Annotated in this window: 41 protein-coding genes and 2 pseudogenes; 19 read left to right on the top strand and 24 right to left on the bottom strand. The window is 67.7% G+C overall.

What is annotated here, in order from left to right:
• From F3J14_RS15775 to F3J14_RS15755, 5 genes and pseudogenes are all read left to right on the top strand, one after another.
• Nucleotides 1–714, top strand: a 714-nt coding sequence (locus tag F3J14_RS15775) for an acetate--CoA ligase family protein (RefSeq protein ID WP_211080360.1), incomplete at its 5' end; no start/stop codon positions are given.
• 138 nt (nt 715–852) lie between these two features.
• Nucleotides 853–1867 (top strand): annotated as a pseudogene (locus F3J14_RS15770) (DUF72 domain-containing protein).
• Complete coding sequence (locus F3J14_RS15765; RefSeq protein WP_166723786.1) at nt 1864–2034, top strand: hypothetical protein; 171 nt, start codon at nt 1864–1866, stop codon at nt 2032–2034. The pseudogene F3J14_RS15770 and the gene F3J14_RS15765 overlap by 4 nt, the downstream one beginning before the upstream one ends.
• A gap of 172 nt (nt 2035–2206) precedes the next feature.
• Nucleotides 2207–2365: pseudogene (locus F3J14_RS15760) on the top strand (NmrA/HSCARG family protein); the annotation flags it as partial.
• 131 nt (nt 2366–2496) lie between these two features.
• Nucleotides 2497–2895, top strand: a complete 399-nt coding sequence (locus F3J14_RS15755; RefSeq protein WP_166723785.1) for a cupin domain-containing protein — start codon at nt 2497–2499, stop codon at nt 2893–2895.
• Nucleotides 2896–2952: 57 nt separating this feature from the next.
• On the opposite strand, the gene F3J14_RS15750 is transcribed toward F3J14_RS15755, so the two are convergent.
• Nucleotides 2953–3828, bottom strand: a complete 876-nt coding sequence (locus tag F3J14_RS15750; protein WP_166723784.1) for an aldo/keto reductase family oxidoreductase — start codon at nt 3826–3828, stop codon at nt 2953–2955.
• A gap of 99 nt (nt 3829–3927) precedes the next feature.
• On the opposite strand from F3J14_RS15750, the gene F3J14_RS15745 reads away from it, so the two are divergent.
• Nucleotides 3928–4830: a LysR family transcriptional regulator gene (locus tag F3J14_RS15745; protein WP_166723783.1), complete on the top strand. Its 903-nt coding sequence runs from the start codon at nt 3928–3930 to the stop codon at nt 4828–4830.
• Nucleotides 4831–4848: 18 nt separating this feature from the next.
• Here the strand turns inward: F3J14_RS15745 and F3J14_RS15740 are convergent, their stop codons facing one another.
• The 5 genes from F3J14_RS15740 to xylA all read right to left on the bottom strand — a co-directional run bounded on the left by F3J14_RS15740 (nt 4849) and on the right by xylA (nt 11611).
• A complete protein-coding gene (locus F3J14_RS15740; protein WP_166723782.1) occupies nt 4849–6048 on the bottom strand; it encodes a sugar ABC transporter permease in 1200 nt (399 codons plus the stop codon).
• A complete protein-coding gene (xylG, locus tag F3J14_RS15735) occupies nt 6045–7604 on the bottom strand; it encodes a D-xylose ABC transporter ATP-binding protein (protein WP_166723781.1) in 1560 nt (519 codons plus the stop codon). The genes F3J14_RS15740 and xylG overlap by 4 nt, the downstream gene beginning before the upstream one ends.
• 71 nt (nt 7605–7675) lie before the next feature.
• Nucleotides 7676–8704: a D-xylose ABC transporter substrate-binding protein gene (gene xylF, locus F3J14_RS15730; RefSeq protein WP_166723780.1), complete on the bottom strand. Its 1029-nt coding sequence runs from the start codon at nt 8702–8704 to the stop codon at nt 7676–7678.
• 101 nt (nt 8705–8805) lie between these two features.
• The gene (gene xylB / locus F3J14_RS15725) at nt 8806–10284 is read right to left on the bottom strand and encodes a xylulokinase (protein ID WP_166723779.1); all 1479 of its coding nucleotides are present in this window, start codon (nt 10282–10284) and stop codon (nt 8806–8808) included.
• A gap of 4 nt (nt 10285–10288) precedes the next feature.
• Nucleotides 10289–11611 (bottom strand): xylose isomerase, encoded by a 1323-nt coding sequence (xylA, locus tag F3J14_RS15720; RefSeq protein ID WP_166723778.1) that lies wholly within the window; start codon nt 11609–11611, stop codon nt 10289–10291.
• A 265-nt stretch (nt 11612–11876) separates the two neighbouring features.
• On the opposite strand from xylA, the gene F3J14_RS15715 reads away from it, so the two are divergent.
• From F3J14_RS15715 to F3J14_RS15705, 3 genes are all read left to right on the top strand, one after another.
• Complete coding sequence (locus tag F3J14_RS15715) at nt 11877–13070, top strand: DNA-binding transcriptional regulator (protein ID WP_105832117.1); 1194 nt, start codon at nt 11877–11879, stop codon at nt 13068–13070.
• A gap of 27 nt (nt 13071–13097) precedes the next feature.
• On the top strand, nt 13098–14186 hold the full coding sequence (locus F3J14_RS15710) for an aldose epimerase family protein (RefSeq protein WP_166723777.1): 1089 nt from the start codon (nt 13098–13100) through the stop codon (nt 14184–14186).
• Nucleotides 14187–14343: 157 nt separating this feature from the next.
• Nucleotides 14344–15504 carry an arabinogalactan endo-1,4-beta-galactosidase gene (locus tag F3J14_RS15705; protein WP_166723776.1) on the top strand — a complete coding sequence of 387 codons (1161 nt, stop codon included), beginning with the start codon at nt 14344–14346 and terminating at the stop codon, nt 15502–15504.
• A gap of 35 nt (nt 15505–15539) precedes the next feature.
• Here F3J14_RS15705 and F3J14_RS15700 read toward each other — a convergent pair whose 3' ends face one another.
• From F3J14_RS15700 to ugpC, 6 genes are all read right to left on the bottom strand, one after another.
• The gene (locus tag F3J14_RS15700) at nt 15540–16835 is read right to left on the bottom strand and encodes a sugar efflux transporter (protein ID WP_166723775.1); all 1296 of its coding nucleotides are present in this window, start codon (nt 16833–16835) and stop codon (nt 15540–15542) included.
• A 4-nt stretch (nt 16836–16839) separates the two neighbouring features.
• Complete coding sequence (locus tag F3J14_RS15695; RefSeq protein WP_166723788.1) at nt 16840–18810, bottom strand: beta-galactosidase; 1971 nt, start codon at nt 18808–18810, stop codon at nt 16840–16842.
• 38 nt (nt 18811–18848) lie between these two features.
• Nucleotides 18849–19700 (bottom strand): carbohydrate ABC transporter permease, encoded by an 852-nt coding sequence (locus F3J14_RS15690; RefSeq protein ID WP_166723774.1) that lies wholly within the window; start codon nt 19698–19700, stop codon nt 18849–18851.
• A gap of 11 nt (nt 19701–19711) precedes the next feature.
• Nucleotides 19712–20629 carry a sugar ABC transporter permease gene (locus F3J14_RS15685; protein WP_105832123.1) on the bottom strand — a complete coding sequence of 306 codons (918 nt, stop codon included), beginning with the start codon at nt 20627–20629 and terminating at the stop codon, nt 19712–19714.
• 90 nt (nt 20630–20719) lie between these two features.
• Nucleotides 20720–21958 (bottom strand): extracellular solute-binding protein, encoded by a 1239-nt coding sequence (locus tag F3J14_RS15680; protein WP_166723773.1) that lies wholly within the window; start codon nt 21956–21958, stop codon nt 20720–20722.
• Between the two features lie 63 nt (nt 21959–22021).
• Nucleotides 22022–23176, bottom strand: a complete 1155-nt coding sequence (ugpC, locus tag F3J14_RS15675; RefSeq protein WP_166723772.1) for a sn-glycerol-3-phosphate ABC transporter ATP-binding protein UgpC — start codon at nt 23174–23176, stop codon at nt 22022–22024.
• A gap of 235 nt (nt 23177–23411) precedes the next feature.
• On the opposite strand from ugpC, the gene F3J14_RS15670 reads away from it, so the two are divergent.
• Entirely contained in the window at nt 23412–24425 is a 1014-nt protein-coding gene (locus tag F3J14_RS15670) for a LacI family DNA-binding transcriptional regulator (protein WP_166723771.1), read from the top strand.
• Between the two features lie 369 nt (nt 24426–24794).
• On the opposite strand, the gene F3J14_RS15665 is transcribed toward F3J14_RS15670, so the two are convergent.
• The 3 genes from F3J14_RS15665 to F3J14_RS15655 are packed head-to-tail and all read right to left on the bottom strand — an operon-like array spanning nt 24795 to nt 28052.
• Nucleotides 24795–25979 (bottom strand): porin, encoded by a 1185-nt coding sequence (locus tag F3J14_RS15665; RefSeq protein WP_166723770.1) that lies wholly within the window; start codon nt 25977–25979, stop codon nt 24795–24797.
• 55 nt (nt 25980–26034) lie between these two features.
• The gene (locus F3J14_RS15660; protein ID WP_166723769.1) at nt 26035–26829 is read right to left on the bottom strand and encodes an ABC transporter substrate-binding protein; all 795 of its coding nucleotides are present in this window, start codon (nt 26827–26829) and stop codon (nt 26035–26037) included.
• Nucleotides 26830–26882: 53 nt separating this feature from the next.
• Nucleotides 26883–28052: a M20 aminoacylase family protein gene (locus F3J14_RS15655; RefSeq protein ID WP_166723768.1), complete on the bottom strand. Its 1170-nt coding sequence runs from the start codon at nt 28050–28052 to the stop codon at nt 26883–26885.
• A 155-nt stretch (nt 28053–28207) separates the two neighbouring features.
• Between F3J14_RS15655 and F3J14_RS15650 the strand changes: the two genes are divergently transcribed.
• From F3J14_RS15650 to F3J14_RS15640, 3 genes are all read left to right on the top strand, one after another.
• Nucleotides 28208–29170, top strand: a complete 963-nt coding sequence (locus F3J14_RS15650) for a LysR substrate-binding domain-containing protein (protein ID WP_166723767.1) — start codon at nt 28208–28210, stop codon at nt 29168–29170.
• 97 nt (nt 29171–29267) lie between these two features.
• Complete coding sequence (frmR, locus tag F3J14_RS15645; protein WP_006753040.1) at nt 29268–29543, top strand: formaldehyde-responsive transcriptional repressor FrmR; 276 nt, start codon at nt 29268–29270, stop codon at nt 29541–29543.
• Between the two features lie 56 nt (nt 29544–29599).
• Complete coding sequence (locus F3J14_RS15640) at nt 29600–30709, top strand: S-(hydroxymethyl)glutathione dehydrogenase/class III alcohol dehydrogenase (protein ID WP_006753041.1); 1110 nt, start codon at nt 29600–29602, stop codon at nt 30707–30709.
• Nucleotides 30710–30929: 220 nt separating this feature from the next.
• Here F3J14_RS15640 and F3J14_RS15635 read toward each other — a convergent pair whose 3' ends face one another.
• Complete coding sequence (locus tag F3J14_RS15635) at nt 30930–31955, bottom strand: AraC family transcriptional regulator (protein ID WP_166723766.1); 1026 nt, start codon at nt 31953–31955, stop codon at nt 30930–30932.
• Nucleotides 31956–32307: 352 nt separating this feature from the next.
• Between F3J14_RS15635 and F3J14_RS15630 the strand changes: the two genes are divergently transcribed.
• The 6 genes from F3J14_RS15630 to F3J14_RS15605 all read left to right on the top strand — a co-directional run bounded on the left by F3J14_RS15630 (nt 32308) and on the right by F3J14_RS15605 (nt 38642).
• Nucleotides 32308–33537, top strand: a complete 1230-nt coding sequence (locus F3J14_RS15630; protein WP_166723765.1) for a dienelactone hydrolase family protein — start codon at nt 32308–32310, stop codon at nt 33535–33537.
• 81 nt (nt 33538–33618) lie between these two features.
• Nucleotides 33619–34407, top strand: coding sequence for an SDR family oxidoreductase (locus F3J14_RS15625; protein ID WP_166723764.1), 789 nt, complete (start codon nt 33619–33621; stop codon nt 34405–34407).
• Between the two features lie 63 nt (nt 34408–34470).
• Entirely contained in the window at nt 34471–35709 is a 1239-nt protein-coding gene (locus F3J14_RS15620; RefSeq protein WP_166723763.1) for a styrene monooxygenase/indole monooxygenase family protein, read from the top strand.
• Between the two features lie 5 nt (nt 35710–35714).
• Nucleotides 35715–36242 (top strand): flavin reductase family protein, encoded by a 528-nt coding sequence (locus F3J14_RS15615; protein WP_166723762.1) that lies wholly within the window; start codon nt 35715–35717, stop codon nt 36240–36242.
• Nucleotides 36243–36275: 33 nt separating this feature from the next.
• Complete coding sequence (locus tag F3J14_RS15610) at nt 36276–37235, top strand: transporter (protein ID WP_166723761.1); 960 nt, start codon at nt 36276–36278, stop codon at nt 37233–37235.
• Nucleotides 37236–37379: 144 nt separating this feature from the next.
• Nucleotides 37380–38642 carry a serine hydrolase domain-containing protein gene (locus F3J14_RS15605; protein WP_166723760.1) on the top strand — a complete coding sequence of 421 codons (1263 nt, stop codon included), beginning with the start codon at nt 37380–37382 and terminating at the stop codon, nt 38640–38642.
• A 721-nt stretch (nt 38643–39363) separates the two neighbouring features.
• On the opposite strand, the gene F3J14_RS15595 is transcribed toward F3J14_RS15605, so the two are convergent.
• The 8 genes from F3J14_RS15595 to F3J14_RS15560 are packed head-to-tail and all read right to left on the bottom strand — an operon-like array spanning nt 39364 to nt 46579.
• Nucleotides 39364–40335 (bottom strand): type II secretion system F family protein, encoded by a 972-nt coding sequence (locus tag F3J14_RS15595; protein ID WP_166723759.1) that lies wholly within the window; start codon nt 40333–40335, stop codon nt 39364–39366.
• Between the two features lie 38 nt (nt 40336–40373).
• Nucleotides 40374–41351 (bottom strand): type II secretion system F family protein, encoded by a 978-nt coding sequence (locus F3J14_RS15590; protein ID WP_166723758.1) that lies wholly within the window; start codon nt 41349–41351, stop codon nt 40374–40376.
• 33 nt (nt 41352–41384) lie between these two features.
• A complete protein-coding gene (locus F3J14_RS15585; RefSeq protein WP_166723757.1) occupies nt 41385–42752 on the bottom strand; it encodes a CpaF family protein in 1368 nt (455 codons plus the stop codon).
• A 19-nt stretch (nt 42753–42771) separates the two neighbouring features.
• On the bottom strand, nt 42772–43980 hold the full coding sequence (locus F3J14_RS15580) for an AAA family ATPase (RefSeq protein ID WP_166723756.1): 1209 nt from the start codon (nt 43978–43980) through the stop codon (nt 42772–42774).
• A gap of 21 nt (nt 43981–44001) precedes the next feature.
• Nucleotides 44002–44445: a TadE/TadG family type IV pilus assembly protein gene (locus tag F3J14_RS15575; RefSeq protein ID WP_166723755.1), complete on the bottom strand. Its 444-nt coding sequence runs from the start codon at nt 44443–44445 to the stop codon at nt 44002–44004.
• Nucleotides 44442–44975: a TadE/TadG family type IV pilus assembly protein gene (locus tag F3J14_RS15570; protein WP_166723754.1), complete on the bottom strand. Its 534-nt coding sequence runs from the start codon at nt 44973–44975 to the stop codon at nt 44442–44444. The genes F3J14_RS15575 and F3J14_RS15570 overlap by 4 nt, the downstream gene beginning before the upstream one ends.
• A 13-nt stretch (nt 44976–44988) precedes the next feature.
• Nucleotides 44989–46257 carry a TadE/TadG family type IV pilus assembly protein gene (locus F3J14_RS15565; RefSeq protein WP_166723753.1) on the bottom strand — a complete coding sequence of 423 codons (1269 nt, stop codon included), beginning with the start codon at nt 46255–46257 and terminating at the stop codon, nt 44989–44991.
• 25 nt (nt 46258–46282) lie between these two features.
• Nucleotides 46283–46579, bottom strand: coding sequence for a hypothetical protein (locus F3J14_RS15560; RefSeq protein WP_166723752.1), 297 nt, complete (start codon nt 46577–46579; stop codon nt 46283–46285).
• Nucleotides 46580–46753 lie beyond the last annotated feature (174 nt).

Here is a 46753-nt window from a genome sequence, read left to right as displayed (position 1 = left end):
ATCGCCGATGCCGATGCCGCGGCAACCGGCGTCGACGTGCGGGACCTGCCGTGCGGGCCGCTCGACGAAGCGCAGGCGAAGGCGCTGTTCGCACGCTTCGGCGTGACGCCGGTGCGCGAGCGCGTCGTGCGCGATGCAGCGGACGCCGAGCAGGCGGCACGGCACTTCGGCGATCGCGTGGTGCTGAAACTGCTGTCGAACCGCGTCACGCACAAGAGCGACATCGGCGGCGTCGCGGTCGGGGTGGACGCCGATACGATCGGTGCACGGCTCGAACGCATGCGCGACGACGTCGAGACCGGCGCCGGGTTTGCGCCGGATGCGTTCCTCGTGCAGGAAATGGTCGCAGGCGGCGTTGAAATGATCGTCGGCCTGCACCGCGACCCGCTCGGCACCGCGATCCTGCTCGGGATGGGCGGCGTGACCGCGGAGATTTTCAACGACACGGTGTTGCGGATGCTGCCGGAGGACGCGCCGCTGTCGCGCGACGACGCACTCGACATGATCCGCGCGCTTCGCACGTGGCCGCTGCTCGACGGCTATCGCGGCCGCCCTAAGGCGGACGTCGATGCGCTCGCCGACGCGCTCGTCGCGTTTGCACGGATGGCGCGCCAGCTCGGTCCGCGGCTCGTCGAAGCGGAAATCAATCCGCTGTTCGTGCTCGAGGCCGGCCGCGGCGTGCGGGCCGCGGACGGCGTCGCGATGCTGTCCTGATGTCGAACGCCCGTCGGTGACGCAGGCCGGCCCGCTATCGGCGCTGCGGCGAGCCGGCCGAAAGCAGGCGGTGGCGCTCGCCGCGGTGCACAACCCGATAGCCCTCCGTAACGCGCATGCCCAGGCGTGGCACGCGCGTTGCTACTTGCTACGGATATCCACGGACTTCCGGGCATCGACGTGAAAGGCACAACCGGCGAGATTCACATCGGCATTTCAGGCTGGCGCTATGACGGATGGCGCGGCACCTTTTATCCGAAAGGCCTGAAGCAGGCCGCCGAGCTGCAATACGCATCCAGCCGGATGCAGACGATCGAGATCAATGGCACGCACTACAGCCTGCAATCGCTCGGCAGCTGGCGGCGCTGGTACGACGAAACGCCGCCGGATTTTACGTTCAGCGTGAAAGGCTCGCGCTATTTGACCCACATGCTGCGCTTTCGCGATGAAACGGCGGCGACCGCATGCGCGAACTTCTTCGCGCAGGGGCTCCTCGCGCTGAATGACAAGCTCGGGCCGATTCTATGGCAATTTCCGCCGTCGCTGCGTTTCGACCCCGAGCATATGGAACATTTCCTGAGCCTCCTGCCGCCCGACACCGAAGCCGCGCTCGCCCTCGCGCAACAGCACGATCGCAGGGTCAGGACGCCGTATCTGCAGATCGACCGCAAGCGCAAATTGCGTCACGCTGTCGAAGTGCGTCACGCGAGCTTCGTCGATCCGGCGTTCGTAAAGCTGCTGCGCCGCCACAAGGCCGCGCTCGTCGTGTCGGACTCCACCGAGGCGTGGCCGCAGTTCGAGGATCTGACCGCGCGCTTCGTCTACATGCGGCTGCACGGCACGGAAACGAAGTATTCCGGTGCGTATTCCGATGCGTCGCTCGAACGGTGGGCGCGCCGGATCACGTCGTGGCGCGGCGGCGCGCAGCCCACCGATGCGCGCCTTGCGGCGCCGAATCTGGCGCCGCCGCGCGCGCAGCGGCGCGACGTGTACTGCTACTTCGACAACGACGTGAAAACGAAAGCACCGTTCGACGCTCGGCGCTTGATGGAACGCCTCGGCCTGCATGCGCACGAAACGCTGCCGGATAAAACGGCCGCCGCGCGACGGCAGTCCGAGCGATGAACCCGAACCGCAAGGAGAAAAACGATGACTCTGCTTATCTACCTGGTCGGATGGATCATTTTCATCGGCGGCGTGGCATGGGGATTGATGACGCTGCATGTTTCGCAGCACGTCATCGAGATCGTCGCCGTCATCCTGTTCGGCATCGCGGTGATCACGGGCGCGGTACGCGCGCGCACCCGCGACCGGACGTAGCGCACGCGCGCCGCCGCGGTATCCCGATAGCGACACCGCGCGCGGCGCGGCTTCACTGCTGCGCGTCGATATAGGCGACCAGTTCCTGCGGGGTGCCCGACGGAAACGCGTTCTTGCGGTGGCCAGGCAGCGCCGACCAGATCGACGCCAGTTCCAGGCTTGTCGGCGTACTTTCATGCCGAAATGGATGGCCTACGAGATGCGCCTGATGGCCGAACGCTGCGTCAGCGACGGGATGGTGCCTCGGGCCGGCGATGTCGAGTGCTTGACCGCGATCCTCGGCCACCCGCTGCATGCGTACCGCGACTTCGCGGCGGCGCTGGTCCGCTGAGCGCGGCGCGGCGCGGCGCCGTCGTGCGGCGTAACGGCGGCGTCAATATAATCGGCTTGGCCCCCACATATCGATGAATCGGCACCGTGCCGGTTTCGATCCTGCATGCCACCACTGGATCTGGAGACGAGATGACCCTTCCCGCCGTTGCGTTCGCCGAATCGTTCGACCTCGAGGCTGCCTTCGCCGATGTATCCGAATACTGGTCGCCCAAGGTCGTCGCGCAGGTCAACGATCAGTATGTGAAAGTCGCGAAGGTTCGCGGTCAGCTCGTGTGGCACGACCATGCGAACGAAGACGAGCTGTTCTTCGTCGTGCGCGGGCATCTGAGGATCGAGTATGAAGGCGGCCGCGTCGTCGACTTGCCCGCCGGCTCGATGCACGTGGTGCCGCGCGGCACGCAGCATAACCCGGTCGCCGACGACGAATGCTGGATCGTGCTGATCGAGCCCGTGCAGACGAAGCACACCGGCGAGGTCCAGTCTCCGTTGACGCGCACGATCGACGAGCAGCTGGGTCAGGCTCACTGAATTCGGCGACCGGCCCGCAGGGGCCGGGCGATGCGATGTACGACGCCCGCGCTGGCGTCAACCGCGAGCGGCCGCGACCCCGTCGAGTTCGCGCACGGCGTCGTCCGGCAACGCCAACGCGCCGGCAGCGAGATTCTCGCGCAGATGCGCGACCGACGACGTTCCCGGAATCAGCAGGATGTTCGGCGCGCGGCGCAGCAGCCACGCGAGCGCGGTCTGCATCCGCGTCGCGCCGAGCCGCGCGGCGACCGCGTCGAGCGTCGACGACTGCAACGGATTGAAGCCGCCGAGCGGAAAGTACGGCACGTAGGCGATGCCGTCGCGGGCAAGCGCATCGATCAGCGCATCGTCGTCGCGATGCGCGAGGTTGTAGTGATTCTGCACGCAGGCGATGTCGCAGATCCGCCGGCCTTCGGCGATCTGCGCGGCCGTGACGTTGCTCAGGCCGATGTGTCGCACAAGGCCCTGCCGCTGCAGTTCGGCCAGCGCGGACAGCGGCGCCTCGATGGAGCCTTCGGCCGGGCCGTGCACGTCGAACATGATCCGCAGATTGACGACGTCGAGCACGTCGAGACCCAGGTTGCGCAGGTTGTCATGCACGGCGGCCGCCAGCGCGTCGGCGGAGAACGCCGGCAGCCATGAACCGTCGTCGCCGCGCGTCGCGCCGATCTTGGTCACGATCAGCAGGTCGTCGCGATACGGATGCAACGCCTCGCGAATCAGCTGGTTCGTCACATGCGGGCCGTAGAAGTCGCTGGTGTCGATGTGGTCGACGCCCGATTCGACGGCTTCGCGCAGCACGGCGAGCGCCGCGTCGCGATCTTTCGGCGGCCCGAACACGCCCGGCCCGGCCAGCTGCATCGCGCCATAGCCGAGGCGGTGAACGCGGCGGCCCGCCAGGGAAAACGTGCCGGATTGAACGACGGGGGACATGATCGTGCTCCTGTATGAACGAGTGAATCGCAGGTTACGCCGCGTGGCGCTGCACGATAAGCGGTCATAATGCGCACAACCTGTACGAAAAGGCGAACAATGCAAGTCGATCTCGGCGATCTGAACGCGTTCGTGGCGGTGGCGCGCGCGAAGGGCTTTCGCGAGGCCGCACGCCTGGCCGACGCGAGTGCGTCCGGGCTCAGCGAAGCGGTGCGCAGGCTGGAGGCGCAACTGGGGGTGCGGCTGCTGCACCGCACGACGCGCAGCGTGTCGCCGACCGAAGCCGGCGCGCGTCTGCTCGCACGGCTCACGCCGGCGCTGAGGGAGGTGGAGGCGGCGCTCGACGTCGTGAACACGTTCCGCGAGAAGCCGGTCGGCACGCTGAAGCTCAACGTGCCGATGAGCGCGGCGCGGCTCGTGCTGCCGTCGATCGTCCCGCGCTTTCTCAATGCGTATCCGGAGATCCGGCTCGAGGTCGTGGCCGACGAAAGCTTCGTCGATATCCTCGCGGCCGGCTGCGACGCCGGCATTCGCTACGACGAGCGCCTCGAACAGGACATGATCGCCGTGCCGATCGGCCCGCGTTCCCAACGCCTCGCGACCGCCGCGGCGCCCGCCTATCTCGACCGGCGCGGCCGCCCCGCCCATCCGCGCGACCTGCTCGATCACGCATGCCTGCGCGGCCGCTTCGCGAGCGGCGCGATGCCGGCGTGGGAATACGAGCGCGACGGCGAAGTGGTGCGCGTGGAGCCGTCGGGCCCGCTCGTCGTGCAGATCGGCGGCGCCGTCGATCTCATCGTGGACGCGGCCTGTGCCGGGCTCGGCATCGTGCATCTCTACGAAGACTGGCTTCGCCCATACTTCGCGAGCGGCGCGCTCGAGCCCGTGCTCGACGGGTGGTGGCGGCCGTTCTCCGGCCCGTACCTGTACTATCCGGGGCGGCGTTTCGTGCCGGCTCCGCTGCGGGCGTTCGTCGATTTCATCAAGGCCGATGCGGGATAGAAGGGATAGAACGGCACCTCAGCGCCGGTTCGAACGCGACACCACGTCGATCCACACCGCCAGCACCAGCACCGCGCCCTTGACGATCATCTGCCAGTACGCGTCGACGTCGAGCATCGACATCCCGTTGTCGAGGCTCGCCATCACGAGCGCACCGATCAGCGCGCCATAGACGGTGCCCGAGCCGCCGCGCATCGACGTGCCGCCGATGAAGCACGCAGCGATCGCGTCGAGTTCGCCCATCGTGCCGGCCGACGGCGAGCCGGCCGCGAGCCGCGCGGTATTGACGATCCCCGCGAACGCGCACATCAGCCCCATCAGCGCGAAGATCGCCAGTTTCACGCGATCCGTATCGACGCCCGACAGCCGCGTCGCCTCCAGGTTCGAACCCACGGCATAGATGCGTCGGCCGAACACGGTCTGCGTCGCGATCCACGAGAACGCGCCGAGCAGCGCGAGCAGCAGCAGCACGGGCACGGGGATGCCGCCGTAGCGGTCGAGCATCGCGACGAACGCGAACAGCACGGCCCCGGCGCCGACGATCTTCGCGACGTCCTGCCACAGTGGCGCGACCGCCAGCCGGTAACGACGCCGCGTGCCGCGCTGCCGCACGACCAGCAGCGCGACGAGCACGAACAGCAGCAGCGCGAGGCCGTCGCCCGCCATGCGCGGCAGGTAGCCCTGGCCGATGAACACGAAGCCGTCGGACACCGGCGCGATCGTCGAGCCGCCCGTCACGCCGAGCAGGATGCCGCGAAATGCGAGCATCCCGCCCAACCCGACGATGAACGACGGCACGCGTCGATAGGTCGACCACCAGCCGTTGAACAACCCGACCAGCACGCCGAGCGCGAGCACCGCCGGCACCGTCACCGCGACGGGCCAGTGACGATTGACATCGAGGATCGCCGCGACGCCGCCGAGCAGCCCGAGCAAAGAACCGACCGACAGGTCGATCTCGCCCGCGATGATCACGAACACCATCCCGCACGCGAGCATCCCGGTGATCGACATCTGCCGCAACAGGTTCGACACGTTGCGCGGCGTGACGAACGCACCGTCGGTCAGCACCGAAAAGAACACCCAGATCGCCGCGACCGCGAACAGCAGCGCGAGCACCTTGTAGCGCACGAAGACCTGGCGCAACGGATGGCCGTGCGTGCGGCGCGCATCGGCGTCCGGCGGCACGGCGGAAGAAGAGGAAAGTTCGGTATTCATGTCGTACTCGCTGCTATGGGTTCGGCCGGACGCCGCGCGGGCGTCAGCGCGGCGCCGAGGATCTGTTCCTGCGTGAGGCCGTCGTTGATGAAATCGCCGCGCAGCTCGCCTTCGCCGATCACGAGCACGCGATCGGCCAGCCCGAGCACTTCCGGCAACTCCGACGACACGACGATGAGCGCGACGCCGCGTTTCGCGAGCGCAAAGATCAGCCGGTAGATCTCCGCCTTCGCGCCAACGTCGACGCCGCGTGTCGGTTCGTCGAGGATCAGCACCTGCGGGTCGGCGAGCAGCATCCTGGCGAGCACCGCCTTCTGCTGGTTGCCGCCGGACAGGCTCGCGATCGGCAGGAACGGATGCGCGGCGCGCACCGACAGCCGCTGCATCTCCGTGCGGATCGCATCGAGCTCGGCGGCTGCGTCGATCCGTCCGCGCGTCGCGAAACGGCGCAGCACCGACAGCGTGATGTTGTGGCCCACGCCGAGCTGCGGCACGATCCCGTGGCGCTTGCGGTCCTCGGGCACCATCGCGATGCCCGCGCGAATCGCATCGGCCGGCGCGCGGATCGCGAGCGGCCGGCCGTTCATCCGCACGCTCGCCGTGCTCGCGCCCGGATACGCGCCGAAGATCGCCTGCATCAGCTCGGTGCGCCCCGCGCCGACGAGCCCGGCGACGCCGAGAATCTCGCCGCGCCGCACGCTGAACGATACGTCGTCGACGCGCTTGCGGCGCGGGTTCGCGACGTCGTGACAGGTCACGTTGCGTGCCTCCAGCACGACGTCGCCGATCTCGTGCGGCTCGCGCGGATACAGGTTGCGGATCTCGCGGCCGACCATCATCGCGATGATCCGGTCGGTGGTCAGCCCGCGCATCGGCTCGGTCGCGACATGGCGTCCGTCGCGGATCACGGTCACGGTGTCGCATACCGCGTCGACTTCGTCGAGTTTGTGCGAGATGTACACGCACGCGACACCGCGACGCTTCAGGTCGCGCACGATGTCGAGCAGGATGCGCGTTTCGGCGGCGCTCAGCGACGACGACGGCTCGTCGAGGATGAGCAGCTTCGCGCGCTTGTTCAGCGCCTTCGCGATTTCGATCAGCTGCTGGTGGCCGCCGCCGTAGTTCATTACCGGCTGCGCGACGTTGATCGCGTCGATCCGCAGCTCGCGCAGCAGCGCTTCCGAACGGCGCACCATCTCCGCGTAGTGCATGCGCCCGCCGGGCAGCGTGATCTCGTTGCCGAGAAAGATGTTCTCGGCAACCGACAGCTCGGGCACGAGCATCAGCTCCTGATGAATGATCACGATGCCCGCGCGCTCGGTATCGCGCACGCCGGACGCGACGAGCGGCGCGCCTTCCCAGCGGATCTCGCCGTCCCACGTGCCGTGCGGGTAGACGCCCGACAGCACCTTCATCAGCGTCGACTTGCCGGCGCCGTTCTCGCCGCACAGGCCGACGCACTCGCCCGGCCGCACGGTCAGATCGATCCCGTCGAGCGCCTTCACGCCGTCGAATGCCTTGACGATGCCGCGCATCGTCAGCAAGGGTTCGGTCATACGTTCATCGCCTCGCAGTGCGCACGCGGCCGCCCGCCTGGCCGGCCGCGTGCATCGCCTCCGTCGTGCCGTTACTGGCTCGCCAGCTGGGCCTGGGTGTAGAAGCCGTCCTTCACGACGACGTCGACGTTGCGCTTCGTCAGCAGCGTCGGCTGCAGCAGCACGGTGTCGACCTTCTTCTTCCCGTTGTCGTATTGCGCGTTGAACGCGGGCTTCGTGCCCTTCGCGAGATCCACCGCGAGTTTCGCGGCTTCGCTCGCGATCAGCTTCAGCGGCTTGTAGACCGTCATCGTCTGCGTGCCGGCGATCACGCGCTTGACCGCCGCGAGATCCGCATCCTGCCCGGACACGGGCACCTTGCCGGCCAGATGCTGCGCGGCGAGCGCCTGGATCGCGCCGCCCGCGGTGCCGTCGTTCGACGCGACGATCGCGTCGATCCGGTTGTTGTTCGCGGTCAGCGCGTCCTCGACGATCCGCAGCGCGGTCGACGCACTCCACTCGGGCACCCATTGCTGGCCGACGAGCTTGATGTCGCCGCGGTCGATCGCCGGCTTCAGCACCTTCAGTTGTCCTTCACGCAGCATCTTCGCATTGTTGTCGGTCGGCGCGCCGCCGAGCAGGAAGTAGTTGCCCTTCGGCTTCGCGTCGAACACGCCCTGCGCCTGCAGTTCGCCGACCTTCTCGTTGTCGAACGAGATGTACGCGTCGACATCCGCGTCGAGGATCAGACGGTCGTACGACACGACCTTGATGCCGGCCTTCCTCGCTTCGGCGACGACGTTGCCGAGCGTCTTCGAATTGAACGGCACGATCACGATCACGTCGACGCCGCGCGAGATCAGGTTCTCGATCTGGGAAATCTGCCGCGCCTCGCTCGCGTCGGCCGATTGCACCGATACCTTCGCGCCGAGCTTCGTCGCGGCCGCGACGAAATAATCGCGATCGCGCGACCAGCGCTCGACGCGCAGGTCGTCGATGCAGAAGCCGATCTCGGGCTTGTCCTTGCTCGCCTGCGCGGGCGGTGCGCCCAGCGCGAGGATCGCCAGCGCGGCGGCGCCGGCAAGCGAGCTCAATACGGTACGACGCGTCACGGATTTCATGTCTCCACTCCTCTCGTTATTGGACAACCTCACGAACGCCGGGCGGCCGCCGGAATGCGCCGCCCGCATCGAGTCACTGCAACGTGCAGGCAATCCGCACGTCATGCGCCCGTTGCAAACACCGGTTCGAGCGCGCGGTAAAGCGCGCGAAACGTCGGACGCCGCACGTCGCGATACCACGCATGCCGCGCGAGGTCGGGCTCGCGCACCGCGACGATCGGCGGCTGCGGGCACACGTCGTCGAGCGACGCATCCGGTTCGAGCGCGAGATGCGCAAGGCGCGCGGCGCCCAGCGCCGGCCCCACTTCGCCGCCCGCGCGCAGCGTCAGCGCGCGGCCGCTCAGGTCGGCGAGCATCTGCGTCCAGTACGCGCTGCGCGAGCCGCCGCCGATCACCGTGATGCTGTCGGGCGCGAGCCCGGCTGCATGCAGCGCGTCGATGCCGTCGAGCAGCGCGAAGCCGACACCTTCGAGCGTCGCGTTCGCGAGATCCGCACGCTGCGTGTCGGGCGTGAGCCCGTAGAACACGCCCTTTGCATTCACGTCGTTGTGCGGCGTGCGCTCGCCGCTCAGGTACGGCAGGAACCACGGGCGGCTTGCGCGCACGTTCGTCTCGGCATCGTCGAGCAGCGCCGCGACGCCGCCGTAACCGGCCAGCTGCGCGCTGAAGTCGAGGCAGCCGGCCGCGTTCAACATCACCGACATCAGGTGCCACGTATCCGGCAGCGCGTGACAGAAGCTGTGCACCGCCGATTCCGGGTTCGCGCGAAACCCGTCCGACACCGCGAAATAGACGCCCGACGTGCCGAGCGACAGCAGCGCATCGCCGGGCCGCACGATGCCGACGCCCACCGCGCCGGCCGCGTTGTCGCCGCCGCCGGCCACCACCGGGATCTCGCGCAGCCCGAGCGCGCGCGCGACGGCCGGCAGCAGCGTGCCGGTCACGCGGTTGCCCTCGAACACGGTCGGCATCTGCGCGCGCGACAGCCCGCACGCGGCAAGCAGCGCGTCGTCGTAGTCGCGCTTCGCGACGTCGAGCCACAGCGTGCCGGCGGCATCCGACGGATCGGTTGCGAACGCACCGGTCAGCCGGTAGCGCAGATAGTCCTTCGGCAGCAGCACGTGCGCGATCCGCGCGAACACGTCGGGCTCGTGACGGCGCACCCACAGCAGCTTCGGCGCGGTAAAGCCGGGCATCGCGACGTTGCCGGCCACGGTGCGCAGCGCGGGCGCGAGCCGCTCGAGTTCGGCGCACTCCGCATCCGCGCGACCGTCGTTCCAGAGAATCGCGGGGCGCAGCACGTCGCCATGCGCGTCGAGCAGCGTGGCGCCATGCATCTGCCCGGTCAGCCCCAGCGCGGCGATGTCGTGCGCGTCGATGCCGGCCGCGCGTGCTTCGTCGACGAGCGCGGCGAGCGCGCCGCATGCCGCGTCCCACCAGTCGCGCGGCGCCTGTTCGGACCAGCGCGGCCGCGGCCGGCTCACCGTCAGCGGGCGGCTCGCGCTCGCGCGCACCGCGCCGTCGCGGTCGAGCAGCACCGCCTTCACGCCCGACGTGCCGAGATCGAGTCCGATATACATGGCGTCAGCGCAGCCCGTAGATCGCCTGGTTCACGATGTTCTCGAGCCGCTCCTGCGCGCCGCTCGCATGCCGCGGGTCCACGCCGCGCGCGAGCGCGTCGTCGGCGAGCGACTGCAGCGTATAGCCGCCCGACAGGATCTTGCGGCCGAACGCATCGTCCCACTGCGCGTAGCGCTGCCGGCGCAGCGCGTCGAGCCGGTCGTTCTCGACCAGCACCGCCGCGCGCTCGAGCGCGAGCGCCAGCACGTCGATCGCGCCGACATGGCCGTAGAACAGGTCTTCCGGATCGACGCTCTGGCGGCGCACCTTCGCGTCGAAGTTCATCCCGCCGGTGGTAAAGCCGCCGTGGCGCAGGATCTCGTAGAACGCGAGCGTCAGTTCCTCGACGCTGTTCGGAAACTGGTCGGTGTCCCAGCCGTTCTGCGGGTCGCCGCGGTTCGCGTCGACGCTGCCGAACACGCCGAGCGCGAACGCATTCGCGATCTCGTGATGGAACGAATGACCGGCGAGCGTCGCGTGGTTGGCCTCGATGTTCACGCGGATCTCGTTCTGCAGTCCGTACTGCACGAGGAAACCGTGCACGGTCGCGACGTCGTAGTCGTACTGGTGCTTGGTCGGCTCCTGCGGCTTCGGCTCGATCAGCAGCGCGCCCTTGAAGCCGATCCGGTGCTTGTGCTCGACGACCATCGACAGGAAGCGCGCGAACTGCTCGCGCTCGCGCTTCAGGTCGGTATTGAGCAGCGTCTCGTACCCTTCGCGGCCGCCCCACAGCACGTAGTTCTCGCCGCCGAGCCGGTGCGTCGCGTCGAGCGCGTGGCACACCTGGGCCGCGGCCCACGCGAACACGTCGGGGTTCGGGTTCGTCGCCGCGCCCGCCGCGAAGCGCGGGTGCGAGAACAGGTTCGCGGTCCCCCACAGCAGCCGCACGCCGCTCGCCTGCTGGCGCTCGCCGAGATAGTCGACCATCCGCGCGAAATTGGCCGCGTACTCGCGCAGGCTGTCGCCCTCCGGCGCGACGTCCGTGTCATGGAACGTGTAAAACGGCGTACCGAGCTTCGTGAAGAATTCGAATGCCGCATCCGCCTTCAGCCGCGCCCGCTCGAGGGCGTCGCAAGGTTGCTGCCAGGGCCGCTGGAATGCGCCCTGTCCGAAGATGTCGTGCCCCGGCCATACGAACGTGTGCCAGTAGCACACGGCAATCCGCAGATGCTCGGCCAGCGTCTTGCCGAGCACGCGCTTCTCGGCGTCGTAATGGTGGTAGGCCAGCGGGTTGTCCGACTGCGGACCTTCGTAACGAATCGCGGGAATGTGTTCGAAATACGACATGGTGTCTCCGTGCAGGCTCTTGTTGCAGCGCAACGCGCGTCGCGGCGACGCACGCGGCCGAATTCGGTTGACTGGATCGTGCCCGTGCGCCTGCCGGCCGGCAATTGCGAAATTGCGCAGCACGCTTAACGTTTCTTGCCAGTTGCTGCGCGCGGCACGCGTTCCGTCCTACAATCGCCGGACACCAGAACACCGCGCGCCGCCGCCCCGGGCGCGCCCCGGAGACAACGGCACGACGCGCCCGGCGCACGTGCCCCGACACCAGATGAACCGCGCCCCTTCCGCCCAGACACCGCACCGCATCGCGCTGCTGTTCAACGCGAACAAGGTCTATGACCGCGAGATCATCAGCGGCATCGGCCAGTACCTGCACACGACGCGCGTCGTGTGGGACCTGTTCCTCGAAGACGACTTCCGCTGCCGGCTCGCCGGCATCGAGCGCTTCGACGGCGACGGCATCATCGCGGACTTCGACGATCCGGCCGTCGCCGACGCGCTCGCCGGCTCGCCGCTGCCGATCGTTGCGGTCGGCTCGTCATACGAGGATCCGGCGCAGTATCCGGACGGCGTCCCATATATTGCGACCGACAACCCCAAGCTCGTGTCGCTCGCCTATACGCACCTGATCGGCGCGGGGCTCGCGCATTTCGCGATGTACAGCCTGCCGGCCGCCCAGGAGAATCGCTGGGCGCAGCAGCGCGAACTCGCGTTCGACCGGCTCGCGCGCGCGGACGGGCTCGACGCGCCGATCTACCGCGGTGTATCGACGAGCGCGTCGGGCTGGGATCACGCGATCGAGCAGCTGATCGGCTGGCTGCATGCGCTGCCTAAACCCGTCGGCGTGATCGCGGTCACCGATGCGCGTGCGCGGCATCTGCTGCAGGCATGCCTGATCGCCGGCATCGCGGTGCCGGAACAGGTCGCGATCATCGGCATCGACAACGATCCGCTCACCCGCACGCTGACGCGCATTCCGTTGTCGTCGGTGATCCAGGGCACCGAGGAAATGGGCCGCACCGCCGCACACCTGCTGCACCGGATGCTGCGCGGCGCGCGTTTTCCGGGGCAGCGCATCCTCGTGCCGCCGGTCGGCATCAACGTGCTCGAATCGACGCGCCACCAGCCGCTCGCGAGCCCGCACGTGATGCGCGCACGGCATTTCATCCGCCAGTACGCGTGCCAGGGGATCAAGACCGAACAGGTCGCCGACTATGTCGGTGTGTCGCGCTCGCTGCTCGAAGAGCACTTCCGGCGCGAACTGCAGCGCACCGTGCACCAGGAAATCCTGCGTCACAAGCTCGAGGCCGCCCAGGCGCTGCTCGCGGCCCGCAATGCGTCGAGCGCGGAAGTCGCGATCCGCTGCGGCTTCACGTCGCTGCAATACATGTATGCGGTGTTCCGCCGTGAACTCGGCTGCACGCCGCGTGAATACCAGGAACGCACCGCGCCTGCCCACTGAATTCACCGCCCACGAGCGAACCCACTCATGCCTATCGATACCGCCACTTCCCGCCCGGCAGCCGACCTCGGCCGCATTCCGTCCGAGCCGTGGGGCACGCCGCCCGGCGGCGATCCGGTGCGGCGCTACACGCTGCGCAACGCGCACGGGATGCGCGTCGTCATCAGCGATCTCGGCGCGACCGTCGTGTCGTGGCTCGCCCCCGACCGCACCGGGCGCTTCGCCGATATCGTCCTGGCCCATGACACGCCGGCCGACTACGTCGAATCGGGCGCGTACCTCGGCGCGACGGTCGGCCGCTGGGCGAACCGGATCGCGGCTGCGCGCTTCACGCTCGACGGCGTCGACTACACGCTCGACCGCAACGAGAACGGCAACCTGCTGCACGGCGGCGCGAGCGGCTTTCATCGCGCGCGCTGGGACGTGATCGACGACCACGGCGGGTTGACGCTGCGGCTCGATTCGCCGGAAGGCGATGCCGGGTTCCCCGGCAACGTGCGCGTGCAGGTGCGCTACACGCTGGACGACGACGGCACGCTGTCGATCGACTACACGGGCGTGACCGATGCGCCCACGCCGTTGAACCTGACGAATCACAGCTACTTCAACCTGAGCGGACGCGCGGGCAGCGACGTGCGCGGGCATCTGCTGCAGATCGACGCCGATGCGTTCGTCGAAGTGGACGACGCGCTGATCCCGACCGGCACGGCCGACGTGACGGGCAGCGCGTTCGATTTCCGGCAGAGCGCGCCGATCGGCGCGCGCCTCGACTGGCCGCATGCGCAGCTCGCACGCGGGCGTGGCTTCGACCACTGCTACGTGCTGCGCGAGCCTGGGCGCGGCGTGCGGCCCGTCGCGGCGATCTACGATCCGGAAAGCGGCCGGGAGCTCGCCGTGTCGACGGATCAGCGCGGGCTGCAGCTCTATACGGGCAACTATCTGGATGGCGTGCGCGCAAGCGGCGGCGTGTCGTGCGTGCAGCATGCGGCGCTGTGCGTCGAAGCCGGGTTCTTTCCGAACCAGGTCAACATGAACGCGCTGCGCGACGAAACCATCCTTCAGCCGGGCGACACCTATCGCCAGACGACGCGGTATCGGGTCGGCGTGCGCGCGTAGCGCCAGATAGTAGGCAACGCACGCGTTCTTTGCGTCGGCATCGGCGGCTGCGCTACGCTCGTTCCGGCCTCGTATCGAGGCTGAAATTTAAGCGCTTAAACTGCCGACGCCCGCGATCCAGCGATCGATCGACCGGGCCAAACACTGGAGGATGACAATGAACAGACGATCGATGTTGCGCTGGAGTGTCTCGACCGCGGCGCTCGCCTGCGTCGACCTGGCCGGCGCGTTGCCGGCCGTCGCGCAAGGCGTTGCGCGCGGCGCGGGTGGCGTCCCGTTCGCGATGGGCGCGGACGTGTCGACGCTGCCGGAGCTCGAGGCGCACGGCGCGCAGTACTTCGACCGCGGGCACCCGCGCGACTGCCTGAAGATCCTGCACGCGCATGGCGTGGATTCGATCCGCATCAAGGTCTGGAACGATCCCGGCAACCCGGACTTCTTCCCCGCGAACCAGAGCGATGCGGCCGGCTACAACAATGCCGCACACGTCGTGGCGCTCGCGAAACGCGCGGCCGCGCTCGGGATGCGCATCCTGATCGACTTCCACTACAGCGACTGGTGGGCCGACCCCGGCAAGCAATACCCGCCGCATGCATGGGCCGGCAAGAATCTCGCCGACACGTGCGCGCTGCTGTCGGCCTATACGACCGACGTGCTGCGCCAGCTGCAGCGCGCCGGCGTGCGGCCCGAGTGGGTGCAGATCGGCAACGAGATCACCGGCGGCATGCTGTGGCCGCTCGGCCGCTACGACCAGTGGGACAACCTCGCGCAGTTGCTGAAGACGGGCCACGACGCGGTGAAGGCCGTCGATCCGCGCATCAAGGTGATGCTGCACATCGACAGCGGCGGCGACAACGCGAAAAGCCGCTGGTGGTTCGACAGCGCGACGCAGCGCGGCGTGACGTTCGACGTGATCGGCCTGTCGTACTACCCGCAGTGGCAAGGCTCGCTCGACGACCTGCGCAACAACGCGAACGACCTCGCGGTGCGCTACGACAAGGAGCTGATCGTCGTGGAAACCGCGTATCCGTGGACCACCAGCGACGGCGACTCCGAACCGAACGCGATGACGAACACGGGCTCGACCGCGTTCCCGCCGTCACCGGCCGGCCAGGCGCAATTCCTCGCGGCGGTCGTCGATATCGTGAAGGGCGTGCCGGGCAATCGCGGCAAGGGCGTGTTCTGGTGGGAGCCGGAATGGATCCCGACGCCGGGCGTCGGCTGGAAGGTCGGCGCGGGCGATCAATGGGACAACAACACGTGGTTCGACTTCCACGGTAACGCGCTGTCGTCGCTCGACGCGTTCCGCCGGCGCTGACCCGTCACGACATCACCGCACTGGCGCCCTGCGCGTCAGTGCGGTGCATCGAAGCGGCGCCGCGCAGGCGCCGCCGTGCCGCTTGCGTCATTCGCACCGCCCTGCTCGCCGCGCGCATCGCGGGCGAGCAGCGCGAATGCGACGAGCGCGAGCCCGCAGCACCCCGCGAACGTCGCGCGATAGCCGAACAGGTCGACACACGCGCCCGACAGCACGCCCGACGCGATCGAGCCGACCCGCGCGGTGCTGAAGAACATCGCGGTCGCGGTGCCGGGGCGCGTGGGCATCAGGTCGCACACGCGCGTCATCCCGAGACAGGACGTGATCGCGACCACGCACGCGCTCAGCAGTTGGAGCGGCAGGATCATGTCGACCCGCGTCACCGTCGCGAGCCCGATGAAATACGCGGCGTGCACGGCCGCGCATGCGGTCAGCCAGCGTGCCTTGTCGAGCCGCGTCGACCGGATGCCGAGCCACAGCATCATCGGGATCTCGAGCAACGCGGCGAGACCCAGCGCGGCCGACACGTTCGTGGGCGTGCCGCCGAGCCAGCGCACGATGTACAGCGGCAGCACGATCATCGTCGCGTTCGCCGCGAGCCCCACCAGCGTGAGCGCGACGAGGGTCCGCAATACGCTCGCGCGCGGCGCGCCGACGATCGCCGTCGTATCGACGGGCGTCTTTGCGTCGTCGCCGACCGCGCGCACGTGAACGGCTGCCGGCCGCCGCGCGGGCTCCGGAATCCGCGCGACGATCGCCGCGCACGCGACAAAGCCCGCGGCGGCCGCGAGAAAGAGCCCGGTAAAGCCTGTCTGCGCGAGGATCAGCGCGCCGAGCGCGGGACCGAACACCCATGCGACCGACAGCATCGTGCGCAGCGCGGCCGACGCGAGCTCACGCTGCGCATCGTCGTCGACCGGCAGCACCGCGCGCGCGAACGAAAAGATCTGCGACAGCGACACGGCGCCCACGCCAAGCAGGATCGTGCCGGCCGCGATCACCGGCCCGTGCGCGCGCAGCACGCACAGCAGCGCGAAGCCGAGCGCGGCCGCAGCGAGCGATACGACGAGCAGCGGCCGGTGGCGGTCGCGGCGATCCGACCACCGCCCGGCCCACGTGCTCGCGACCACCCCGCTCGCCGCGATCAGCGTCATGAAGACGCCCGCGAGCAACGGCGACATCCCGGCCGCCTCCACGCCGAACAGCGACAGGTACGGCGCGGTAAACGACATCGCGACGCCGAGCATCAGCGCCGCCGCGGACAGCGGCACGAAATGCGCGATCCGCGCGAGGCGCGCGACATGCAACCGCGGCGACGGCAACGACTGCATCGCGTCAGTCCGGCTCGACCCATGCGGCAACATCGACCGCGCCGAGTTCGGGGCCGCCGAGCACGAAGCGCGCACCGTCCGGCGCGGGCAGCATGCACGGCGTGTCGCCGTAGTTGAACGCGAACACGACGCGCCCGCGCCGGCACAAGCGCACGCCGTCAGGCAGCGCGTGCACCGGCAGTCCGGCGTCGCGCGCGCAGCGGCCGACGATCGCGCGCAACAGCGCGGGATCGAAGCACGCGGTCGCCATCGTCACCTGGCCGTGCCGCACGAGCGCGGGCACGCCGTCGTCGCAGGCAGCGAGCACGTCGATGCGGGTGTCCGCGTCGAGGTCGATGTGATCGCGCCATTTCAACGCGTGGCCGTCGACACCGTCGAACGCGACGCGCGGCGCGAGCGACGGCCGCAGCGACTCGACCTGCGCGATCCGCACCGGCAGCACCTCACGCAGCTTGCCCGGCGCGAGGCCCGGCACGATCGCGAAGTCGGCGGTGCGCGACCCGGTGCGCGGCCCGAACAGCCAGTGCGCGTTCCCGCGCGCGGCCTGCTCGACGACGCGATCCGGCACGACCGGCAGCGTCGGCGCGACGACGAGCGCATAACGCGACACGTCGGCATCGGCCGCGATGATATCGACGTCGAGCCCCAGTTCGCGCAGCGCGCGATACCAGTCGAACGCGTGCTGCTGATAGTCGAAATCGGCGCCGTGCGGCTGGATCCGGATCATCCAGTCGGCCGTGTAATCGAACAGCAGCGCGACGCGGGCCGGCTCGCGCGCGCCCGCGACGAGCGCGGGAGCCAGCGCGGCCAGCTCGCGTGCGACACGCGCCACTTCACGGCCGCCCGGCGACAGCTGATCGTCCGGTGCGTTGAGCCCCGAGTGCAGCTGCTCCTGCGCATGCGGATACTGCCGCCAGCGGAAATACGACACGAGCTCCGCGCCATGCGCGAACGCTTCCCACGTCCACAGCCGCACCGCGCCGGCGTGCGGCACCGGGTTGTACGGCCCCCAGTTGACGGGCCCCGCCTGTTGCTCCATCACCCACATCCGGCCGTTGCCGACACCGCGATACAGGTCGTGCGAGAACGCCGACACGTCGGGATGGCCGGTGCGCGCCCAGCGCCGCTTGTCGGATTCGTCGAGCGGCAGCACTTCGGTGCGCGGCACCGGGTAGCTGTCCCATGCGGCGACATCGAGGCCGCCGCGGGCGAACGCGTAGTGATCGAACTCGGTGAAAAATCCCATGAAGTTGTGCAGCACGTCGCGGCCCGGCGCGTGCGGACGGATCGCATCGACCTGCGCCGCATGGAACCGCGCGACCTCGTCCGACTGATAGCGCCGGAAGTCGAGCAGATGCGCAGGGTTCGCGTCGGTCGGCGTATGGCGCGGCAGCTCGATCTCGTCGAAGCCGCGATATTCCATGCTCCAGAACACGTTGCCCCACGCGCCGTTCAGCGCGCCGATGTCGCCGTAGCGCACCGCGAGCCACGCGCGAAAACCTTCGAGTGCCGCACGCGTATAGCTCGGCAGCGTGTTGTGACAGCCGAGCTCGTTGTCGGTCTGCCAGGCGATCACGGCCGGATGCGCGCCGTAACGCCGCGCCATCGCGTCCGCGATACGCACGCAGTGCTCGCGATACACGGGGCTCGCGATGTCGTAATGGCGACGCGAGCCGAATTGCCACACGGCGCCGTCCGCGCCAACCGGCAGGATCTCCGGATGGCGATCGACGAGCCATTTCGGTGGCGAGGCGGTCGGCGTGCCGAGTATGACCTTCAACTGCCGGCTGGCGAGTGTGTCGATCGCTACGTCGAGCCATGCCCAGTCGTAGCGGCCGGGTTCCGGCTCCATCCGGCTCCACGCGAATTCGGCGATCCGCACGCGGGTCAGGCCCAGTTCGGCCATGCGCCGCGCATCGCGGTCCCATTGTTCGCGCGGCCAGTGTTCGGGGTAGTAGCAAACGCCGAGGTGCATCGTGAATTCCTTGCTGGAGAGTGGAAGGAGGGAGGCCATCAGCCTTTCGTCGCGCCGAACGTGAGCCCCGCGACGAAGTGCTTCTGCATCGCGAAGAACATCAGCACCGACGGCAGCGCGGCGAGCACCGAGCCGGCCGACACGATGTTCCAGGCGGTCGTCCACTGCCCCTTGAGCGCGGCGACGCCGACGGTGATCGGCGCCGCGTCGTCGCCTTGCGTGAGGCACAGTGCCCAGAAGTAGTCGTTCCACACGAACGTGAACACGAGGATCGCGAGCGCCGCGAGCGCCGGCCGCACGAGCGGCAGCACGACGCGCCAGTAGATCGCCCACTCCGACGCGCCTTCGACGCGCGCGGCCTCGATCAGCTCGAACGGCAGCTCGCGGATGAAGTTGCGCAGGAACAGTGTGCAGAAGCCCGTCTGGAACGCGGTATGGAACAGCACCAGCGCCCATACGGTGTTGTACAGGCCGACGCCGAGCATGATCTGCCGCACCGGGATCATCAGGATCTGGATCGGCACGAAATTGCCTGCGACGAACAGCCCGAGCAGCACGAGATTGCCGCGGAACCGGTAGTTCGCGAGCGCGTGCCCGGCGAGCGACGCGAGCAGGATCGACGCGGCGACCGACGGCACCGTGATCAGGATGCTGTTCGCGAAGTAATGCAGCATCGGCGTCTGCGTGAGCGCCGTGCCGTAGTTCTCGACCAGCGCGAACTGCTTCGGCCAGTCCCAGTAATGGCCGGCCATGATCTCGTCGGTCGAGCGGATCGACGTGACGAGCACCGCGAGCAGCGGCACGAGCCACAGCGCGAGCGCGCACGGCAGCGACAGCCGGTACAGCAAGCGGGCGGGACGTCCCCAGCGGGATATGGGCATCGGATACATGTTTGTAATCCTTATGATTCGACGCGCACCAGCTTGCGCAGCTGCCACACGATATAGACGAGCATGATCGCGAACAGCACGACCGCGATCGCGGCCGAATAGCCTTCGCGGTAGTACTTGATCGCCTGGTCGACCATGAAGTACGCGAGCACGGTCGAGCTGTCGAACGGGCCGCCGCCCGTCATCACGGAGATCAGGTCGAAGCTGCGCAGCGCGCCGATCACAGTCAGCACCACCGCCATGAAGGTCGCGGGCCGCAACTGCGGCAGGATCACGTGCCACAGCAGCGTGAAGCCGCGCGCGCCTTCCATCCGGGCCGCTTCCACGATCTCGCCGTTGATGCCGGTGAGCCCGGTCAGGTACAGGATCATGCAGAACGGAATCTGCGGCCACAGCGCGGCGACGATCACGCCGTAGGTCGCATAGCGCGGATCGCCGAGCACCGGGATTCCGTGCCCGACGATCAGCTTCAGCAGCCCGAACGTCGGGTCGTAGAACCACGAGAACACCAGGCCGACGACAACGCCCGGCAACACGAACGGCGCGAAGAACAGCGACTTCACGAGCCGGATCCCGTAGACGTTCTGGTTCAGGTACAGCGCGAGCGCGAGGCCGAGCGGCGGCGCGGCGAGAAACAGCGCGAGCCACAGCACGTTGTTCTTCAGCGCGACATAGAACGTATCGGACTGCAGCAGCTCGCGATAATTGTCGAGCCCCGCGTACGTCATCGGCGTCATCCCGTCCCAGTGATGGAAGCTCAGCCAGATGCTGCTGACGATCGGATACAAGACGAACACGGTGAACAGCGCGAATCCCGGCAGCACGAACAGCAGCGCCGCGCGGTTGCGCCGGCGCGCAAGCGACGCGCGCGCATGCCGCTCGTGGCCGGCTTCGCGGCGCGCGGCGCTTTCGGACAGGCTGGTTGACATTGTTGTGACCTTCGACGAAACGAGACGAAACGGACGTGACCGTGACGAGGCGGCGCCGGACCGGCGTGGCCGGCCCGGCCGCGTGTCTCGTTACTTCCGGTAGATGCGCTTGCGGGTCTGCTCGAGGCGCTGCAGGATCGCATCGAGCTGCGTCGGGTCGGACAGGAACTGCTGCATCGCCTTCATCCCCTCGTCCGCCATTTCCTTCGTCATGTCGCGGTCGTAGAACTGCGCGATGCCGCCTGGCGTCGTCGCGAGCGTGCGGAAGCCGATCTTCGAGATCGGGTCCTGCGGCTCGGGCGCCTTGTTGTTCGACGGCAGCTGGCCCATCCCCTTCGCGAACTCGCCGCTGATCGCCGGTTGCCCCATGAACGCGAGCAGGCGACGCGCATCCGTCTTGTTGTGCGCCTTCGCCGGCACGATCAGCACGTTCACCGGACCGTCCTCCGCGAGCGGCACCGACGCGTCGATCACCGGGAAGCGGAAGAAGCTGATCGGGTTGCGCGTCGCGCTCAGCAGGCCCGCCGAATACCAGGTGCCCATCAGCGTCATCGCGGCCTGGCCGTTGACGATCAGCGGGCTCAGCGAATCGACGTCGTAGGACAGCGCGTTGTCGATGAAATACTTGTCGTCGATCAGCTTCTTCCAGGCCGCGTACACGGCACGCACCCGCGGGTCGGTATAGGCGACGTCGCCGGCCATCAGCTTCTGGTGGAATGCATAGCCGTTGATCCGGAGATCGAGATAGTCGAACCACGCGGCGAGCGTCCACGCGTCGCGCGCGGCCACCGCGATCGGCGCGATGCCGGCCGCCTTCAGCTTGCGGCACGCATCGAGAAACTGCGTCCAGTCCGCCGGCTCGCCGTGAATGCCCGCCTTCTCGAACAGGTCCTTGCGGTAGAAGAGCCCATACGCGTCATAGCCGAGCGGCAAACTGTAGAGCTTGCCGCCGTAGGTCGACGACTGCTTCACGGCCGCATACGTGTCGTTCCAGCCGTTCTTCTGCCAGTCCGCGCTCAGGTCCTCGATCAGCCCGCGCTTCGCGAAATACGCGAGCCGCTCGCCGTTGTTCCAGCTCAGCACGTCGGGCGGATCGGTCGCGAGCCAGCCGGACATCTGCACCTTGTACGCCTCCTCGCCGACGTAGCTGACCTTCAGGTCGATGTCCGGATTCGCCTTGTGGAACTGGTCGAACACCGCTTGCCACGTCGCGCGCTGGTTGCCGCGCGCGGCGACGTTCACCTTCAGCGTGCCCGCGTCGGCCATCCCCGCGGCGAACGCCGCGGCAGTCGTCAGGGCAAGCAGCAGTCGGCTCGCACGAAGTCTCATCGTTGTCTCCTGGTATTGGTGTGATGGGTGCCGCGTCGCGCGCGGCGGATCGGCGCCGCGCCGCTATGCGAACGCCGCTTCGGCGTGGATGGCCGGCAATGCGATGCCGGCTTCGTCGAACAGGTGGCAGCACGACGGCGGCACGCTGAACGCATGACGCTCGCCGCGCCGCAACGCAGCCTGGCCCGGCAGTTTCGCGAGCAGCGGCACGCCGCCGGGCTGATCGAGATGCACGTACGCGGCTTCGCCCAGTTGCTCGACGAGCGCGATGTCGCGCACGAGCGCCGGCAGGTCGGCATCGCCGGACCCCGCGAGCGTCAGATGCTCGGGACGAATCCCGAGCGTCACGCGCGCGCCACCGCCGACATGACGCGGCAACGGGCGATCGCGCAGCGTCAGCGTTTCGCCGGTGCCGTCCAGGCGCAGCCGGCAGCCGTGCGCATCGCCCGACTCGACGACCGCCGGCAGGAAGTTCATCCGCGGCGAGCCGATGAAGCCCGCGACGAAGCGGTTGGCCGGCCGGTGATACAGCTCGAGCGGCGCGCCGGCCTGCGCGATGCTGCCGAAGCGCGCGACGTCGTCGCCCGCGTGCAGCAGCACGATCCGGTCGGCCAGCGTCATCGCCTCGATCTGGTCGTGCGTCACGTAGATGGAGCTCGATTGCGTGAAGCGCGCGTGCAGGCGGGCGATCTCGACGCGTGTCTGGCCGCGCAGCGTCGCATCGAGATTCGACAGCGGCTCGTCGAACAGGAACACGCGCGGCTCGCGCACGATCGCACGGCCGATCGCGACGCGCTGCCGCTGCCCGCCCGACAGCGCCTTCGGCTTGCGATCGAGCAGTGCGTCGAGCTGCAGCACGCGCGCGGCCTCGGTCACGCGTCGGCGGATCTCGTCCTTCGGCGTGCCGGCGATGCGCAGCCCGAAACCGATGTTCTCGAACACCGTCATGTGCGGAAACAGCGCATAGCTCTGGAACACCATCGCGACGCCGCGCTCGGCAGGCGGCGTGTCGTTCATGCGCGCACCGCCGATCCGCAGCTCGCCTTCGGTCACGTCCTCGAGCCCGGCGATCATCCGCAACAACGTGGATTTGCCGCAGCCCGACGGACCGAGAAACACGCAGAACTCGTGCGATGCGATCTCGAGGTTGACGTCGCGCAGCACCGGCGCATGGTCGCCGTAGCGCTTCGAGACATCCTTCAATGAAATGGCGGTCATCGCGCTCTCCTGTCGTCCGTCACACGCATCGGATCGGAAAATTTAAACGCTTAAATTTCGGTGGCGCGATTCGCCCGGTTCGCCGTACCATGTCGTCTCCTTCCTCTGATGTGTCGAGAAATTAGCGTATCGGCTGTCCCTGTGCAACTTGTGGGACGCACTCCCAGAATATGAGCAGACACTCTCCCGCTTCACTTCCGTTGCGTAGCGTTGCCCGACCGGCCGCGGGTCGCGCATGGTGACGCTCGCGCAAGTCGCGCGGCGCGCGAACGTCACCGCGGCGACCGTTTCCAACGTGTTGCGCAATCCGCAGAAGGTGAAGCCGGCGACCGTCGAACGCGTGATGGCGGCGATCCGCGAACTCGGCTATCGGCCGAATCTCACCGCGCGGGCGCTCGCCGAAGGCCGCACGTCGACGCTCGCGCTGATGCTGTCGAACATCACGAACCCGTTCTATCCGGAGTTCGTGCTCGCTGCCGAGCGCGAGGCGCGCAAGCGCGGCCATTACCTGCTCGTGTCCAACACCGACGACGATCCGGCGATCACGCGCAACTACCTCGAGCGGATCGCGGGAACGCTCGCGGCCGGCGCGATCGTGATGAACACCGATCTCGCCGAAGCCGAACTCGCCGACATCGCGCGCCACGGCGCATCGATCGTGCTGTGCATGTGGGAGCACGTGCATGCGTCGCGCACGCTGCCGTGCGTGACGGTCGATTTCGCGGCGGCGGGCGCGCTCGCGGCCGCGCATCTTTCCGGGCTGCGGCATCGCGCGTTCGGCGCGCTCGTCGGCAAGGGCTCGGGCGGCCCGCAGTCGGTGCGGCTGCGCGGCTTCGCCGACGAACTCGCGGCACGCGGCCACCCGGCGGATGCGCTGACGACCGTGTCGGCGCACGATTCGATCGAAGGCGGCTACGAAGCGGCCGCCGCGCTGCTGCGCGCGAAGCCCGGACTCACCGCGCTGTTCGCGACCAACGACCTGATGGCGATCGGCGCGATGCAGGCGGCCGCCGATCTCGGCCTGCGCGTGCCGGGCGATCTGTCGGTGGTCGGCATGACCGATATCCAGCTCGCCCACCAGTTCCGCCCTGCGTTGACGACGGTGCGGTTCCCGACGTCGCAGATCGCCGCGCGGGCGATCGCGCTGACGCTCGACATGATCGACGGAATCGAGCCGGCCGCGGCCGTGCATACGATCGGTGCGCCGGAGCTCGTGGTGCGGGAATCGACGGGGGTGGCGAGGGATTGACGCACGGTATGCGCTTTTCCGCGTCGTCGAGTGCGCGTGCGCGGGTATGGGTATTGATCCGGCTCCGGTCGAATGAACCAATTGCCCGAGATGAAAAATGCGTGGGAACAGGTTGCAGCGATCCGGCTCGGCGGGATGCCGGTCATCGCGTGACGCGATTCGATAGCCCATCCATGCCGCCAGCCGACCGTGCCGAACGCCGTGACCTTGCTCGACGCGCTGAAGAAGCGGACGGTGACGTAAGCGACGGGGCGGACCTGCTGAAGCTTGCGCACACGATGCGCGGCAGGTCCGTCCGCGCTTCGCAGGTTTCACCGATTTCGCAGGCGGGCGGCGCCGGCCCGCCGCCGCCCTTCCTGCCCGATCCGGTCAGAACTTGTGACGGATCCCCGCATGCACCATCAGTTGCGTGGACGTCGACGACAGATCGGCCGCCCCGGGGATAACCGCCTGATCGAGCGACGAGCCGGTCACGTCGCCGGCAACCCGCTGGTACGCACCCATCAGGTAGACGTCGGTGCGCTTCGACAGGTTGTAGTCGGCCATCAGCCCGATCGAATGGATCTTCGGTTTCGCGCTGCCCGTGGTCGCGTCGTAGCGCACGGTCGTATACACATACTGCGCGCCCACGAAGAACGCCGGCGTGAACTGATACTTGCCGTTCACTTCGAAGTTCTGGTACTTGATCGCCGTGACCGTGCCGCCCGCGAGCGGCCCCGTGACGGGTTCGATCGTCTCGTCGCCGAACAGGTAGCCGACGTTCGCGGTCGGCCGCGTGACGTTGCTGTTCGTGTAGGCGAACCCGAGCGTCGCGGGCCCTGCCGTGTAGTTGATGCCGGCCCCGAAGATCCGCAGCCGCGCGGACGCGAAGTTCGCATCCGCACCCACCGAGCCCGAACCCGCGATCGCACCGCCGGCCGTCGCGCCCGGATTGTCCGCATTCAGGAATGCCGCGCCGACGAGCAGGCCGCCCTGCTCGTACTGCGCACCGACGCTCCACTGCCGGTTGTTCGCGAACCCGGTGTCGTTGCTGAAGCTGTACGTGCCGCCGAACGAGAAACCGGCAAAATCCGGGCTCGCGTACTTGACCGTGTTGTTCACGCGGAACGTGTTGCCGGTGTTGTCGTTGTCGAGCGGATGCGAGAACGGATAGACGCCCCAGCTGCCGTTCGCGGTCGTCGGCGCGAGATAGTCGACGACCGAGTCATATTGCCGGCCGAGCGTCAGCGTGCCGAAGCGCGTGTTGCCGAGCCCGACGTAAGCCTGCCGCCCGAACATGCGGCCGCCCTGTGCGAGCGTGCCGCTGTTCACGTTGAAGCCGCTCTCGATCTGGAACAGCGCGCTGTAGCCGCCGCCGAGATCCTCGGTGCCCTTCAGCCCCCAGCGGCTGCCCTGCGCGAAGCCGCTCGCCATCTGCCACGCACCGTGGCCGCCGACGTTGTTCGTATAGTCGATGCCGGCATCGATCAGCCCGTACAGCGTGACGCTACTTTGGGCAAAGGCCGGCGCCGCACAGAGCGCCGGCATCGCGACGAAAAACAATCTCCAGTTCATTCGTTTTCCTTATTGATATGTTGATTCCAGGCCGCACGTCGAGGTGCGGCCAGGCTTACTTCGTGCCGTAAATGTCGAAGTCGAAGTACTTCTGGTTGATTTTCTGATACGTGCCGTTCGCCAGGATCGTCGCGAGCGCGCGGTTGAACGCCTCGCGCAGGTCGGTGTCCTGCTTGCGCAGCCCGAGGCCGTCGCCCTGCCCGAAGTACTTCGCGTCGTCGATCGCCGCGCCGACGAACATGAAGTCCTTGCCCTGCGGCTTCTTCAGGAAGCCGTCGCTGGCCGCGATCGATGCCTGGAACGCCGCGTCGAGCCGCCCCGTCACGAGATCGGCGTACACCTGGTCCTGGTTCTGGTACGACTCGATCTGCACGCCGGCCGGCTGCCAGTTCGCGATCGCATAGTCGGCCTGCGCGGAGCCCTGCTCGACGCCGACCCGCTTGCCCTTCAGCGAGGCGGCCGTCGGCAGCAGCGGCGAACCCTTGCGCGCGATCAGCCGCGCCGGCGCGTTCGAGATCCGGTTCGTGAACGCGATCTGCTGCATCCGTTTCGGCGTGATCGTCATCGAAGATGCGATCACGTCGAACTTGCGCGCGAGCAGCCCCGGAATCATCCCGTCGAAACTCGACTCGACCCACACGCAGCGCGCATGCAGCTCCGCGCACAACGCGTTCGTGATGTCGATCCCGAAACCGGTCAGCGTGCCGTCGGGCCGCTTGTATTCGAGCGGCGGGTAGGTCGGATCGACCGCGAGGCGGATCTCCTTGCCCGTCCAGTCGCCCGCCTGCGCGGCCCCTGCCATCGTCGTCGCCGTCAGCGCCACCGCGAGCGCCGCCATCCACTGTTTCATTGCCCGTCTCCTTGCTTGCGTTGTTGAAGATGAATCGAATCCGTGTGTTCGTGTCACGCGAGATAGCGCTCGGCGAGCGCGATCCAGTAGCTCGCGCCGGTCGCGAGGCACGCGTCGTTGAAGTCGTAGCCCGGATTGTGCAGCCCGCAGCCGGCCGCGCCGTCGCCGTTGCCGATCGACAGGTAGCTGCCCGGGCACGCGTCGAGCATGAACGCGAAATCCTCGCTCGCCGCGATCGGCCGCAGATGCGGAATCAGCGCATCGTCGCCGCCCCATTCGCGCGCCACGTCACGGGCGAACGCCGTTTCCGCCGCGTGATTGACGAGCACCGGATAGCCGTAGCGATAGTCGATCTCGGCCGTCGCGCCGTAGCTGTCGGCCTGACCGTGCACGATCGCGCGAATGCGCCGCTCCAGCAGCGCGCGCACGTCCGGTGACAGCGCACGCACGCTCAGTTCGAGATCCGCATGCGGCGGAATCACGTTCGATGCGGTGCCCGCGTGAATCGAGCCGGTCGTGACGATCGCCAGTTCCTGCGGATTCACGTTACGCGACACGACCGTCTGCAGCGCCATCACGATTGACGCGCAGACGACCACCGGATCGATCGTCGTGTGCGGCGCCGCGCCATGGCCGCCGCGCCCGATCACCCGCACGCGCACCTCGTCGGCCGACGCCATCGCCGGGCCGTCGCAGAAGCCGAGCACGCCGGCCGGCAGCCCCGGCACGTTATGCATCGCGAATACGGCATCGCACGGGAACTGCGTGAACAGCCCGTCGTCGAGCATCCGCTTCGCGCCGCCGAGCCCTTCCTCCGCCGGCTGGAAAATCAGGTTCAGCGTGCCGCTGAAGCGCCCGCGCTCGGCCAGACACCGGGCCGCCGCGAGCAGCATCGCCGTATGCCCGTCGTGGCCGCACGCGTGCATCACGCCGTCGCGGCGGCTCGCATGCGGGAGCCCGGTCGTCTCGCGGATCGGCAGCGCGTCCATGTCCGCGCGCAGCCCGAGCCGCTTCCCGGCGCCGCGTGTGAGCGTGCCGACCACGCCGGTGCCGCCCAGGCCGCGCGTGACCCGATAACCCCATGTTGTCAGGCAGTCGGCGACGAGCGCGCTCGTCGCCTCTTCTTCGAAACCGAGCTCCGGATGCGCATGCAGCCGGTGGCGCAGCGCGATCATCTCGGTCTCGATGGCCGCCATTTCAGGCAGAATGCGTGCTCGATCCAACCCTGATACTCCTCGATGCGTGCCGGTTGCCGATCGCCGGAATGGCTGATCGTGGCGAAATCGTAGGCAGCGAAAAAACCGGCGAACAGCCGCAGTTTCGTTATGATGACAACCTTTCGTTGTCGGGGTATCGCACCCTGAGCACCATCCCCACCATGAGCACGATCAAGCTGCATCAGTTGCAGGCGCTCGTCGCGAGCGCGGAGGCCGGCAGCATCCGCGGCGCAGCGCGCACGCTCGGGCTGTCACAGGCGGCCGTCACGCGCGCGCTGCGCGAGCTGGAGGCCAGCGAGCGCCTGCCGTTGCTGGTGCGCGCGCCGGAAGGCATCGGCTTCACCGAGTACGGGAAGACCCTGCTCACGCACGCGAAGCTCGTGCTCAAGCAACTGGAGCACGCGCAAAGCGATCTCGAGCGGATGCGCGGGCGCGTCGAGGGGCGGCTGAGCGTCGGCGTGACGCCGTGGCTGACGATGACGTTCCTCGCGGAAACCGTGCTGCGGTTTCGCGAACGGATGCCCGACGTGCGCCTCGAGCTGTACGAAGCGCTGATGGCCGTCGCGCAACCGCTGCTGCGCGACGGCAGCATGGATTTCGCGCTCGGGCACGTGCAGCCCGGCAGCGGCGCGCAGGAATTCGCATTCGAGCCGCTGCTGCGCTACGACACGTCGGTGATGGTGCGCGCCGGCCATCCGCGCGAACGCGCGAAGTCGGTGCACGACCTGCTCGATTGCGACTGGGTGCTGAATTCGTCGGCCGACGGCCAGGCCTCGCTCGTCGACTACCTGTTCACGCGGCACGGCGCGCAGATCGACGAACGGCGCATCGTGCGCGCGCAGTCGGTCGCAATGCTGCAGACGATGCTTGAACAGGCCGGCATGTGCACGTGGTGCCCGGCCATCCTCGCGGCGGTGCCGCCGTTCGGCGAGCGGATGCGCGTGCTGTCGCTGAAGGAAACCTTTGAGCCGAGCGAACTCGGCATCGTCACGCGTCGCAGCAGCACGCTGAGCGACGCCGCGCGCTGCTTCATCGACTGCCTGCTGCAGACGATCCGGCGGCATGCGCGGTCGGCTCGGAAGGAGGATCTCGCGCTGTTCCGCACGCTGACGCTGTTGATCTGACGGTGTGGAGTCTGCTGCGGCCCGCAGCAAGCGATTCCGTATACCTCCGCGCGGCAATGTTCTATACTGCCCCCCAGTATCCGGAAACCACGATCCCATGCCGCATTCCCCCGAAGAAAAGAAACGCGTCCTGACCCGCGTGCGCCGTGTGCGCGGGCAACTGAACGCGCTCGAGCAGGCGCTCGAGGAGGGAGCGGACTGTGGTCCGATACTCCAGCAACTGGCTGCCATCCGCGGCGCGATCAACGGCGTGATGGCCGGCGTGCTCGAAAGCCATTTGCGCGAGGAATTCACCCAGCTCGCGGACGCCCCGCGGCCCTCGTCCGGATCGATCGACGATATCGTGACCCTCGTTCGGTCCTACCTGCGCTGACCGACTGGGGATCGTCGACGTCCGAGCCATTCGATGATTTTTTAAACAGGATTGCCATGAAATCACGTGCCGCTGTTGCGTTTGAGGCGGGTAAGCCGCTGCAGATCGTCGAAATCGACGTCGAACCGCCCCGCAAGGGCGAAGTGCTCGTCAAGATCACCCATACGGGCGTCTGTCACACCGACGCCTTCACGCTGTCGGGCGACGATCCGGAAGGCCTCTTTCCCGCCGTGCTGGGCCATGAAGGCGCCGGCATCGTGGTGGAAGTCGGTGAAGGCGTGACGAGCGTCAAGCCCGGCGACCATGTGATTCCGCTCTACACCGCCGAATGCGGCGAGTGCCTGTTCTGCAAGAGCGGCAAGACCAATCTGTGCGTGTCGGTGCGCGCCACGCAGGGCAAGGGCGTGATGCCCGACGGCACCACGCGTTTCAGCTACAACGGCCAGCCGATCTATCACTACATGGGCTGCTCGACGTTCAGCGAATACACCGTCGTCGCCGAAGTCTCGCTCGCGAAGATCAACCCGCAGGCGAACCCCGAGCAGGTCTGCCTGCTGGGCTGCGGCGTCACGACCGGCCTCGGCGCGGTGAAGAACACCGCGAAGGTGCAGCCGGGCGATACGGTGGCCGTGTTCGGCCTCGGCGGCATCGGTCTCGCGGTGATCCAGGGGGCCAAGCTCGCGAAGGCCGGCCGCATCATCGCGATCGACACCAACCCCGGCAAGTTCGACCTCGCCCGCGTGTTCGGCGCCACCGACTGCGTGAACCCGAAGGACTACCAGGAGCCGATCCAGCAGGTGATCGTCGGAATGACCGGCTGGGGCGTCGACCACAGCTTCGAGTGCATCGGCAACGTCAACGTGATGCGCGCGGCGCTCGAATGCGCGCACCGCGGCTGGGGCCAGTCGGTCGTCATCGGCGTCGCGGGCGCCGGCCAGGAAATCTCGACGCGCCCGTTCCAGCTCGTCACCGGTCGCCGCTGGCTGGGCACGGCATTCGGCGGCGTGAAGGGCCGCTCCGAACTGCCGGGCATGGTCGAGGAAGCGATGGCCGGCACGATCCAGCTGGCACCGTTCGTCACGCACACGAAGCCGCTCACCGGCATCAACGAAGCGTTCGACCTGATGCACGAAGGCAAGTCCATCCGGACCGTCGTGCATTTCTGAACCACGCGCGAGGCATCCGGCCGCAGCAACCGGTCTCCTCGCGCGACGCCGCCGGCAAGCCGCGAGGCTTGCCGGCGCGACACATTCTCCGCACCCTCCTCTGTCAGACCGGCAACGATCGTCAGCCTGTCACACAGTTGCTCCCGCAGGCCCGCGACGAGCACGCGCGCCGTGCGCCGTGCGCGTGATCATCGCGATGATCGCCCCGCCGTTGTGACCGTCAGCACCGCACGCGCCGCATCCGGAGCGTGGCCGACGGCGATTCCCCGAACGCGCGCTTGTAGTCGATCGCGAACCGCCCGAGATGCGCGAAGCCCCATTTCAGCGCGACGTCCGTCACCGACGCGAGGCCCGGTGTCGCATCGTCGAGCAGTTCATCGCGCACATGTTGCAGCCGCAACTGGCGCACGAACGCCATCGGCGTGATGCCGTGGCGATTGCGGAATCCCGCGAACAGCGTGCTCGGGCTCACGCCCGCGAGTTCGGCGAGCCGTTCGATCGTCAGCGGCTCGTCGACATGCGTGCGGATGTATTCCTCGACGCGCCTCACATAGAACGGGGCGAGCGGCGCCGGCGCGACGCGCGCGCCATTGCGTGCGCTGTTCGGCTGCCCGTACAGCAACAGGTTGAGCAGCGTCGATTCGAGCTGCTCGAACGCGAGCGGATGGCGCAGCGGATGCCCGTCGGTCGCGATCGCGTCGGCGAGCATCGGCAGCATCTGCGCGAGGCACGCGCCCTGCGGCGACGACAGCCTGAATTCCGGCTCGAACTCCACCGGCACGCGCCGGTCGTCGCCGAAATGCCGCTGCGCATGCCGCTCCATCACCTCGCGCTCGATACGCAGGATCACTTGCGGGCACGCCTCGCCCCATCGCATCCTGAGCGCCAGCGTCGGCGACAGCAGCGACGCGGTGTCGGGTGACGACACGAAACGCGTCGTGCCGCATTCGATCTCGGCGTCGCCGCGCAGCGGAATCTGCAGCAGATAGAAGTGCTCGAGCGGCCCCGGTTCGATCGACACCTCGCCGCCGTAATCGAGCAGATTCAGCGACAGGTTGCCCCAGCGCGCATGGTGCATGCAGCTGTGCAGCGCGCGCGAATCGCCCGTCAACGTGAGCCGATGCGGCTTGAACACGTCCGCCACGCGCGCACGCACCTCGTCGAGATCGTTCGACTGCAGCAGCAGCGTGTCGTGATTGAAACAGGCGGCGTCGCCCAGCCAGCCTGTTCCTGAAAATTGCCCCATCGAAGTTCTCCCGTCGCGCCCGATCGCACTTGCGCTGTGCACGCACTCCCGATTCCGGGGAATCCCGCTGCACGAGCCGGATAGCGTCGGCGTATCCGGACAGTCCGCGTCGTTACACTACGCAAGCCCTGCGCCCATGACGCAAGAAGCGGGCCGTTCGCGCATCGTAGAAAACTGTGCGGGACTTCCGCATCCGCACATACCCGCAGTGCACCGCGTTGCGGCCCGGCGCGGCGGGCCGATCCACAGGTTTCCGGAATCCGTGGATACCGGCCGAAGAAAGCGGATAGAAGCGCGCGTTTCGTCCGCCAATACTGGGCCCATGAAAATCACGAACGAATTGGAGGGACACATGAACGGACGACACATCGAGATCCCGTCGCCGGACGGCGGGGCGTTTCGCGCGTACCTGAGCACGCCGGCCGGCGGCACGGGGCCGGGCATCGTGCTGTGTCACGAGATCTTCGGTGCGAACGCGACGATGCGCGACGTGGCCGATTATTACGCCGAGGAAGGCTACACGGTGCTCGTGCCCGACTTGTTCTGGCGCCAGGCGCCCGGCATCGAACTCGGTTACACCGCGGCCGACTCCGAGCGCGCGATGGCGCTGTACCGCGAGTACGACGAAAACAAGGGCGTCGAGGACGTCGCCGCCGCGCTGGCCGTGCTGACGCAACGGCCGGAATGCACGGGGCGGGCCGGTGTGCTCGGCTACTGCCTCGGCGGCAAGCTCGCGTATCTCGCCGCGTGCCGGCTGCCGGACGTCGCGGCCGCCGTCAGCTATTACGGCGTGGGGATCGAGCACGCGCTCGACGAGGCCGCTCACCTGCGCGGCCGGCTCGTGCTGCAGATCGCCGCGCAGGACCGCTTCTGCCCGCCCGACGCGCAGCAGCGCATCGCCGCCGCGCTATCGGCGCGCGATGGCGTCGAGGTATACGTATACCCGGGCGTCGATCATGCGTTCGCGCGCGTCGGCGGCGACCATTTCGACAAGGCGGCCGCGGTCATGGCGCACCAGCGCGCGATCGCCGCGTTCCGCGCGGCGCTCGGCCCGCACTACGACCTGTCTACCCTGTGGGAAGCACATCTGCGGCACGAGTTCGACACGCGCAACGTCGACGCGACGATGGCCACGATGGTCGCCCAACCCTACGTGAACCATATCCCGACACTGACGGGCGGCGTCGGCCATGACGAGCTCAAGCGCTTCTACACGCATCACTTCGTGCATGCGAACCCGCCTGACACGACGATCACGCCGATCTCGCGCACGATCGGCGCGAGCCAGATCGTCGACGAGCTGCTGTTCTGCTTCACGCACACGACCGAGATCGACTGGATGCTGCCCGGCGTCGCGCCGACCGGCAAGCGCGTCGAGATTCCGCTCGTCGCGATCGTCAAGTTCCGCGGCGACAAGCTGTATCACGAACACATCTATTGGGACCAGGCGAGCGTGCTCGTGCAGATCGGCCTGCTCGACGCGGCCGGGCTGCCCGTCGCCGGTGTCGAAACGGCGCGCAAGCTGCTCGACGAAACCGTGCCATCGAACGCTCTGATGCGGCGCTGGCACGACAGCGCGTGAGCGCCGGCGGATAGGCAGGAAGCGCAGGCGGCACGCCGAACGCGCGCGCCGCCTTGATTCAACCATTCCAGGAGACACTCCATGACTGCCCTTGCTGGCAAAGTCGCGCTCGTCACCGGCGGCGCCACGCTGATCGGCGCCGCCGTCGCGCAGGACCTGAGCCGCGCCGGCGCATGCGTCGCGATCCTCGATCTCGATGCGGAAAACGGCGCGCGCGTGGCCGATACGCTCGGCGAACGCGGGATGTTCATCGCGACCGACATCACCGACGACCGCGCGATCGAACACGCGGTATCGGCCGTCGCCGAACGCTTCGGCGCGATCGACCTGCTGATCAACCTCGCGTGCAGCTACGTCGACAACGGCATCCAGGCGTCGCGTCGCGACTGGCTCGCGGCGATGGACGTCAACGTCGTCTCGGCCGCGATGCTGGTCAAGGCCGTTCATCCGCACCTGACGCGGCGCGGCGGCGGCGCGATCGTGAACTTCAGTTCGATCTCCGCGCAATGCGCGCAGACCGGCCGCTGGCTCTACCCGACCTCGAAGGCCGCGATGCGCCAGCTCACGCGCAGCATGGCGATGGATCTCGCCGCCGACCGGATTCGCGTCAACTCGGTGTCGCCCGGCTGGACGTGGTCACGCGTGATGGACGAGCTGACGCACGGCGACCGCGCGAAGACCGATCGCGTGGCCGCGCCGTTTCATCTGCTCGGCCGTGTCGGCGATCCGGAGGAAGTCGCGCAGGTCGTCACGTTCCTGTGCAGCGACGCCGCGAGCTTCGTGACGGGCGCCGACTACGCGGTGGACGGCGGCTATTCCGCGATGGGCCCCGAGCAGGCGGTGCCGGCGATTCCGCGCCTCGCAGAGTAACCGCAAGCCGTTTCTACTGCCCCTATTCCGATCCGAGTCATTCGTTCTACCAAGGATTTCGTCATGAAACGCATCGCTATCGTCGGCGCCGGCCAGTCCGGCCTGCAACTCGCCTTCACGCTGCTCGACCAGGGCTATCACGTCACGCTCGCGACCAACCGCGACGCGCAACAGATCCGTACCGGCAAGGTCATGTCGAGCCAGTGCATGTTCCATACCGCGCTGCAGATCGAGCGCGATCTCGGCCTGAACACCTGGGAAGAAGCGTGCCCGTCCGTCGAGGGCATCGGCATCGCGGTGCCGCATCCGGAAGGCAACGGCCGCAAGGCGATCGACTGGTCGTCGCGGCTGACCCGCTACGCACAATCGGTCGACCAGCGCGTGAAGATGGCCGACTGGCTCGACGCGATCGAGCGCCGCGGCGCCGACGTGCGCATCTGCGACGTCGGCGTGCCGGAACTCGAGGATCTCGCGCGCAGCCACGATCTCGTGCTGCTCGCGGCCGGCAAGGGCGAAATCGTCAACCTGTTGGGCCGCGACGACGCGCGCAGCGCGTTCGAGCGCCCGCAACGCGCGCTGGCCCTCACCTACGTGAAGGGAATGACGCCGAGCCAGCCGTATTCGCGGGTGCGCTTCAACCTGCTGCCCGGCATCGGCGAATACTTCGTGTTCCCGGCGCTGACCACGACGGGCCCGTGCGAAATCATGGTGTTCGAAGGCATCCCCGGCGGCCCGCTCGACTGCTGGGCCGACGTGAAGACACCCGAGCAGCATCTCGACCGCAGCCTGTCGTTCCTGCAGCAGTACGTGCCGTGGGAATTCGAACGCTGCCGCGACGTCGAACTCACCGACGCGAACGGCACGCTGTCCGGGCGCTTCACGCCGACCGTGCGCAAGCCGTTCTTCCGCCTGCCGTCGGGCCACACCGTGTTCGGCATGGCCGATGCGGTGGTCGTCAACGATCCGATCACCGGCCAGGGCTCGAACAATGCGGCGAAATGCGCGAAGGTGTACGGCGACGCGATCCTCGCGCGCGAAGCCGCGCCGTTCGACGAAGGCTGGATGCACGAAACGTTCGAACGCTACTGGGGGTACGCGCAGCACGTCGTGCGCTGGACCAACTCGCTGCTCACCCCGCCGCCGCCGCACATTCTCGAACTGCTCGGCGCCGCCGGCCAGTTGCCGACGCTGGCCGCCACGATCGTCAACGGCTTCGACGATCCGCGCCAGTTCACGCCGTGGTGGTTCGACCCGTCGGCCTGCGCGGCGCTGATCCGCGAACACGCCGAGCGTTCGGAGTAAGCGACATGGACACCACCGCTTCCTGCCATCCGGCCCTCGATCCGCTGCAACTGCGCGCCGCATTCGGACAGTTTCCGACCGGCGTTACCGTGATCACCACGCGCGCGCCGGACGGGCGCAAGGTCGGCCTCACCGCGAATTCGTTCTCGTCGCTGTCGCTCGACCCGCCGCTCGTGCTGTGGAGCCTGCGCAAGGTGGCGCCGAGCCGCCCCGATTTCGTCGCGGCCACGCACTTCGCGATCAACATCCTCGCGCACGACCAAATCGAACTGTCGCGCCGTTTCGCGACGCCGAGCGCCGACAAGTTCGACGGCGTGCCGCACATGGACGCCGATGCGGGCGGCGTGCCCTGCCTCGACGGCACGAGCGCGCGCTTCGTGTGCCGCAACGTCGGCCATTACGAAGGCGGCGACCACCTGCTGTTCATCGGCCAGATCGAGGCATTCGATACGAACGGCCATGCGCCGCTCGTGTTCCACGCGGGCCAGTATCGCGCGATCTCGGCGCATCCCGATTTTTCTCGCGCCGTTTGATCAGTGATACCAATCAATACCCAGGAGATGGTGATGATGAAATGCGGCTCTCGCCTGCTTGCGATTGCAGGCCTCGTGTTCGCCGGCCTGACCGGCCCCGCGCCGGCCCATGCGACCGACCTGCCGGCGGTCAACCTCGGGATGACCAGCTTTCTCGACGGGATGCCGCCGGCCGGCGCCGGCTGGTACGGCACGCAGTATCTCGAGTACTACACGGCCGGCCGCATCAACGACAATGCCGGCAACAAGGTCGGGCTGCCGAAGCAGGACATCGACCTGTTCGCGGGGTTGAGCCAGCTCGTCTACCAGTCGCCGCTGACGTTCGGCGGCATGCATCCGGGGCTCGACGTGATCCTGCCGTGGGTGGCGTCCGTGCATACCAACGACGGGATCGGCAACGTCGCGCTGAATTCCCGTGCCGGGTTCGGCGACCTGCTGGTCGGCCCGTTCATCCAGTTCGATCCCGTGATGGGCGCGCACGGCCCGCGCTTCGCGCAGCGGGTGGAATTCCAGTTCATCGCGCCGACGGGCGCCTACGATCCGGCGCGTGCGATCAATCCGGGCAGCCATTTCTGGTCGTTCGATCCGTACTGGGCCGCGACGTTCTGGGTCACGCCGAAATGGACCGTGTCATGGCGGCTGCACTATTTGTGGAATGCGACCAATCATGAGCCGGCGACCGCGCTCGGGCCCGACGTGACGTCGACGCAGGCCGGTCAGGCCGTGCATGCGAACTTCGCGACGGAGTACGAAGTGCGGCCCGGGCTGCGGCTGGGGCTCAACGGCTACTGGCTGCGCCAAACCACCGACATGAAGGCGAACGGCCAGGATGTTGCCGGCACGCGGGAAGCCGTGCTGGCGATCGGGCCGGGCGCGATGGTCAGCTTCTCGCCGCAGGATCACCTGATGTTCAACGCGTATTTCGAGGTCTATGCGCGCAACCGGCCGCAGGGCACGCGGATGGTGCTGCGGTACGTGCATCACTTTCAATAGCGCGCAAGACCGGCCGCCGGCGTCGGGCGGGGTCGGTATCGTATGACGAATTCAACGTACACCTTCGGCGCGTGAATGCGTGTCCTATAGTTCTGGGGATGGCAAGGAGACACCAAGACATCACGAACAGGAAGGGAACACGCGATGGCGACTTCTGCTCCTCCCCGGCTTTTCCCGCGCGCCGCCAAGCGGCTGATGCGTCGCGTGGCGGCGATTGCACCGGTGCTGGCCGTCGGCATCGCGGTTTCCTCCTGCGGCGGCGACAGCTCGGTGAGCTCTGGCGAACCGGCCTACGCGACCGAGGCGCGTCCGCAGATCCACGCATTGCTCGCGGATACGATGACGCCCGGCGCCGTCGTCTATGTGCAATCGCCACAAGGCAACTGGCTCGCGTCGTTCGGCACGGCCGTGCGCGGCACGAACACGCCGATCCCGACGAACGCGCACTTCCGCGTCGGCAGCGTGACGAAGACGTGGACGGGCACGGTGATCCTGCAACTCGTGCAGGAAGGCAGGCTGCACCTGACCGATCACGTCAGCCAGTACGTCGCCAACGTGCCGAACGGCGACTCGATCACGATCGAGCAGTTGCTGACCATGCGCAGCGGCCTCTATAACTACTCGACGAATCTCGCGTTCAACCAGACGCTGGATGCGCAGCCTGACAAGGTGTGGACCACCGATGAGCTGTTGGGCATCGCGGAGAGCCAGCCGGTCTATTTCGCGCCGGGCGCGGATTTCCGCTACTCGAACACGAATACCGTGCTGCTCGGCCTGATCATCCAGCAGCTCACCGGCATGAGCGCCGCCGATGCGATCCGGACGCGGCTGTTCGCGCCGCTCGGCCTGACCGAAACCGCCCTGCCGCCGCAGGACAACACGGCGCTGCCCGCGCCGTCGCCGCAGGGCTATCAGTGGGGCACCAATACCGAGACGATCGACAGCGACGCGCTGTCCCCGGCACGCCAGGCGGCCGCGAAAAACGGCACGCTGCAGCCGACCAACGTCACGACCGTCAATACGTCATGGGCATGGACGGCCGGCTCCGGCATCTCGACCGCGACCGAACTGGGTGCGTACGTGCAGCGCATGGTTGGCGGCGGCTACCTGAACGCCGACCTGCAGGCGCAACGGCTCGCGAGCTGCACGCCGATCGATCCGTCGGATCCCGCATCGGCCAGCTACTGCATGGGGCTCGCGAAGTTCGGTACGTTCTACGGACACACCGGTGAAATCCCGGGCTTCAATACATTCGCCGGCTACGACCCGGCGACGAAGACGACGATCGTCACGTGGGCGAACACGGGGGCCGGCCCCGACGGACGCGCACCGGCCAACGAGATCGCGCGAATCATCATGGCCGAGCTCAGCAAGGCGTCGGACGTGCCGAGCGAGGGGCGGCCGTGACACGGTGGCGCCGGCAATCGCGGGCGGCCTATTTCACCGCCTGGGCCGCCTGCGCCGCCGGCGTGGTCGGCGCCGAGATTCACGTACTTGCCCCACGGATCGGTCGGCACCTTGTTCCATACCTGCCCGATCCACGGGCTGTACATGACCGGCCTCGCGTCGTGACACGACACGCAGCGCTTCGACGCGGTCGCGGCCGCCTTCCACCAGAACTCGGCCGCGGACGGATGGCCGGGCGGCGGCGTCGTCTCGTTCGGCGGCGGCACGCGCGCTGCGTTCATGCCGGCCGTGCCGCCCTTCTCCGCGTGAAACCAGCAGGTCTTGCCGTTGCCCGCATGGTGCAGCACGATGTCGACTTCGTCGTAGTACGGGCTGCGGTTCGCGCGGATCTGCTTGCGACGGCAAAACGCCGAGATCTGCGTGTCGCCGTGGGAGAGGTCGAGGATCACCGGCCTTGCCGGGCTGATTTCCCGTCCGGCCGGCGCGCTGCCGCGGCTGCGTTTGCGATTAACCGTAGGGGGCCACCCGCGCGGGCAGTGGACTACGGCTGTATCCAGGGTCGACCATGGGTCCGGGTTGCGTTGACGCCGCTATGATCGACCTGTCTCGCGGCGCCGCCCGGGGGGAGGAGGAGCCTCCCATGAAGACCTTACCGTGCCAGCCGACCGGTGCTGCCGGGCCGGCACGCCAATCCGTTTCGCGCGGCCACCCGCGCCGGTACTCAGTGTCCGATGCTGGCGAAGGACGGCAGCAGCACGCGATACACGTGAATCATCGCCGGGCCGAGCAACACGCACATGAGTGCCGGGAAGATGTTGAAGATCAGCGGGAACAGCAGCTTCAGCGCGATCTTCGCGGCCCGCTCCTCGGCGCGCATCCGCCGCCGCGTGCGCAGCATGTCGGACAGCACGCGCAGCGATTCGGCGATGCTCGTGCCGAAGCGGTCGGCCTGGATCAGCATCGCGCAGAACGATTCGATATCCTCGACGCCGGTGCGCAGCGCGAAATTGCGCAGCGCGGTTTCCTTCGTGAACCCGGAACGCATCTCGAGCAGCAGCAAGTCGAGCTCGCCCGCGACCACTTCGCTGCGAAAGCGCAGCTCCTCGCTCACCCGCATCAGCGCCGCATCGAGCCCGAGCCCGGCTTCGACGCAGACGGTCAGCAAGTCGAGCGCATCCGGAAACTCCTCGAAGATCACCCGCTGACGCGTCGCGATCCGCCGCGAGAGGATCACATTCGGCACGTAGTAGCCGATCCCGGCGAGCGCGACGAGGATGAACGACAGCAACATGCGCTGATCCGTGAGCCGCGTCGTGGCGAGCGCCAGCAGCGCCGCGCCTGGCAGCACCAGCGCGAGCACCGTCTTCGCCGCGAAGTAAAGCGCGCCCGCGTTCGGATTGCGCCAGCCGGCATTCATCAGCCGGATCCGCAGCGGGGAATTCTCCCAGCCCTCCTGCGGCACCGACAGCCGGGAAATCGGTTGCGACAGCTCGACGAGTTTCGCGATCCAGCGCGATGTTTGCCCGTCGCCGTCCGCACCGCCGCCGATGCCCACACTTGCCCCGCTCGCCTGCTGAATCCGGCGCTCGATGTTGCGCGGCGCAAACAGCAGCATCGCGACCAGCACGCCGCCGGCGACGAAGATGAACAAGCCGGCCAGCATCACGGTATGTATTACGCTCAGGTTTTGCATGACAGCCTCGAATCGGTTCGTGAAGCCTGAGACACGCGTCAGACGCGAATCCGGATGATGCGGCGAATCCACAGCAGGCCGAATGCCATCGACCCCAGCATCGCGCCGACCATCTTGATGCCGGCCGGATCCTGCCAGAGCACCGACAGAAACTCCCGGTTCAACATTGCCATCATGGCCGCGGTCCCGAACGGCAGCAGCCCGAGGATCCAGGCCGACAGCCGCCCTTCCGCCGACAGCACGCGGACCTTGTCGAACAGCTTGAAGCGCTCGCGCACCAGTGACGCGATGCTGTCGAGCAGCTCGGCCAGGTTGCCGCCGGTTTCGCGCTGGATCAGCACCGCGATCACGAAGTAGCGCAGGTCGTTGGCCGGCACGCGCGTCGCGAGGTTCACCAGCGCATCGTGCAGCGACACGCCGTAGTTGATCTCGTCGAACGTGATCCGGAATTCACCGCCCATCGGATCGGGAAACTCCTCGCCGACCATCCCGAGCGCGCTCGAGAACGAGTGGCCGGAGCGCAACGCGCGCGCGATCATGTCGCAGATATCCGGCAGCTGGCGCTCGAGCTTGAGCATCCGGCGGTTGCGATGCCGCATCACGTACATGGCCGGCAAGCATGCGGTCAGCAGCGCAATCGGCAGCACGGCGATCAGCGGCAACGGGGTGACGGTCAGGACGAGCGCCGCCGTGACCGGCAATACGGCGCTGATCACGACCAGCTTCGCGACCGTCCAGTCGAGCCCCGACTGCTGCAGCACCAGGTCCAGCGCCTGAATGCGCGGCACCCGCATCAGCAGCCGGTCGAACGGCTTCGACTCGTCGAGCATCCGCTTCTTGAGAATCGACAGTCGCTCCTGCTGCACGCTGCCGCCGGCCGACATCGCGCGCAGGCGCGACTCGAGCCGGCGTGCCGCGGCACCGTGACGCGCGTTCCACCATTGATAGACGCCCTCGATCGCGAGCACGACCGCGACGAAGGTGAGAATCACAAAACCGTAATAGATCGAGTCCATGAGGCCTCCCCGGAATCAGACGATGGCGCGTCGTCACTTCGTCTCGTAATGCTGCGCCGGGTCGTACAGCGAATCCGGCAGGTTGATGCCGAACGCCTGCAGCCGCTCGGCGAACTTCGGCCGCACGCCGGTCGCGCAGAAGTGTCCGCGCACCGTACCGTCGCGATCCATGCCGGTGCGCTTGAACGTGAAGATCTCCTGCATGTTGATGATGTCGCCTTCCATCCCGGTCAACTCCTGGATGCTGACGATCTTGCGCTTGCCGTCGGTGAGCCGCGTCGCCTGGACCACCACCGAGATCGCCGACGCGATCTGCTGGCGCATCGTCTTCGGCGGCAGCGTCAGGCCGCCGACGCTGATCATGTTCTCGAGCCGCGTGAGCGCGTCGCGTGGCGTGTTCGCGTGGATCGTCGCGAGCGAGCCTTCGTGGCCGGTGTTCATCGCATTGAGCATGTCGAGCGCTTCCGCGCCGCGCACTTCGCCGAGAATGATCCGGTCCGGCCGCATCCGCAGCGCGTTGCGCACGAGCGTGCGTTGCGTGATCTCGCCCTTGCCCTCGATGTTCGGCGGCCGCGTTTCGAGCCGCAGCACGTGCGGTTGCTGCAGTTGCAGCTCGGCCGCATCCTCGATCGTCACGATCCGCTCCGCGCGCGGAATGAAGCCCGACAGGATGTTGAGCAACGTCGTCTTGCCGCTGCCGGTGCCACCCGACACGAGCACGTTTACTTTCGCCCGGGCCAGCGCGTCGAGCAGTTCCGCCATCGGCGGCGTAAGGCTCTGGTAACTCACGAGGTCGTCCATCTTCAGCGGGTTGACCGCGAAGCGGCGGATCGACATCAGCGGCCCGTCGATCGCCGACGGCGGAATGATCGCGTTCACGCGCGAGCCGTCCGGCAGGCGCGCATCCACCATCGGGGTCGATTCGTCGATGCGCCGCCCGACCCGCGACACGATCTTCTCGATCACCTTCATCAGGTGCGCATCGTCGTAGAACGTCACGTCGGTCAGCTCGAGCTGGCCGCTGCGCTCGACGTAGACCTGGCGGTACGTGTTCACGAGGATGTCGGAGATGCCGGGGTCGCGCAGCAGCGACTCGAGCGGGCCGAAACCGAACATTTCGTCGTACACGTCGATCGCGAGCTGGCGCCGCTCGATGTCGTTCGCGAGCAGCCGCTCCTCGTCGAGAATGCGCGAGATCAGTGACGAGATTTCCTGCCGGACCTGTTCCTGCGGCAGGCGTGACAAGCGCTCGAGCTCAACGCGTTCGAGCACCGTCAGGTGAATTTCACGGCGCAGCTTCTGGTACGCGTTGCGTACCGACGAATGGGCCGCACCTGCCGGTTCGGTGCCCGCCGCCTGCGGCTGCGTCCGGTGCAAGGACATCTGTTCGCGCAATGACATGATGGTTTCCCCGAAAGATTCACATGGACTTGAGCTTCGGCGTGGCCTTGCGGCCGAACAGCCGGGACATCAACGGTTCGCTGCTGGACGTGCCGTGCCGCGTGCGCACGTCCCCTTCGACGATCTGCTTCGCGCAGGCCTGCAATGCCCGCGTCACCGCGGCGCTACGTGCGACGCGCGAGGCCGGATGCCCGAGGTCGAGCGCTTCGCGCACGGTGTCGACGTCGTCGGGTATCGTGCAGCTGGCGTGCAGGCCGAGCACTTCCTCGAGCGCGGCGCGGGAGCGTTCGCCCGCGCGCGTCATCCGGTTCACCACCAGCCGCAACTGGTCGGCCGGGTAGCCGAGCGACACGAGAATCTCCAGCAGCCGGCGGCCGGCACGCACGTGCGGCATCGCGGGCTGCAGCACGAGTTGGATCTGGTCGCTGCGATCCAGCGCGATCATCGACAGCGGATTGATACTCACGCCGATATCGAAGATCACGAAGTCGTAGCGCGGCGCCGCGACGCCGAGGATCCATTCGAGCGCATCCTCGCGCATCTCCGCGGCCTTGACCGGGTCGCCCGCGCCCGCCAGCACGTGGAAGGTCGGCGTCACGTGCGCGACGCTCGCGTCGAGAAACGCGCCGTCGAGCCGCTCGATCTGCGCGCACAGCTGCGGCAGCGTCGACGGCGGCGTCTCGTCGCTGACGAGGAACGCGGCATCCGCGAACTGCTGGTTCAGATCGACCAGCAGCACGCGACGCTTGTGGGTTTCGGCGATCTCGTACGCGACGTTGCTCGCGGCGAAGCTCGTGCCCGCGCCGCCCTTGCACGACATGAACGACACGAAGCGCGTATCGCCGCCGTCGCGCCGCGTGCTTTGCGCGGCGGCGCGTTCGAGCGCGCGGGCAAGCGCCGCCGGATCGATCGGCCACTGCAGCACGTCGCGCGCGCCGGCGCGCATCGCGTCCAGCAGCACATGCGGTGCCGCATCCGCGGTCACCAGGATGCCGATCAGGCACGGGTGCAGCCGGCAGATCCGCTCGATCGCCGACAGCTCGGCCGCATCGGTCGTCGCACCGTCGATCAGCAGGATATCGAATGAATCGAGTCCGTCCGTTCGATGCTCGATCTGGGACGGCCGACCGTGCGCACGTGTCACACGATAGTGTCCGCTGTCGGTGACCAGACGCGCGATCTGCATGAGCCGGGCGGTATCGTCGGCGGCTACGAGGATATTGATCATGACTGTGCCTCGTCGGTTCGATTATTGACAGGCGGTGCCGCCCGTCGAGGAGTTCAGGCTTTCCCGCGACAGCGTCGTGGTGAACGACGGCATCGTGATCGCAACGTTCGCGATCGGGATCATCGTGTTGACAGTGACATTGCTGATGCTGACGGTCACGAACGAGCAGGAGCTCACGTCGCAGCCTGACGGCGAGTAGGTCACCGACACGTTCGAATTGGCCAGGATCGGCATCAGCGACCTCACGCGCTTCACGACGCCGGCCGCATTCACGTCGCAGACGATCGCCGTGCGTGCGCCGAGCCGGATGGCCTCGCTCGCCGTGTTCCAGTAAAACATCACGCGCCCGAATTCGAAGATGCCGATCAGCAGCGTGATCAGGATCGATGCGATCAGCGCGAATTCGACGATCGTGGAGCCGCGTTGGGCGCGACGGCGCGACAGCGGAGAGGAGCGCGGGTTCATGACACTTGCCTCATCACGGTGACGATGTTGCCGAAGGTGATCGACGACAGCCCCGGGTAGGCCGGAATCGGCTGGTACTGATAGCCCTTCACCTTCACTTCGACGAGGTTGATGCTGCCGGTCGCCGTGCCGCTTGCCGCGTTGTTGGTCGAGTCGTACGTCGGCAGGTTCGCGAACTGCGACGGGTCGGACGCGTCGGCGCAATCGGGCGAATGCGTGGCGTCGCAGACGATCACCATCGACGTTGTGAGCCCCGGCACCAGCTCGGTGCCGGCGGAGCCGCACGTGGTGCTGCCGTACACGACGAGGCACTGCGCCTCCGCGAGCGGATACGCGCTGTCGCTCGGCAGAAAGACCGACAGGTAGCGCGCCGCGTTGCGCGTCGCCTTGGTGAGCGTCTCGTACTGGTAGATCGCGCGGCCGAACTCGGCTACGCCGGTCGCGAGCACGATCATCGGCATCAGCACGAGCGCAAATTCGACCGCGGCGACACCGCGCATGCGTGACCGGCGAATCGGGACCCTTTTCATGATCGCGTCTCCTCTATTGAACGAGCATCGGCACCTTGATGCCGGCCGAGCTGCCGCTGCCGGGCAAACCGTGCGTCGCGCAGGGCGTGGTGCCGGATGCCGTCGTGCCGAGGTATTCGAGATGCGCGACGACCCCGCCGGCACCCGGGCTGAACGGCAGCGGATCGAGCATCAGCACGCAGTCCCACTGCGTGATGTGCACCTTGCCGCTGCTTCCCTTCAGCGTCGAGCAGTCGCCCTCGGGGGCCAGCGCGACCCGGCGGTCGCCGCCGTAGGTCTGATAGTTGCTGGCCGGGTAGCTCCCGTTGGTCCCGATGCCGCTGCCGGTGGGCGGCGTACCGTCGCCCTGGTAGGCCTTGAAGCTCGCGCGGTCGAGCACGAACTGCGTGTACGCGTCACCGACGATGCCCGCGGTTCCCGGCGGCCCGTAGTTCGGGCCGACGTACGCATAGCCGGTGAAGTCAGGCTGGCCGCTCGAACCGTTGGCACCATTCGTATAGATGCCGAAGCGGGTGTTCCAGGCGCGCAGCGACGCGGACTTCAGGCCCGTCGAACCGAGGTCCGGCGGCGACGTGATGTTGCAGGTGTTGCCGGACAGTTCGCTGGCGATGGTCGGCTCGTTGGTCGAGCCATCGAGCGCCGCCCAGCCGAAGTTGCCGGGCCCGTACGTCGACGAGCCGGACGGCGACGAAATCCAGTCACCCACCTTGTACGGCGCGGCGGACGCCGCCCGGCACACGAACACCGGAATCGCACAGGTGGTCTGCCCGGCCCCGACCGTCGCGATCGCGCTGGCCGCGACCTGCGCCGCGTTCGCGACCCGCACGCCGGGAATCGTGTTGAGCACCTCGATGAACCAGTGCGCGATGTTGCTCAACTGCGCGGTGCACTTCACGTACTTGACGTTCGCCGGCGTGGCGACCGCCGTCTTGGTCAGGAACGAGTTGGTCAGCGAATCGCTGAACGTGACGTTCGAATCCGTCTGCATCTGTACCGCGTTCTGCTGAAAGAACGCGAAATTCGCGTGGCCGGCGGCGATGCCGTCGGCTTCCGCAACCTGCAGGCTGATGGCCGACGTAAGGTCTCGCGCAGCGGACAGCGCGCAGGCATCGGCGCTGTTCTGCAGTTCGCTACGCGTGACGTACAGCTTGCCGAGGTCCAGCGCGAGACCGACGAACCCGATCATCATCGCCAGTGCGAGACCGACGATGATCGCGACGGCGCCTTGCTGACGATGCAGACCGCGACGCGTGAGCTTCGGATGACGAGCTGCGCTGGACATGGCGTTCTCCCTGAGCGTGCCTGTGTTATTGCGTCGACTTGCCGATGCCGATCACGAATGCATTGGCTTTCGGCTCGGGCTGCTTGAACGACTTGTCGTAGCTGTCGAGCGCGGACGCGGCGGCGCGGCCATCGACCCCCGGGTGCGCTGCCGCGTGTTCCCCGGCATGCGGATCGATGATCTGGGCCTGCGTGACGGCGCGGACCGAGTCGCCGAAGCGGCTGTCCCACACCGGGCTCGACGACATGCAGCCGGCGAGTGCGAACGCGAGCGGGGCGGCAAGCGCCGCGCGGCGCACGAATACGAGGTAGGCGGATTTCATGAGCTTCCCCTTGGATGGCTTCAACGATCGGTGGACTGGGGTGCCGCGCTCGCCCGCGCGATCTGCGCGTGGGCGGCCGGCACGCTGGGCGTCGAACGCGGCGCAGGTTTCGCCGGCGTGGCGGAGTCGGCCGCCGCGAGGCGCGCGGCTGCGGCTTCGATACGCGCGATCCGC

It is taken from the genome of Burkholderia sp. Tr-862 (genome assembly GCF_011753085.1).
GTDB lineage: Bacteria > Pseudomonadota > Gammaproteobacteria > Burkholderiales > Burkholderiaceae > Burkholderia > Burkholderia ambifaria.
Note: the sequence above shows the minus strand (reverse complement) of the source record. Positions and strands in the feature narration are given on the sequence as shown.

What these genes read in the sequence shown, in the direction of transcription:
- F3J14_RS15565 (WP_166723753.1), bottom strand. Translation starts at nt 46,257, where the DNA reads ATGTCCAGCGCAGCTCGTCATCCGAAGCTCACGCGTCGCGGTCTGCAT.
- F3J14_RS15670 (WP_166723771.1), top strand. Translation starts at nt 23,412, where the DNA reads ATGGTGACGCTCGCGCAAGTCGCGCGGCGCGCGAACGTCACCGCGGCG.
- F3J14_RS15745 (WP_166723783.1), top strand. Translation starts at nt 3,928, where the DNA reads ATGCAAGTCGATCTCGGCGATCTGAACGCGTTCGTGGCGGTGGCGCGC.
- F3J14_RS15585 (WP_166723757.1), bottom strand. Translation starts at nt 42,752, where the DNA reads ATGTCATTGCGCGAACAGATGTCCTTGCACCGGACGCAGCCGCAGGCG.
- F3J14_RS15570 (WP_166723754.1), bottom strand. Translation starts at nt 44,975, where the DNA reads ATGAAAAGGGTCCCGATTCGCCGGTCACGCATGCGCGGTGTCGCCGCG.
- F3J14_RS15560 (WP_166723752.1), bottom strand. Translation starts at nt 46,579, where the DNA reads ATGAAATCCGCCTACCTCGTATTCGTGCGCCGCGCGGCGCTTGCCGCC.
- F3J14_RS15665 (WP_166723770.1), bottom strand. Translation starts at nt 25,979, where the DNA reads ATGAACTGGAGATTGTTTTTCGTCGCGATGCCGGCGCTCTGTGCGGCG.
- F3J14_RS15620 (WP_166723763.1), top strand. Translation starts at nt 34,471, where the DNA reads ATGAAACGCATCGCTATCGTCGGCGCCGGCCAGTCCGGCCTGCAACTC.
- F3J14_RS15640 (WP_006753041.1), top strand. Translation starts at nt 29,600, where the DNA reads ATGAAATCACGTGCCGCTGTTGCGTTTGAGGCGGGTAAGCCGCTGCAG.
- F3J14_RS15700 (WP_166723775.1), bottom strand. Translation starts at nt 16,835, where the DNA reads ATGCAGTCGTTGCCGTCGCCGCGGTTGCATGTCGCGCGCCTCGCGCGG.
- F3J14_RS15635 (WP_166723766.1), bottom strand. Translation starts at nt 31,955, where the DNA reads ATGGGGCAATTTTCAGGAACAGGCTGGCTGGGCGACGCCGCCTGTTTC.
- F3J14_RS15685 (WP_105832123.1), bottom strand. Translation starts at nt 20,629, where the DNA reads ATGTCAACCAGCCTGTCCGAAAGCGCCGCGCGCCGCGAAGCCGGCCAC.
- F3J14_RS15575 (WP_166723755.1), bottom strand. Translation starts at nt 44,445, where the DNA reads ATGAACCCGCGCTCCTCTCCGCTGTCGCGCCGTCGCGCCCAACGCGGC.
- xylF (WP_166723780.1), bottom strand. Translation starts at nt 8,704, where the DNA reads ATGAAATCCGTGACGCGTCGTACCGTATTGAGCTCGCTTGCCGGCGCC.
- F3J14_RS15650 (WP_166723767.1), top strand. Translation starts at nt 28,208, where the DNA reads ATGAGCACGATCAAGCTGCATCAGTTGCAGGCGCTCGTCGCGAGCGCG.
- F3J14_RS15630 (WP_166723765.1), top strand. Translation starts at nt 32,308, where the DNA reads ATGAACGGACGACACATCGAGATCCCGTCGCCGGACGGCGGGGCGTTT.
- frmR (WP_006753040.1), top strand. Translation starts at nt 29,268, where the DNA reads ATGCCGCATTCCCCCGAAGAAAAGAAACGCGTCCTGACCCGCGTGCGC.
- F3J14_RS15680 (WP_166723773.1), bottom strand. Translation starts at nt 21,958, where the DNA reads ATGAGACTTCGTGCGAGCCGACTGCTGCTTGCCCTGACGACTGCCGCG.
- F3J14_RS15590 (WP_166723758.1), bottom strand. Translation starts at nt 41,351, where the DNA reads ATGGACTCGATCTATTACGGTTTTGTGATTCTCACCTTCGTCGCGGTC.
- F3J14_RS15765 (WP_166723786.1), top strand. Translation starts at nt 1,864, where the DNA reads ATGACTCTGCTTATCTACCTGGTCGGATGGATCATTTTCATCGGCGGC.
- F3J14_RS15695 (WP_166723788.1), bottom strand. Translation starts at nt 18,810, where the DNA reads ATGCACCTCGGCGTTTGCTACTACCCCGAACACTGGCCGCGCGAACAA.
- ugpC (WP_166723772.1), bottom strand. Translation starts at nt 23,176, where the DNA reads ATGACCGCCATTTCATTGAAGGATGTCTCGAAGCGCTACGGCGACCAT.
- F3J14_RS15595 (WP_166723759.1), bottom strand. Translation starts at nt 40,335, where the DNA reads ATGCAAAACCTGAGCGTAATACATACCGTGATGCTGGCCGGCTTGTTC.
- F3J14_RS15580 (WP_166723756.1), bottom strand. Translation starts at nt 43,980, where the DNA reads ATGATCAATATCCTCGTAGCCGCCGACGATACCGCCCGGCTCATGCAG.
- F3J14_RS15625 (WP_166723764.1), top strand. Translation starts at nt 33,619, where the DNA reads ATGACTGCCCTTGCTGGCAAAGTCGCGCTCGTCACCGGCGGCGCCACG.
- F3J14_RS15610 (WP_166723761.1), top strand. Translation starts at nt 36,276, where the DNA reads ATGATGAAATGCGGCTCTCGCCTGCTTGCGATTGCAGGCCTCGTGTTC.
- F3J14_RS15715 (WP_105832117.1), top strand. Translation starts at nt 11,877, where the DNA reads ATGAACCGCGCCCCTTCCGCCCAGACACCGCACCGCATCGCGCTGCTG.
- F3J14_RS15750 (WP_166723784.1), bottom strand. Translation starts at nt 3,828, where the DNA reads ATGTCCCCCGTCGTTCAATCCGGCACGTTTTCCCTGGCGGGCCGCCGC.
- F3J14_RS15660 (WP_166723769.1), bottom strand. Translation starts at nt 26,829, where the DNA reads ATGAAACAGTGGATGGCGGCGCTCGCGGTGGCGCTGACGGCGACGACG.
- F3J14_RS15690 (WP_166723774.1), bottom strand. Translation starts at nt 19,700, where the DNA reads ATGTATCCGATGCCCATATCCCGCTGGGGACGTCCCGCCCGCTTGCTG.
- F3J14_RS15705 (WP_166723776.1), top strand. Translation starts at nt 14,344, where the DNA reads ATGAACAGACGATCGATGTTGCGCTGGAGTGTCTCGACCGCGGCGCTC.
- F3J14_RS15605 (WP_166723760.1), top strand. Translation starts at nt 37,380, where the DNA reads ATGGCGACTTCTGCTCCTCCCCGGCTTTTCCCGCGCGCCGCCAAGCGG.
- xylA (WP_166723778.1), bottom strand. Translation starts at nt 11,611, where the DNA reads ATGTCGTATTTCGAACACATTCCCGCGATTCGTTACGAAGGTCCGCAG.
- xylG (WP_166723781.1), bottom strand. Translation starts at nt 7,604, where the DNA reads ATGACCGAACCCTTGCTGACGATGCGCGGCATCGTCAAGGCATTCGAC.
- F3J14_RS15710 (WP_166723777.1), top strand. Translation starts at nt 13,098, where the DNA reads ATGCCTATCGATACCGCCACTTCCCGCCCGGCAGCCGACCTCGGCCGC.
- xylB (WP_166723779.1), bottom strand. Translation starts at nt 10,284, where the DNA reads ATGTATATCGGACTCGATCTCGGCACGTCGGGCGTGAAGGCGGTGCTG.
- F3J14_RS15755 (WP_166723785.1), top strand. Translation starts at nt 2,497, where the DNA reads ATGACCCTTCCCGCCGTTGCGTTCGCCGAATCGTTCGACCTCGAGGCT.
- F3J14_RS15615 (WP_166723762.1), top strand. Translation starts at nt 35,715, where the DNA reads ATGGACACCACCGCTTCCTGCCATCCGGCCCTCGATCCGCTGCAACTG.
- F3J14_RS15740 (WP_166723782.1), bottom strand. Translation starts at nt 6,048, where the DNA reads ATGAATACCGAACTTTCCTCTTCTTCCGCCGTGCCGCCGGACGCCGAT.